At 44.8% G+C, this 57,671-nt stretch carries 39 protein-coding genes (2 of these 39 running past the window's edge); 9 read left to right on the top strand and 30 right to left on the bottom strand.

Annotated features, from left to right (window positions below; all coding sequences use genetic code 11):
• Both uidA and CEF13_RS08885 read left to right on the top strand, forming a co-directional pair.
• On the top strand, nt 1–420 hold the 3' portion of the coding sequence (uidA, locus tag CEF13_RS08890; protein WP_102710358.1) for a beta-glucuronidase. It extends 1,380 nt beyond the left edge of the window; the window shows 420 of its 1,800 coding nt (coding positions 1,381–1,800); the start codon falls outside the window, past its left edge; it ends in the stop codon at nt 418–420.
• A 121-nt stretch (nt 421–541) separates the two neighbouring features.
• On the top strand, nt 542–1,945 hold the full coding sequence (locus CEF13_RS08885; RefSeq protein WP_102710357.1) for an MFS transporter: 1,404 nt from the start codon (nt 542–544) through the stop codon (nt 1,943–1,945).
• Between the two features lie 80 nt (nt 1,946–2,025).
• Here CEF13_RS08885 and CEF13_RS08880 read toward each other — a convergent pair whose 3' ends face one another.
• The 16 genes from CEF13_RS08880 to CEF13_RS08805 form a co-directional block, all read right to left on the bottom strand.
• Nucleotides 2,026–7,776: an S-layer homology domain-containing protein gene (locus tag CEF13_RS08880; RefSeq protein ID WP_166742808.1), complete on the bottom strand. Its 5,751-nt coding sequence runs from the start codon at nt 7,774–7,776 to the stop codon at nt 2,026–2,028.
• Between the two features lie 272 nt (nt 7,777–8,048).
• Nucleotides 8,049–10,106 (bottom strand): GxGYxYP domain-containing protein, encoded by a 2,058-nt coding sequence (locus CEF13_RS08875; RefSeq protein WP_102710355.1) that lies wholly within the window; start codon nt 10,104–10,106, stop codon nt 8,049–8,051.
• 321 nt (nt 10,107–10,427) lie between these two features.
• A complete protein-coding gene (locus tag CEF13_RS08870; RefSeq protein WP_102710354.1) occupies nt 10,428–11,054 on the bottom strand; it encodes a nitroreductase family protein in 627 nt (208 codons plus the stop codon).
• Nucleotides 11,055–11,342: 288 nt separating this feature from the next.
• Nucleotides 11,343–12,308 carry a LacI family DNA-binding transcriptional regulator gene (locus CEF13_RS08865; protein ID WP_102710353.1) on the bottom strand — a complete coding sequence of 322 codons (966 nt, stop codon included), beginning with the start codon at nt 12,306–12,308 and terminating at the stop codon, nt 11,343–11,345.
• An 81-nt stretch (nt 12,309–12,389) separates the two neighbouring features.
• Entirely contained in the window at nt 12,390–15,734 is a 3,345-nt protein-coding gene (locus tag CEF13_RS08860; protein WP_102710352.1) for a GH36-type glycosyl hydrolase domain-containing protein, read from the bottom strand.
• Nucleotides 15,735–15,865: 131 nt separating this feature from the next.
• Nucleotides 15,866–17,107, bottom strand: coding sequence for a glucoamylase family protein (locus CEF13_RS08855; RefSeq protein ID WP_102710351.1), 1,242 nt, complete (start codon nt 17,105–17,107; stop codon nt 15,866–15,868).
• A gap of 52 nt (nt 17,108–17,159) precedes the next feature.
• Entirely contained in the window at nt 17,160–19,577 is a 2,418-nt protein-coding gene (locus tag CEF13_RS08850; RefSeq protein ID WP_102710350.1) for a beta-galactosidase, read from the bottom strand.
• Between the two features lie 67 nt (nt 19,578–19,644).
• Nucleotides 19,645–20,964 (bottom strand): glucoamylase family protein, encoded by a 1,320-nt coding sequence (locus CEF13_RS08845; protein WP_102710349.1) that lies wholly within the window; start codon nt 20,962–20,964, stop codon nt 19,645–19,647.
• A gap of 1 nt (nt 20,965) precedes the next feature.
• Nucleotides 20,966–21,943 carry a carbohydrate ABC transporter permease gene (locus tag CEF13_RS08840; RefSeq protein ID WP_102710348.1) on the bottom strand — a complete coding sequence of 326 codons (978 nt, stop codon included), beginning with the start codon at nt 21,941–21,943 and terminating at the stop codon, nt 20,966–20,968.
• A gap of 15 nt (nt 21,944–21,958) precedes the next feature.
• A complete protein-coding gene (locus tag CEF13_RS08835; RefSeq protein WP_208414504.1) occupies nt 21,959–22,840 on the bottom strand; it encodes a carbohydrate ABC transporter permease in 882 nt (293 codons plus the stop codon).
• Entirely contained in the window at nt 22,837–25,212 is a 2,376-nt protein-coding gene (locus CEF13_RS08830) for a DUF5696 domain-containing protein (RefSeq protein ID WP_243864550.1), read from the bottom strand. Before CEF13_RS08830 ends, CEF13_RS08835 begins: the two co-directional genes overlap by 4 nt.
• Nucleotide 25,213: 1 nt before the next feature.
• Nucleotides 25,214–27,286, bottom strand: coding sequence for a YIP1 family protein (locus tag CEF13_RS08825; RefSeq protein ID WP_102710345.1), 2,073 nt, complete (start codon nt 27,284–27,286; stop codon nt 25,214–25,216).
• Nucleotides 27,287–27,298: 12 nt separating this feature from the next.
• Nucleotides 27,299–28,183: a carbohydrate ABC transporter permease gene (locus CEF13_RS08820; protein ID WP_244917060.1), complete on the bottom strand. Its 885-nt coding sequence runs from the start codon at nt 28,181–28,183 to the stop codon at nt 27,299–27,301.
• 6 nt (nt 28,184–28,189) lie between these two features.
• Nucleotides 28,190–29,161 (bottom strand): carbohydrate ABC transporter permease, encoded by a 972-nt coding sequence (locus CEF13_RS08815; RefSeq protein WP_102710343.1) that lies wholly within the window; start codon nt 29,159–29,161, stop codon nt 28,190–28,192.
• An 8-nt stretch (nt 29,162–29,169) separates the two neighbouring features.
• Nucleotides 29,170–32,247 carry an extracellular solute-binding protein gene (locus CEF13_RS08810; protein WP_102710342.1) on the bottom strand — a complete coding sequence of 1,026 codons (3,078 nt, stop codon included), beginning with the start codon at nt 32,245–32,247 and terminating at the stop codon, nt 29,170–29,172.
• A 62-nt stretch (nt 32,248–32,309) separates the two neighbouring features.
• Nucleotides 32,310–33,716, bottom strand: coding sequence for an extracellular solute-binding protein (locus tag CEF13_RS08805; RefSeq protein ID WP_102710341.1), 1,407 nt, complete (start codon nt 33,714–33,716; stop codon nt 32,310–32,312).
• 523 nt (nt 33,717–34,239) lie between these two features.
• On the opposite strand from CEF13_RS08805, the gene CEF13_RS08800 reads away from it, so the two are divergent.
• Nucleotides 34,240–34,575, top strand: a complete 336-nt coding sequence (locus tag CEF13_RS08800; protein ID WP_102710340.1) for a hypothetical protein — start codon at nt 34,240–34,242, stop codon at nt 34,573–34,575.
• 62 nt (nt 34,576–34,637) lie between these two features.
• Here the strand turns inward: CEF13_RS08800 and CEF13_RS08795 are convergent, their stop codons facing one another.
• The 10 genes from CEF13_RS08795 to CEF13_RS08750 all read right to left on the bottom strand — a co-directional run bounded on the left by CEF13_RS08795 (nt 34,638) and on the right by CEF13_RS08750 (nt 46,813).
• Nucleotides 34,638–35,717, bottom strand: coding sequence for a Gfo/Idh/MocA family protein (locus tag CEF13_RS08795; RefSeq protein ID WP_102710339.1), 1,080 nt, complete (start codon nt 35,715–35,717; stop codon nt 34,638–34,640).
• A gap of 18 nt (nt 35,718–35,735) precedes the next feature.
• Complete coding sequence (locus CEF13_RS08790) at nt 35,736–37,349, bottom strand: response regulator transcription factor (protein WP_102710338.1); 1,614 nt, start codon at nt 37,347–37,349, stop codon at nt 35,736–35,738.
• A 12-nt stretch (nt 37,350–37,361) separates the two neighbouring features.
• Nucleotides 37,362–39,119 carry a sensor histidine kinase gene (locus CEF13_RS08785; RefSeq protein ID WP_102710337.1) on the bottom strand — a complete coding sequence of 586 codons (1,758 nt, stop codon included), beginning with the start codon at nt 39,117–39,119 and terminating at the stop codon, nt 37,362–37,364.
• A gap of 96 nt (nt 39,120–39,215) precedes the next feature.
• Nucleotides 39,216–40,058 (bottom strand): carbohydrate ABC transporter permease, encoded by an 843-nt coding sequence (locus tag CEF13_RS08780; protein WP_102710336.1) that lies wholly within the window; start codon nt 40,056–40,058, stop codon nt 39,216–39,218.
• Complete coding sequence (locus CEF13_RS08775) at nt 40,055–41,005, bottom strand: carbohydrate ABC transporter permease (protein ID WP_102710335.1); 951 nt, start codon at nt 41,003–41,005, stop codon at nt 40,055–40,057. Before CEF13_RS08775 ends, CEF13_RS08780 begins: the two co-directional genes overlap by 4 nt.
• Before the next feature lie 148 nt (nt 41,006–41,153).
• Entirely contained in the window at nt 41,154–43,226 is a 2,073-nt protein-coding gene (locus CEF13_RS08770) for an alpha-glucuronidase family glycosyl hydrolase (RefSeq protein ID WP_102710334.1), read from the bottom strand.
• A 45-nt stretch (nt 43,227–43,271) separates the two neighbouring features.
• Nucleotides 43,272–44,066 carry a Nif3-like dinuclear metal center hexameric protein gene (locus CEF13_RS08765; protein WP_102710333.1) on the bottom strand — a complete coding sequence of 265 codons (795 nt, stop codon included), beginning with the start codon at nt 44,064–44,066 and terminating at the stop codon, nt 43,272–43,274.
• A 68-nt stretch (nt 44,067–44,134) separates the two neighbouring features.
• Nucleotides 44,135–45,436 carry an ABC transporter substrate-binding protein gene (locus tag CEF13_RS08760; protein ID WP_102710332.1) on the bottom strand — a complete coding sequence of 434 codons (1,302 nt, stop codon included), beginning with the start codon at nt 45,434–45,436 and terminating at the stop codon, nt 44,135–44,137.
• A gap of 97 nt (nt 45,437–45,533) precedes the next feature.
• The gene (locus CEF13_RS29005) at nt 45,534–45,743 is read right to left on the bottom strand and encodes a hypothetical protein (protein WP_208414503.1); all 210 of its coding nucleotides are present in this window, start codon (nt 45,741–45,743) and stop codon (nt 45,534–45,536) included.
• Nucleotides 45,744–45,778: 35 nt separating this feature from the next.
• On the bottom strand, nt 45,779–46,813 hold the full coding sequence (locus CEF13_RS08750; RefSeq protein WP_102716288.1) for an alpha/beta fold hydrolase: 1,035 nt from the start codon (nt 46,811–46,813) through the stop codon (nt 45,779–45,781).
• Between the two features lie 335 nt (nt 46,814–47,148).
• On the opposite strand from CEF13_RS08750, the gene CEF13_RS08745 reads away from it, so the two are divergent.
• Nucleotides 47,149–47,796, top strand: a complete 648-nt coding sequence (locus tag CEF13_RS08745; protein WP_102710331.1) for a transcriptional regulator — start codon at nt 47,149–47,151, stop codon at nt 47,794–47,796.
• Nucleotides 47,797–48,395: 599 nt separating this feature from the next.
• Nucleotides 48,396–49,067, top strand: coding sequence for a transmembrane-type terpene cyclase (locus CEF13_RS08740; protein WP_102710330.1), 672 nt, complete (start codon nt 48,396–48,398; stop codon nt 49,065–49,067).
• A gap of 13 nt (nt 49,068–49,080) precedes the next feature.
• Here CEF13_RS08740 and CEF13_RS08735 read toward each other — a convergent pair whose 3' ends face one another.
• Both CEF13_RS08735 and CEF13_RS08730 read right to left on the bottom strand, forming a co-directional pair.
• Entirely contained in the window at nt 49,081–50,025 is a 945-nt protein-coding gene (locus CEF13_RS08735) for an SDR family NAD(P)-dependent oxidoreductase (RefSeq protein WP_102710329.1), read from the bottom strand.
• On the bottom strand, nt 50,022–50,636 hold the full coding sequence (locus CEF13_RS08730) for a TetR/AcrR family transcriptional regulator (protein ID WP_102710328.1): 615 nt from the start codon (nt 50,634–50,636) through the stop codon (nt 50,022–50,024). Before CEF13_RS08730 ends, CEF13_RS08735 begins: the two co-directional genes overlap by 4 nt.
• A 187-nt stretch (nt 50,637–50,823) precedes the next feature.
• Here CEF13_RS08730 and CEF13_RS08725 point away from each other — a divergent pair, with 187 nt between their 5' ends.
• A complete protein-coding gene (locus CEF13_RS08725; RefSeq protein WP_102710327.1) occupies nt 50,824–51,696 on the top strand; it encodes an arylamine N-acetyltransferase family protein in 873 nt (290 codons plus the stop codon).
• A 422-nt stretch (nt 51,697–52,118) separates the two neighbouring features.
• Here CEF13_RS08725 and CEF13_RS08720 read toward each other — a convergent pair whose 3' ends face one another.
• Entirely contained in the window at nt 52,119–53,006 is an 888-nt protein-coding gene (locus tag CEF13_RS08720; protein WP_102710326.1) for a DMT family transporter, read from the bottom strand.
• A 341-nt stretch (nt 53,007–53,347) separates the two neighbouring features.
• On the opposite strand from CEF13_RS08720, the gene CEF13_RS08715 reads away from it, so the two are divergent.
• From CEF13_RS08715 to CEF13_RS08705, 3 genes are read left to right on the top strand one after another with little or no spacing between them, the layout of a single operon-like run.
• On the top strand, nt 53,348–53,716 hold the full coding sequence (locus CEF13_RS08715; RefSeq protein ID WP_102710325.1) for a GntR family transcriptional regulator: 369 nt from the start codon (nt 53,348–53,350) through the stop codon (nt 53,714–53,716).
• On the top strand, nt 53,716–54,612 hold the full coding sequence (locus CEF13_RS08710) for an ABC transporter ATP-binding protein (protein WP_208414499.1): 897 nt from the start codon (nt 53,716–53,718) through the stop codon (nt 54,610–54,612). Before CEF13_RS08715 ends, CEF13_RS08710 begins: the two co-directional genes overlap by 1 nt.
• A complete protein-coding gene (locus CEF13_RS08705) occupies nt 54,609–55,292 on the top strand; it encodes a hypothetical protein (protein WP_102710323.1) in 684 nt (227 codons plus the stop codon). Before CEF13_RS08710 ends, CEF13_RS08705 begins: the two co-directional genes overlap by 4 nt.
• 245 nt (nt 55,293–55,537) lie before the next feature.
• Here CEF13_RS08705 and CEF13_RS08700 read toward each other — a convergent pair whose 3' ends face one another.
• On the bottom strand, nt 55,538–57,671 hold the 3' portion of the coding sequence (locus tag CEF13_RS08700; protein WP_102710322.1) for an alpha-L-arabinofuranosidase C-terminal domain-containing protein. The gene runs 260 nt beyond the window's last position; only the last 2,134 of its 2,394 coding nucleotides appear in the window; its start codon lies beyond the right edge, outside the window — the gene reads right to left on this strand; its stop codon occupies nt 55,538–55,540.

Here is a 57,671-nt window from a genome sequence, read left to right as displayed (position 1 = left end):
GATGTTCTCGCATTAAATCGCTATTACGGCTGGTATGTGGACAGCGGCGACTGGGAAATGGCAAAAACGAATTTGCGCAATGAATTTAAAGGCTGGTACAAACGCTGCCCTGGCAAGCCAATTATGATGACTGAATACGGCGCCGATACCGTTGCTGGACTGCATGATGTGGACCCGGTTATGTTCACCGAAGAATTCCAAGTCGAATATTTACGGGCCAATCATGAAATATTTGATGAATTTGAACACTTCATCGGCGAGCAAGTATGGAATTTCGCAGATTTCAATACAAGCCAAGGAATTATGCGTGTACAAGGCAATAAGAAAGGCATTTTCACTAGAGACAGAAAGCCGAAATATGCCGCGCATGAACTGCGTAAACGATGGCTAGCGATTCCCGAATTCGGCTATAAGAAATAATTGGCCATCCGCAGCTAAGCGTTTAACTTAAACAAATGGGAGTCTGATTATTGATTATTGCGGACAAAAGTAGTCAGACTCCTCATCATCAGAGACAAGATTTCGATGGGAGTGAGCACGAATGAATGCAGTGAGAGAAGTTGTAAATGACATCGTCATTCCTTCTACAGAGAAGGTAAGAAAATTTGGTAATAGAGACAAGATCGGATATATGTTTGGCGATATGGGAAATGACTTGTTTTTCGCCTTAATCGGTGGATATTTAATGTTATTTTATACCGATATTTACGGGATTTCCGCAGCTGCCGCTGGTATGATTTTACTCGTAGCACGAGTTTTAGATGCCATATTCGACATCGCATGGGGTTCCTTCATCGATTCAAGACCAGTAGGTCCCAGAGGGAAGTTTAGACCTTATCTATTATTTAGTGCGATTCCTGTAACCGCTTTCGGTGTACTCACATTTATGCATTTCCCGGTAAACGAAAGCTGGAAAGTAGTCGTTGCCAGTATTGCTTATATTGTTTGGGGATTAGCTTATTCAACCATCAATATTCCCTACGGTTCAATGGCATCTGTCATTACAACAGATCCGATTGAAAGAACTTCTTTATCTACATTCCGAACACTCGGCGCTCTTTTGGCTAACGTATTTATTATGGTTGTTGCTCCAATGATAATATTCGGCTCGGGGAAATCACCAACAGCACAAGGATTTCTAACTATCGCTGCAATATGCGCAGTTCTTGCGAACGTTTTCTACTTCAGTTCCTATAAGTTATCTGTTGAAAGGGTCCGGGTATCTAAGCCATCCAAGAAAAACAATTTATTGAAGTCCTTGAAAGGAATTGCGAAAAACAGAGCGCTATTGGGGCTCATGCTCACTTCTTTTGGATTTCTTGCGTCTTATATGACCGTTAATGCCCTAACCCCTTATTTATTCAAGGATTACTTTCATGCACCAAATCTTATCGCTTTGTCTGGATTAATCGGACTAGCTTCAAGCTTTCTGGCGATGCCGATTATATCTCCACTCGCTAAGCGATTCGGCAAGAAAGAAACAGCAACAATCGGCTTAATTATCGCATTCGTCGTAAATACACTTATGTTTTTACTACCGATCACGAGCCCTTATGTTTATATGGTATTAAACTGTATATCCGGCTTCGGGCTGGCTTTCCTAAACATTCTAATATGGGCTTTGGTTTCGGATTGCATCGATAATCAAGAAAGAATTACCGGAAACCGTGAAGAAGGAACCGTGTACTCCGTCTATTCCTTAGTAAGGAAGATTGGTCAGGCAGCAGCGGGCGGTATTGGCGGATTCGCATTGGTAGCAGCCGGTTATAACTCAGGCATTGCAGAGCAATCCGAGAAGGTGGCAGCAGGAATTAAGAGCATTATTACTTTAGTTCCGGCTTTAGGTTCACTAATAGCACTGCTCTCCATCTACTTGCTCTACAATTTGACTAAGAAAAATTTGGTTAAATTAAATGAAGAATTAACGATAATGAGACAAGAATAGATAATCAGTGATTAATAAATAAAATTTCGCTACAAAAAAATCAGGCAGCGCTTAAACGCTGCCTGATTTTTGTTTCCATGCTATGAAATATTCAATATTTGATATAGCATTTTGGCTATTTCCGCTCGCGTCACTTGACCTTGCGGATCAAATCTATTGTCGCCCTTGCCATTAATGATACCGAGTGTCTTCGAATGGTTGACAGCTTCCTGCGCCCATGGGGATACATGAATCATATCTGCGAAAGATGGACTAGCGCTGAGATCCTTCTTCGATTTGTCCATGTATACTGCCATTCGATCAATGATAACTGCAGCTTCCTCACGGGTTACAGTATCCTTCGGACGGAACTTGCCGTCACTGCCTTGGATGAGTCCCAACTCAGCAGCCTTAGCTACATATCCTGTATAATAAGCGCCCTCAGACACATCCGTGAATTTCGAGACTGCTCCCTCCTCTAACTCCTTTAATCCTAGAGTACGAATCACAAGCGTCGCAAAATCTGCGCGGGATACATTCTGCTTTGGTCCATAATTATCCAGATCAATTCCGCTGATGATATGCTTTGCAGCCAGCTTCTGAATGAATGGCTCAGCCCAATTTCCTTTAATATCCGCAAAGCTTTTGTGATATTCCATTACAGCAAATGGAGAGAGGCCATTAATATCGAATGTAATGCGATTGCCTGCAGATCTGCCTCCCAAATAGATTGCTTTCCCATCATTCAGCTCGTAAATACCTGCATAATCGGAATCTATCTTACTCAGCTGTTCATCTGACAACGTAAGGACGATCGTAATCGGTCCATCGAGCTTTTGAACAATTGACTCCTTTTGAGCCTTTACTTTACTGAATTTCAGGTCGTAAACAAGTCCCAATGAAGTAAGCTCACTTCCAGCTCCTATTCCTCCATTCGAAACAGTCTCACTTAACGAATTAAGCTCGATGATGACCTTATCGGCGTTGTCGATTCCGTCAGGCAGCGACGCAGCCGGCACAGTAACCGTTAAAGCTGGCGTCACTATTTCCAAGGTTAGCTTGCGAGTCTTCAAGTCTTGCAATCCAGCAGCGTCAAGCGATAGCTTTACATTTTTTGTATCGCTAACCGAGCCCTTGATATGAATGCCCACCTTTCCGTCAACGGACTGTTTCATAGCCTGATCCAGAATAGAGCGTTCAACCAAATTCTCGCCATTCATTCCAATTTCCAATTGTATAATGCCTTTGTCAGTTATCGGAGTCGGTACTGGCGTTGGTGTTGGGTCAGGTGAAGGCGTAGGTTTCTCACCCGCTCCAGAATCAGTTCCTGTGTGGAAGCCCCATATATCCGACATTGACCTACCGCTGTTAGCATCCTCCACAATGACGTACCATTGATGAAAAGCATTGTCAGCCAGATTACTCCAATTGACAGATGCTAAAGTGCCACTTGACACATTGCTCTGCTTTCCAATGAGCTGATCCGTGTACACCTTCACTCCGATATAGTCGGTAGCAACACGTTTTGTCTTCGGCTGCAAATCCAGATCAAGCGAAAATTCATCCTTACCTGGATGTTCAATCGGGTCGTAGTAATTGTATTGATCCAAATATGGCGAATAGGTCTTCATGTGAAGCTTGTTGTTTTGGATATCAAATTGCATGAGACGTATATAGCCAAGACCGCCTTCCGGCGCACCTTGATAATCAGCAAGTATTTGATAGACTTTACGATCATTCTTACCATCACCGTCGTCATCCAGCTCATCTATTTTAAGCTGTGCGTCATGATAGTGACCAGACAGAGTGGCGAAGACATTTTTATTCGGCACGACGACCTTTTCATAAATTTTATCAGCAATCGGAGCACGGTTATTCGATACAAGCATATATTCATGCAAGGCAAGGATCGCTTTGCGTTCTGGATATTGGGATACAATTTCATTCATCCAATCAATTTCCGCATCTGCAAGTCCCCAGCCCATATACACGATAATAAAATCATTCCCGCCAGCTGATACCAGATCATAATGTCCTCGATTATTCATATAGGAGCCGCCGAATGTCGGCATATCCTTAAATCGCCAGTCACCGAAGTATTGGCTGAATTTCGTATAGTCGTTATTCTGATGACCTACATCATGATTGCCGGCCAGCACGCCATATGGAATGTTAGCATCCTCGAGTACCTTCATATCTTTGTCAGCTTCAAGCCATTGGTACTCCTGATACTCTTTGTCGACAACATCGCCCGTATGAATCACATACTGGAGGTTTATTTTGTCTTTGTTATCTGCAATCCATTTCACATTTTTCTGATAAATATACGGATAGCTTTGCGAATAATACTGTGTATCAGACATCCATACAAAAGAGAAATAATAGCGATCTTCAGTAACCGGAGATGCTGATAAAGCAGCAGCCGCGATCTCATCCTGAATGAGTATTTGGATCGTTCCCTCATCCGCATAATCACCTGCTGTCACAACTGACTTAAGCTCAAAGTCCTCGTCGCCTGCGATTTGATGAGTCAGTTGCTCCCATTTCCCAGTCTTAACACTCCATACGTATAGACTTACCTTTCTTCCTTCTAGCGATTTTCCCTTCCATTCGATTGCAATTTGATCCGTTGCTTGAATCGTTGGATCAAGCTTAATTTCATAACGCTGATAAGGAAATTGCTCCACGGAATCATTAGTTAAATATTGACCGTCTGCAGCGCTAATTTTCGAGTAATCTTCAGCAGTCAGAGCGTGCTCTCCTCTAGGAATCATAACCTTAGGAGGCTCGGTATCGGAGGCATTCATAAAGCCTATGAACCCTTCCGATCGATTGCTATCGTATTTAAAGCCTTTCAAGAATGATACGTCTAACGCATCTCCAGTGGGATCATCCACCTTTACCGTTAAAGTCGGGCTATTGCTTACGCTGCTTTCACCATTAATCGGCGCCACAAGCTCAGGCTTAAAAGGATTCTCATCAGGCACCTGGAAAGTAATCGTCGTTTCAGCAGCGTTACCCACTTTGTCGGTTGCTTTAATAAATAAGGTATGAGAGCCCGCCGCAAGCATACCTGACGAGACTGCATACGGAAGCCTAATCACCTGCTGATCAAGCTTCGCTTCTACTTGCGAAACACCAGCATACGTATCCTTGATTTCCGCATTAATCTCGAAATGACCACGGTACAGCTTTCCTTCTTCTACACTTGCTTTAATGGAAGGAGCCGTATTATCAACTGTAATTTCCGCCGTAACTTCTTTAAGTCCGTCATTCACTTTAATTAGATGTATTCCGTCTGTTACTTCAGTTGTGTTCCATTGATAGGCCTTCGATTTAAGCATTTCTGAATCTAGGTTGAATTTGAACCCGATCCATTCATGCTTGCCGGTACTATCGCCCATCTTAATTTCTTTGTCTCGCTCAGCATAAAGCGGATCCCATATCTCAGTGCCATCCGCTAGTAAGAGACGTACATTCCGGATTTCGAAATCATCTTTATTCTCTTCTGGCCGCGGATCGAACGGAGATGATTTCGATCCCGCACGAATATAAATAACGTTATCCTCTCCAAGCTGGAGACGAGCAGAAGAGATAGGGAACGACAACGTCGTATAGGTTGGGATTGGGTCCATAAACGTATACAGGATCGAAGCATCGCCTAATTCAGGAGGACCCATTGTAATCCCATTTTTGAAATAATAGTCCACATTTTTGGCATCAAAAACGAAATATGCATCATTCTCAAGTGCAGGAAACGTGTCGCCAGCAAGCTGCTTATCATCAATACTTAATGTCAGTGCTGATGAAGCAGCGTTTTGAGATGTACCCTTGACGATTGCAGCACCGCTCAAAATATCGCCGTCCGTCACATTAAGACGAAGCTCCGACTGATCAGGACCTCCTGTTATTTCTACTTTATATTTGGGCGTTTCTACTACGTTCATCCCATCTGAAGCACTGAAATAATACTCAATATAAGACCTTCCAATTAAATCTGCAGAGGACAGCTTGTAATGGTACAGACTATCACTATAATCCTGTGCAAGGTTGTGGCTAACAAACGCAAGCTGTTTATCCGAACGGATGAAAACCTCTACCGAAGTAATCTCTTTGTCATCATTGGCAAACGCCTTAAGATCAAGGCTGTTTGACTGATCAATTTGGGTTATCCCAGTTAAATCCTCGACTGTTGGTTCAATTGTATCTTGAATAACCGGAACAGGCACAGCCGGAACCTGCGACGGATCAATCATACCCGGTGTAGCTATCGATAGGCTGGAGCTGGCTTTGATCATAGTCGTACTGCCACTTACAGGATAATTGTATTGAATACCCCGATCTTCTTTCGTTTCATCACCCTTGACGCCTCCGTCATAGGTTGTATCTGCATCGTAATACGCAGCAGAAATCTCTTTCTCTGTATTTGTCTTGATGACGACCGCGCGTCGGCCGGAATTAGCCATTCCATCGCTCTTTATGATGAATAAATGTTCATTTTCTATAAAATTGGTATTGAAAAACGTATTAAAATCTTCGACTTTATAATCATCATTTGAACTGTTCTTGATCCAGAAAACAACCGATTGTTGAGCCGGAATGAAAAAACTGTCTTTTGTTGAAGCCCATTTCACATCCGCAGAAGGCCCTTTATCTGGATAACGATAATAAATCTTATAATTTTTGAAATTAATCGGTTGATTCGTATTATTGTATACTTCAATAAATTCGTAGGCATCCGCAGATGTGCCCTTTACATTCGTAGAGTTAGGCAGCAGCTCTGTAATAAGAAGGAGCGGCGCCTTCTCTGATTCGAACTCAGGAATATTTACCTGAATGGTGTAGGTTTTCACCGTATTTTTAACTCTAATTTTGTACTCAAGCTTAGATTCTACAAATGCAGCCATTGGAATAATAGCCGTGTATTCATCGTCTTGCTTCGGCAGCATCGTTACTGCTGTGTATCTCGCTTGTGCAGGGGTTTTGTATAGCAGCTCCACAGGCGGCAGTGCTTCTCCCTCAACGCTTGTTAAGTTTTTGACAGCAGCAACTACTTCGTAATCGGCTGCATCAACCTTCTGTGGCGGAGTATGTATAATTTCAGGCTGTAGAACGGGCTTCGTTGAAGAAGCTATCTGCTCCGGCGTTACGACGCCTGGTGTCGCGGGTAAAGTCCCGGATTCTGGTGAAATGACCGTCATTACCTTGCTTCCCTCAGTCGGAAGCTTGAAGAAGATCCCCATATTCAATTTGACATGCTTCGCTTCATAAGTAGCAGAAACAATCAAGCTGTCCGTTGATCTATCCTTTATTTGCAGGTTGCGTGAGGCTGTGTTAGCCATCCCGGCGCCGCCGTTTAAACGGAATAAATTAACGCCTTCCTTCAGACTGGCTGTCGAGGGAAGGTTAGCAACGAACTGCTCCTCTGTTAATTCAGCATTGAATCCATTCATGATCCAGAAAACAATCGCTTCGCCAGCAGGAATAACTACTTGATCCGAAGCATTCGTCATCGACCATTTATTCGCATTATTATAATAGAAATAATAATCCTCGTTAAAGTTAATCGGCTTGCTCGTATTGTTGTAAACCTCCACAAACTCGTACGCGTCTGCCCCATTAACGTTATTAGTATCTGGTACCATTTCTGTTATAAGCAGAGGGGGAGCCTCCGAATTTCCTTCGATGAAAGCAAACGCTTGAGCGGATGCATCGTAAACGGATGATTGAACCGATTGATTCTCGCCATCGCCCACTGCTCCTTCCGCAAAGCTCATAGGCACAATTCCTAGAAGCAAGCAGCTGATAACCATAATCGAAATCCATTGCTTATACCTACCTTTAATAACCACTGATGTCATGCTCCTCTCTTCTTGCTGTTTCTTGTTCCTTTGGTCACTAGCCCAGAACAGATTAAGTGTACCTATTCCATATTTTCCAAATATCAATTTTATTTATAGACATTGTAAAGATGTCCTATTCAATTGCCTCTTGTTGCGACGAATTTACCAAACAGCAAATAAACACGCCTTAGCAGGCGTGTTTATTTGCTGTTTGGCAGAATCAAATCCTGATTTACTTCATTTCGTCGACGTCGTCATAATCAGCATTTCATTGCCTTCTGTTATGGCTTTGCAGGCAATCCATTCGCGCTGCGAATCAACGAGAAATACTGATCGGCACGAACCGGCACATAATCCGATCCAAGAGATGCTTGCAGCTCGGCAACATCTGAAGGCGTCAGGCTCCATGCGAGCAATCCTAAGGATACGAATAGAGGTGATTTCCCATCCCATTTGGCCTTGGCGTCGGCAAGAACCTTCTGACCGTCCTGCACCGTGCTTATGCCGTTAATTGTTGAGACAGGAAGCTTGCCTCCGACAATCTCTACGCCATGATGATTTTCCCAGCTTAAGAACAGCCCTTGAGCTTTGTACTCCTTAATATAAGCTGCAGCATGAGCGTCACTAAGCGGCACATTCTCACTGTTAATACGATTTAATACATAAGGAATCGTCATCCCCGTCTTCTCCATATAGGAGTAGGTCTGCTTCAGGAAATCAGAGAAGGAGCCAATAGGCCATGCATTCGGGTAGAAGTAGCCTGCACCCGAAGGTCCTGCAATAAGAAGATCATTATTCGTAGCGGTCTCCTGATAATAATTCAGCATTGCTGGAGCGCCATCATAAAGCAAGGGACTGGACGTCCAATTTATCGGTACTTGACCGCGGCTAGGATCATCCCATAGGACACGCATTCTATGCTGATTATATTGGAAGTTATCCCCTTCGCTGAATGTATACGTGACATAAATTTTGTTTTCCAGCTTTGGCGTTTTTGCTGCTTTAGCTTTGGCCCCGCTCGACTTGGTTCCGGAGAATACCGTCAAATTGCTGAACCAATCGGCTGCGAGAACATAGACACCGTAACTGGATGTAATCTCTACACCGCTGAATTCCCCGTCGACATCATTGCTGAACCAGCCTAGATATGGCGTGCCCGGCTTCACGTCCGACAAAATTTTCTGGAAAAGCGCTTTCTGTTCCGGCACGTTGGAATCAAGCCAGAACACCATCGCTTTGTTCGCAACCGCATAATCGCGCAGGTAGCCGTATGGCTCCTTTTTCTCAGAGGATACAGGCTGAGCGCTGCTAACAGAAACCTTGTATTGATTCCACATCTCGATGGAAGCTGTTAATTGCTTGGTACCGGCAGGCGGCGTGAATTTATAGATGAAGTAACGGTTATTGTCGGCGAATCGATGTCCTCCACTTCCTGCTGATAACTGAGAGTCCTGCCGATCATACAAGAACGACTCTTCCTCCGGAGTACCCGGGATGAACGTCGCAATCGTTTTGCCGTCGGCTTTGATTGTAACCTCATGGACCGCCGTGCCCCAGCCGTCCTGTGGGAACGCATCCTCAAACCGAAGATAGACATCTGGTTTACCGAGACCTGCGTTTAGATCAAGCTCATACACCTTCCGATTATTCGCGTCCCGCTCCTGCGTCGTATCTTCCGCAATCACTTTGAATAGATCGGCTTGGTTGTCCGGAAGCCTGATCGAGGTATCTGGGCTAAGCCCAACGAGCATTCGATGTGTTGTCTGGCTCCATAAATTCTCGTACTGCCATGTATATGCGTCCATCCGATCCTTGAATTTCCCTTGCAGGTCATCCAGCACCTTCAAGCTATACGGTGCGGCTTGCAGCTTCTTCGCCAGCTCAGGGCTTGCGACCACTGCGCTCTTCAAGCCGGCAAGTGTCGTTGCTACGTTGACGGAATCCGGAATCTTAGGATCGTATATAATGATTCCATTTATCTCTTTCTTGTAAGTTTGGACAATCTGCCAGTAGTCATCTCTTACCTTGTAAGTCACATCGAGGTCGTTCAGCCAAGCGAACTTCCCTTCCTCTTTACTCTCAAGCAAATAAATCCGGGGCTCGGCACGGTTGACAATGCCTTGTAAGGTTGCCATTAGAAGCTTTATGTCGCCGGGCGCATCATAAATATCCGCCACGTCCAGATGTTTAACTTTCGAAAAATTTGGAAGCGCTTGCTTTTCTGGCCAAGAAATCGTGCTCGCCTGCGTTTTATCCTTGGAATCAGCAGCCGATGCACCCAATGACATGGATAATGTACAGACAATCACGAGTCCGATAACAGTAAGCTTACGTAACATGGTCTACACCTCGGTTTTGTTATTGGTATGTAGGTCAGCATCATCACGCGCGCCTTATCTCCTGCCCCCCCTCCTTCACCCGGCTGCGTTTATTCAAGCCCCCACTAATATATGTTTATTATATTGATCATATAATTGCAATGGCTTCGACAAAATATGTTATGCAAAGGCATGAAATTGAGTCTTCTGGTGCAGACGTTTTTTGACCTAACAGTAACAACGACCTACCAAAGAGAAGGACTTTCCGCAGGTTTGCTATTCAAAACAAATACATATTATATATAACAATATAGCAATATAATCTGGCACATCCGCTATCATTCAATAACGATCATAAATTACAAATTCGCCATTCGGCTTTCGATAGCCGCGAGGTCTTTGCTTGCTATTATCTTCTTTTCCGAGTGTAATCAGCATAGCAGGAACATACCGCTCAGGAATACAAAGAGCCTGCCTTAGCTGGTCAGGATCAAACCCGATCATCGGACATGTATCCCACCCTTTATCCTTGGCTATCAGCATGAATAGCATAGCTGACAAGCTTGCATTGCGAATCGCTTCATCTCTCTTGAAGCGCTCTCCCCCATCTTCATACATAGCAGTCACACTGCTGACCGTTTCATCAAATTCACACTGATCGATGATGCCTAAGGTCAAGAGTCCTTCATTAATAGGACCGATATTCCGATATGCTTCCATATCTCCAAGCACAACAATCGCTGCCGCGCTGGTCAAAACTTTGTACTGCTTGAAAGCCGCCTCATATACTTGCTCCTTTAGCATCTCATCGGTTACAGCCAAATAGTGCGCATGCTGCAAATTGAAAGCAGAAGGAGCAAACTTTACAAGGCTGAATAGCTCGTCCAGCTCCTGTTGAGATATCGCCACATCTGTTTTGAATTTATTAGCTGATCTTCTGGATTTCAATAACTCTGTAAATGTACTCATGTTCTCTCTCCTTATGTATAAGTCCAATATTTTCTATAAAAATATATTAACATAGTTACTTAAATAAAGTAAGTTGTTTATTTTTTTATCCGGCTGTCGTATAAAATACATGATAAAAAAAAGACAATCAACCTTCAAATTTGGTTGACTGTCTTTTTCTATTCTAATACAGTTGTATTGTCAATATATAACAAACAGAAAAAAATCCCGACTGCCGCATTGCTGCGGCTGCCAGGATTTTGTTATGACTTCATATAATAGCTGTCAGTACTTACCGACAAAAATACATTACACGGTTCCCATCGACTTGCCTTTAATGAGAGAAACGTAAATCCGCTCATGCTCCACATACTCACCGGCAATTAGCTTAAGCAGCTGCTCAGAGGCCAAAAGTCCCCATTTCCGCTTAGAATAACCGATCGTCGCTAGTCGAGGCTGTACGTACCGTGAAACTTCTATATTGTCGAACCCGATGAGGTGAATGTCCTCACCGATTCGAAGGTCGGTTGTCAGCAAATATTCGTACATCCCGATTGCCATTTCGTCGTTCAAGCAGAAAACGGCCGCAGGTTCTGTGTATTCCTGAGCGATCTGGAGTCCGGCAAACGTTCCAGCCGACTTATTGAAATCTCCTTCGATTTCAATATATTCCAAGTCAGGATGCCTACTAATCACTTGCTTGATTGCTTGCAGACGCTGTCTGGAATCGAATGAGCCTTTTGGCCCGGTTACGACGTACAGCTTGCGATGGCCAAGCTCAATCACATGCTCTACCGCGAGCATAGCACCTGCTTTGTTGTCTAGCAGCACCTGATTGATTTTCGGATGGTTCAAGTCCCGATCCAAGACGACCAATTTATGTCCAAGCTCGGCGTAGTTCAACAGCTTTTCGCTAGAGAAAGTCTCGTCGAGGACAATGGCCCCGTCAATCATTCTCTCCGGAAGAAGCCGATGAGACTGTTCACCGCTGCAGACAACAAGATCATAGCCGCTCTGATTTACGCCCTCTTTCATCCCTTGCAGCAGATCGCCGTAGAACGGTCCGCTGAAATCGCTCAAGAAAGCCCCAATAATTTTCGTTTCCTGCTTCTTCAAATTCCGAGCGGCTGCGTTCGGGACGTATTGCAGCTCCTTGGCGATAGCTATAATTCTAGCAGAAGTTTCATCAGTAACTTTCGGGCTTCCATTGAGCGCATAAGAGACTGTGGATACTGAAACACCAGCCTTTTTAGCAATATCTTTGATATTGGCCACATTACACGCCCCTATTCATGCCAATTATTTCCTTTTAACTTTAACATAATGATTCGTTGATAATTGCGTTCCCTCTATTTATTACAAATAGATGTCAACGATATTATTCGTGGTTGATAGAGCCGATTCAAGCAGTGCCCGAGAAATTCGCAGGCCGCCTTGTCTATAGCGATTCGGTTCCGATTGAGCAGATATGGCCTCACCATTAACGACTACCTTATTTACTGGTTGACCGCTTAGATGATAAACGAATGTAATAGGTCGACCAATAAATTGGAATTCAAATTGCAAGCCATCCAAATGAGCAGGCAGAACAGGATCAATAATTAAATCTCCGCCATCTTGACGGATGCCAAGACAATTGGAAATGAGCTGATTCATATAAATCCCTGGACCGCTGGAGTAAATTCTCCATCCACCCTTGACAGGCACTTTGCCTTCTCTGAGTTGATCGAAATTTTGCTGCGCTTCGTAACGGTCATTGAATTTACCGTCTGAGCTGCTGAAATAAGCGTTGCTTTGGCGAAGCTCCGCATTCGGAACGATGTTCCGAATTCCAATTGGATTAATTTTTTGCAGCCCCAGCCAAGCCTCATCCTGATGACCAAGCTTCGCCATCGCCTCGACGAAACGAATATGGGCGTGCACATACTGCAGTCCCACTTCCCTTCCGAAGTTGGATGCCTGCTCGGCTCGTTTAAAGTGCTTGCTTACACCGCCGGTGTAGTTGGCAGGTCGATCCATCAATCTAACGCCATCTGGGTGATACAGCTTTTCCTTAATAAGCGAATAATGTGCTTCCGCTTGTTCCTTAGTAAGCAGCTCACTAATCATGCTGCGGGTCATCGGCAGAAGACGATAATGAATGCCGGTCTTCGTGTCTTCAGGATGAAGCATCAGCTCGGTTTGGCCTGGCTCCTCCATATATAGAAAACCAGGAATAACATCTGTTTGCAGCATATATTGCTGGAAGTCTGCTTGAATACTAGCTGCAAGCTCACGGAATTGCTCTGCCATATCTTTATCGTAGCCCTGCATTGCTCTGGACAACTGATTAAATGTTTGATAAGTCAAAGCGACTGTCCAGCTGCTAACCATATATTGCTTAAGCTGAGCATTTGCCGGCTGGAGCGTATCATCCCAATCGCCGTCGCCATACGACGACAGATGCGTTCCATGCAGGAAATGATCCATAATATATTGAATTTCCTTACGAGCATGCGCGAGTATAGTTGCTTTATCCTCCGTAAAGCTGTACGTATGAGGATCCATATAAGGCACAAGCTCCTGAAGAATGCTGTAGTCCTTCGTCACGTTCAAGTAATCGCCGAGTACTTTAAGCGGCCATACGATAATATCGCCGTGGCTTTCCACACCTTGAATTTTGAAATAACGATCGAACATAAACCATTGCGGCCAGTTCCCTGTGTCTTCATACTGATGGGAGAATACTGTCAATAAGATTTCTCGCACTCTATCGTGTTCTTGGGTCGCCATGAAATATTCAACTGGTCCTTGGCAAACGTCCCGCGTTCCCCAGGCTGCCCCACCGTACTGCTCTAGGCCATGCGGCGAAGAGAAATGCACAAGCATATTATGGGTGTACCACCAGGATAGAACGTTTACTTTATCCAGCTCAGGTATGCTTTCGCCGTTCAAGGAGAGATGAAAGCCATTCAAGATCGATTTCAAATATTGACGATATTTAATAATTTCTGAATCTATATCCCGGGAGACAAAAGGCAGCTCCTGTCCATGCAGCAGACCTTGAATGGTTAAGCTCCATGACTTGCTCGCTCCAATTTCCAGAACGACTAGCGATGCATCGTGCGGCTTGACATAATTCGCCATTACACGCTCGTCGCCGACGTTCAAATCCGCTCCCGACACCTGCATACGGTAGCATAAATCAGGATACGCCGAAGCGCTTAGTGTTTGGCTATCCGCTCGGAATGATAAAATATTTCCATTCTGCTCCATACCAAACGGCACTTCATACTCGTTATTATTCATCGTTACTTGATTCGTTACTAGGTAACGGTACAATGTTCCGCTCTCGGAAGTAACCTCGAGGTGAACCTCAGGTGTATCAACTGTAGTATAGCTGGTGATAACAAGTGTATCCTCAGGCATTTTATAATACCATCTCGCATAGTTGAAGCCCATTTCATATAGAGACGGCATCGTTAAAAGACGATAAACGCCATCAAGCTCGACATAGATCCGTTGTCCGGATGTTTTCATCACATTCAGTGCATTTCGAGCATTCGTAATCATTTTGTTGAATGACGTATTGCCAACGACGACTTGAGAATTGAATATACCGTACATATACGATGTCGAGGACAAAACATGCTCATTCATCCGGTTATTATTGCCAGTCATTAGAATGTGGCCGTGCGGGCGCTCGACCAATAGCTCTTTTTCCTTTAACACAACATGCTCATTCGTCGCGGTAAAGAATGAGAGCAATGTCTCTCCAACCCGTTCCTCCTGTTGCCGAGCCGGGAATCTACGGTTGATTTCCTCGATGCTCATTTCCAGTGCACGCAATGGAGTGCCGATAATCGATTTAAGGGCCGTCTTCTCGATAACCCGCCCTTCGACTGGCTGCTGCGCTTTAATCTGTTCCCAAGCAACGGCTATTTCATTCCCATACTCCAGCTCCGATACGCTTGATAGATGGTCTTCTTTAAACAGCCCGTAGAAAACAAATCGAGCAGGACCGTCAAGTTTTACGCGTCCAGACTGCAGTGCCACATAGGCGAACTCATACTGATAAACGTTGTTAGCCAGTGAATCCTTTGTGAGCTGCTCCGGTTCATTTGTTTCTTTATAAGAAAGACCATAAAATTGGAAGCCATCCGTGGAATATCCGACAGCACCCGTCAATATCCCCTGCTGCATATACGGGAATTTACCCTGCTGAGGTTGGTTTTGACGAGAACAAATGACATATCCTTTATCCGCATCCTCAAAAGCCTTATGGTCGATATATTGAGATAAATAAGCCTCATTCGAACGTACTGCACCTTTGTCAGCAATACCGATATCCTGCCCGTAGACCAGATCCACTTCGGCGTCGCATCCGTCTAATTGAACATCCCAGAACCAAATACCGCTATCTGTAAGATGGAAAGCAACTTTGTAGGAAATCCCTTGAACGGAGCCTTCCCAAGCTAGTCCTTGCTCTGAGAAGCTTAGGCTGCTTGTGGATCGAATGCCAAGCAGCGGAACCGCTTCGATACCAGCTGCCCGATGAAGGCGCAGGTATACATTATTTAAAGAACCGTCTATTGGATTTGCAAGCAGTTGATTAATAAGCGTATTTCCATGAGAAGCTTCGTATAGATCACCGCTATTCAAAAAATTGAAGCGCAAATTGCCTGCTTGCAAATGAATGTTGGAATCCAATGTATTTATCATGATGATTCACTCATTTCTATTATTTTTCCACAATTGTAAAGCTCGTTTGCGTTGCTAGAATACTATATTAGGAAAGAACAGATGGAAGTTACCTGCTCTTTCCTAATAGGAATGATTCATTGGTTGTTTGGCTAGGCTTTCGCTTGCGGAAGGGCTGAGCGCGGCTCTCCCATGCATAGTGCCATCCCTTGCTGAGCAGCAGGAAGGGTCATGAATTGCTTCCAAACGAAGCCTGAGCGATAGTTCTCAATCATGAGCAGCGTAATGCCTTTATCAATCCCGATGACATCCTCTGCATACCATTCTGGTGTCTCGTCCAAGTTATATGAGTCTTGGAAGCCGTATTTGCCCCATAGCTTAGGGTAATTGGTGTAGTAATTTTGCAGCGCGCTAATTGATTCTTCCGGTGTAAATACGATAGAACCGGCTGCCCCGCAAGGAGGAACAGTACCGTCAACATAGTCGCGTTTCGACGTATTCGGATCTGCGCCATAGCCGCCGTGATAGCCACGAGGACCGTCACAAGCTGTCATTCCCCAAGAATCAGGTCCGAATGTAGCCGATTTGTCAGCATTGTCAATACAGAATTGGCGGCTCGCAAGCGTCGCTTGAACAGAGTTTTCAAACCAGTCGACACCATATTTATCTTCTCTGTCACGGAAATCAAACCAGGCATGCGAGAATTGGTACACGAACAATGCGCCACCCGTACTGTGAATAATCGGACCATGACCGCCGTAGTAGCCAAGATAGCGGGTGAAGTCATCGAACATATCCGCCGGTACCGGATGCGTTGGCGATGCTGCGCCCAAGAAGTACATCATGAACTGTTCAGCGTAATGGTCCCAAGTACCGAAATGCTCACCCTTCTCATCGTCATAGCCCATGTAGAACTGGTTTGTTTCCGGATTACGGTACCAATCCCATTCCACGCGCTCATAAATTTGTTGCGCCAGCACCTGTGCTTCGCCGCCGAAGTATTGTCCGGCTGTCAGAACACCGCAAATCAGAATTGCCGTATCGATAACGGAAACCTCGCAGCCTCCAAATTGCTTTGCTGTATTCATATCAAGGAAGTGAAAATAAAATCCATGGCGCTGGTCCGCGTGATTCAGGAACGTATTTAAAGTGCCCAGTACACGCTCTTCCGCCTGCTCTTTGGTCACCCATCCGCGTTCCGCACCGATCGCAAGCGCAGTCAAGCCATAGCCGACCGATGCAATGCTTGCCATATTGGGCAATCCTGGCGCACGGTCACGGATCAAGCCGTAACCTGGGCTGTCTGGATTCGTATTCGCTTCCTCCCAAAAAAACGTAAAGCTCTGCTTGCTTTCCAAATCCAGCAATTCGTCGTTTGTCAATTTCTCTCTCATTTAAATCCCTCCGATTTTTGTTTGGCAATCTCATTTAATTTTCCGTCTGGCGTTAGACGAAACGAACCGTCAATTGATCGTCTACTTTTGCATGCTGCTTAGATAGGATGTGAATGGTCGTTTCATGCCGCTCAATCTCATACGCATCGCTTGGTTCAACCTCAAGTGACGTTTCAATCACAATCCGGTCTTTCGGCTGCGTAAGGCGGAATGAAATGGCATTTGCCTCGACCCCCATTATTTCAGCAGTCGCTTCTACAATCTTTAAGCTGACATTCAACTTCATTTGCAAAGGCAGCATGACGCCGTCCCTGCTTCCAAGCCACAACTCTCGTCCATCAAACAGCGGTGAGCCGTTCTCATATATGCGGAACTTCTTATCGAAGCCGTCAAGATTCAATAAGTGAATAAAGCGTTCCCCTTGCTCATTGCGGGTGGATGTCATGAATATACCGTGATAAGTGCAGTCATGCGTAAGACCCGCCTTCGCGCCAAGCATCTCTAAAGCCGTTCGGTACAATGCAATATCGCAATTGTAGCGGGCGGTCAATACAACCGCGCGGCCGGACCCAATACGGATGTCAAAACCGCATGCCTGACCGCTTCCATACAGACGCAGAAGTGTGTCCGCTTGTCCAACAGCCTCGAAGGTTTGAGCGAAATGCGTGCGAACCTCAGGTCGTGGGGCAGCCCAGCCTTCTGCTAATACGGAAGGATACACATGCGATCCATCACGATGATCTCCGGTATGCTTCAAGCCGAGAACATCCGCCAGCACTATGCAAGGCTCGCCTTCCATATCGAACAGCGGCACTTCTCCGTACAGGAACAATTTCCCGCCTTCAAGAAGGTAGTTTGCGAGCTTCTGCTGCAGACTGCTGTCCATATATTTCGCGGATAGCAGCGCGAGTACAGGCACTTCTTGAACTGAAATCGGCTTATTCTGAATGTCCGCAGCGCCAAACCGATATCCTGCGAGCAGCATAGCCCGAGCCATCGTCTCCCAGCTCCAGTAAGCGCGGTTCGATTCAATGTTTTCATATATCGCCTTCATCTTGGCACTATTCGGATAACGGTATTCCGTCATGAAATAATCAGGAATAAAGGCAAAGGATACCGCATCACGTTCTTCATTCATGACCGCAAGCTTGTCTTCCACCGCTCTTACTGCATGAATGCCACGAGCCATGCGATCGAATGTGTAATTAAGCTCACCTTCTGGACTAACCGGGGCTGCAAACCCATGGCGCTCTCCGGTGAAAGCGACACGGTCGTTCCCGTCGTTCGGCTTGTCATCCAGCACATAATTGCGTCCGCCGGTGAACAAATAGTAGTTAATAAGACGATTGCCTTGGGCAACGCACATCCGCATTTTCAAATCCGCGGCGGAAACGTCGTATCTTTCGGCGAAAGTAGAACCGAAATTGCCGTCTCCGCAGTTGAACTCCACTGAAGTGAGCGGCTGATGCTCGTCGTGGACAGCATCCATGAATCCATTAATCAAGTACAAATCTTGGAATGTATTCATATCCAGATTGCCGAAATAAATATCTGAGCCGGATATATAGCCTGACTTGCCTTCATATGTTTCGTACAGCTGGCTGATCCCAATTGGGTATGTAAAGCCTCTGCCGCCGCCGGTGCCGTGAATATTAATGACGAAAGGAATATCCTTGACGCCGAACGACTCCGCATAGCCGCGCAGCTCGTCGACATAGCAGGCAAATCGATTCCGCATATAATGGCCTAAGTCCAAATGCAGCGCTGGAGCATAATCCTCCTTCGGCGAACGAATTCCCGTACGACGACTCACTATGTTCTGCAAGTCGAACGGATAGCGGGAAGCAAGCTCCGACGTGTCATAAGTGCGGCTGAGCCATGAAACGAAATCATCAACAACTTGGTCTGTTAAATCCGGGCCGTTGCTGACCCAAGACAGCATGCCGATTTCATTATCAAGCTGTACGGCAATAATATTGCCGCCTTGAGGCTGCAGCCGCGGCGCTGCGATCGCCATTACTGCCTCATACCAACGGCGAGATGCTTCGAGAAATGCCGGAGCAAGGTAATCAACTGTTGGGGTAGTGGCTGGACGCTCATCCCATCCGATCGGCAAGATCTCCGGATGGCGATCATAAATCCAGTAAGGCAAACCCTCATTCTTCATCTCCGCCATAATGAACGGACCCGGACGAAGGAAGAAATACAGTCCGTTGTCGCGGCATAAATCAATGAATCCAGCCAAGTCGAGCTCAGGCCGGGTATGCCCGTCCAGATCAAACTCGCCTTCCCGCGGCTCATGGCATAACCACGGCACATAGCTTGCTACCGCATTGCAGCCAGCTAGCTTGAGCTTATTGATGCGATCCTGCCATTCATCGCGCTGCAGACGGTAGTAGTGGATTTCGCCGCACATAATCATTTGCGGCTTGCCATCAATCCGGATTTGCTTGTTGACAATTTCAATCACGGTTATATCTCTTCCTTCCTTGCGAGTAGGACAACACGTCCTACTCTTCCTTGGATGTTGCTGTGGATCATTTGGCTATTGGAGACAGGCCGATGGCCTGTGCTCCTGCTTTCACATAGTCATTCTTCATATACAAATCCCAAATCAATCCACTGCGATAGTTTTCAATCATCAGCAGCGTAATGCCTTTATCAATACCAATGACGTCGGGACTGACCCATGCCGGCGTCACTGCTTCATTATAAGCATCCGTCAAACCATACTTGCCCCAAAGCTCAGGCTTTCCATCAAAATGCTTCAGAACTGCGAGCGATGCTTTCGGCGTAAACACGATCGATCCGAGTGCCGCAGCTGGAGCCAACGTGCCGTCCGTCACATGGGCAGCATCGTCAAAGCCAGTTGGCGGCGAGCCATAAAGTCCGTTGTATCCATCAGGCCCATCACTTGCGGTCATGCCCCATGCATTCGGACCATACGTCTTGTACGTTCCGGCCATATCGATCGCATACTGCTTGCTTGCTTCCGAAGCAATAACAGAGTTCTCCCACCAATTAACGCCTTCCCGGTCATTTAAGCCGCGGAAATCGAACCAGCCATGCGAGAATTGGTAGGTAAAGATTGAACCGAACCATGAATGGATGAAAGGTTGCCCCTGTCCATAGGCTTTAGAATCTCTTGTGAACGCATAGAACAATTCGCCCGGAACCGGATGTGTCGGCGAACCGGACGCGAGAATATACATCATTAATTGCTCTGCATAGAAATCCCAGTGTCCTGCGAAGCCGTTCTCCGGCGAATAACCCATATAGAATTGATTGTTAGCCGGATCTACAAACCAAGGCCATTCCACTTGCTCTGCAAGCGCCTTAGCCTGCTCCTTCACCTCTCCACCGAAAAACTCCCCTGCGGTGATGGCGCCATTAATTGCGATCGCGGTATCGATGACTGACAATTCACTGCCAGGCGCTCTCGATCCGTCCTCCATATTTAGGAAGTGGTAAAGAAAACCGTGCTCTTTTGCCGCATGCTGCAATAGTGTGTTCATCGTACCCAAAGCACGCTCTTCGGCCTCCTGCTTCTTCACCCAGCCGTGCTCGACTCCGATAACAAGAGCTGACAAGCCGAAGCCGGTAGAAGCGACGCTCGACAACGTCGGGTTGCCGGGAGCCCTGTCAGCGATAAGGCCATAGCCCTTGCTTCCTGCTTCGGTATTTGTCTCATTCCAGAAGAAATCAAAGCTTGCCCGGCTTTCTTTGTCCAGCAGCGCTTCCGTCTCTTTGTCTAGGCCAGCCGCGATACCGCGGCCAGCATTCTTGCTGCTGGAACAGCCTGCCGCCAGCAAAGCGGTCGACAATATAACTAGTAAACCCATCCGTAAGATGCGCATCTTATTCCCCCGTTAATCCGGTACTATCTACTACCTGAGTGAAGCGTTTCTGCGCGAATAGATAGAGAATTAACAGCGGCAGAACGATTAGCAGTGTACCCGCCATTCTGATCGACTCGTTGACGTCCGTTACAGTAGATGATCCCGTATACATTGCCTTGAAGGAATCATTAAACGTCTTCAGCTCCAGCGGCAAAGTCGTCATCGCATTGCCGAGGTACAAGGATGCAAGATACGTCTCGTTCCAATGCCATACCATCGAGAACAGGAATACAACGACAACCGCCGGTACAGAAATAGGCAGAATAATGCGGAAGAACGTCTTAAGTGCGCCTGCTCCGTCGATTTGTGCCGCTTCTTCCAGCGCTCCAGGTATAGTCCGGAAAAATTGATAATAAATCAAGATAAACAACGCGCTCCTCAGTCCTTGAGCCAACAACCCGGGAATAATGAATGGAAGCGGCGTTTCCAGCATGCCGTAATCTTTGAACAGCAGGAACATGGGAATCATAATAACCTGCTTCGGCACAACAAATGTGATGAGCATCAGTCCGAATAGAATTGATTTTCCCGGAAACTTGTATTTCGCGAAGCCATAGCCTACAATCGCGCAGGATACGGTTTGGGCCAAAGCCGGGAGAACGGAGTTAAGCAGCGTGCTCCCGAGCGTCTTCACATAATCAAGCACTTTCCACGCCTGCACATAGTTCTCCCAATAGAAGCTGCGCGGAATCCAAGCCACGGTCGGATCCAGAAGGTCACCCAGATTTTTGAAGCTTTGCGACACCATGAACAGCAGCGGATACAAATAAATGAAGCCCGTACTGATCAGCAGTATATAAATGATGATCTTCATCAGCCAGCCATCATTCCCTTGACGGCCCATCATCAAACTTCTTGCTTTATATAACACGCTCAACGACCTAGCGCGTTTATCCGGCTTTTGCTGATTCTGTTTGTCGATCGGTATTTCTCTCATCTTGATTTCCCCTCCTTAGGACCTTCTCGCGGCTCGGATGGACTGATCCTTGTTCCGAAAGAACAGTACAAAGATGAGCAGCACGGCGAAAATAACCGTGAAATAAATCCATGCCAGCGCACTGGCGTATCCGAATCCTGTATTAGCCTTGAACATGTTGTCTTGAATCAGCTTGATGACATCGCTAAATCCGTTAGTGAACAAATCGATAATCGTATAAATGAGATTGACCAGAATAAACGGTTTCACTTCAGGCAGTGTAATTTTCCAGAACGTTACCCAAGGTGATGCCCCATCCATTGCTGCGGCCTCGTACACTTGCGTGTTCACCTTCTGCAGCCCAGCCAGGAAGATCAGAATTTGCACACCTGAATACCATAAGATCAGAATAAACTGGTTAATGATGCCTATTATTGGTCCAGCCATACCTGGTGAAAGATTATCTTGAATCATCGTGATAATGCCGTATTTCTCAACAATCGGAATCGTCGCCGCTCCTTGCGAGAATAGCTCTTGAACCACTTCACCGCTCGTGATGACAACCGGCAGGAAGAAGATTGCGCGAAATAGGTTTCTTCCCCGAATCGGCTGATTGATGAGCAGCGCTACGAATAGAGAAAAAACAATAACGATCGGAATCATCAAAATATTCGATTTAAGAAATAGAAACAGCTTTTGCGTAAAATCCACATCGACCAGGAATGCATCCTTGTAGTTGCCCCACCCTAGAAAATGCGTTTCAATACCGTAAGGCGTAATCATTACTTTGTTAAAGCTCATATACAGTGAGAAAAAGAGCGGATACGCCATAAATACTAGAAAACCGATAACCCACGGAGATATGAGCATGTAGCCGATCATGGCTTCTCGTTTTGTTTTTTTCATCTTCATCTTCATGATCGGTTACCTCCTGTTACCGTAACATCGCGGGCTTTGACTGAAATGGACCCTTGCGAATAATTTTCTGAAGTGTAATTGACCCAAATGTCCACGCCATTGTCATAGCTGACTTTGATAATACCGAAATTCATTATGGTGCGTCCGGTCATTACAGCGTCCTTCACTTGCTTTAATGCCTCATTCGCTTTGGCGTACTGCTTCTTGATTTGCGGCGCCCAATCCTTGTATTCTGTCGTATACAGATAGCCCGAAGGCGTATTTTGAAGTTTCCAGGATGGCTCTTTCGTAACCAAGTAAGAAGGATACGCCCCATATTCAATCATGCGAAGCAGATCGAGTTCAGGATCGGCATTGTTATTGCCGTATTCCGCGTAGTAATCCATAACGCCATGCAAGACCATCGGCAGGAATGGAACGGTATCGGTCGCATACATGAATTGTGACGAATTGAGCGGCATATCGAAGTACGCTGCGGTATGCTTCAACATATAGTCATTCGGCTGGTACCAAGATAGCCCAATTGACTGCTTAGCCGCTTCTTCGCTCAGGTTGCCGTAAATATCCGCTGCTTGGGTCCGATTGATTGTTTTTTTCTTGTTATAATCGGAATAAAGCAAATATCCGGTACCGTTAATCGCTACGCTTTGAATGCCCTCTTTATTGAATGTTCGGAAATCTTCTGTCGCGAGCGACAGTGCTTTGTCCGGACTGAGCATATAGGCCTTAATGTCTCTAAACAGATCGCTCACATATCTGCTTACGTACTTGTATTCGATTAAGCGGTTCGTGATCATGCGGACCGAATCGACGCGAGGCTCCACTCTTGGGCTGCCTCCCAGCATGTTCGTGTAATCCGTATTTAAATAAAGATCAATGTTCTCATTCTTGGCGTATTCCAATAAACTCTTCATGCCTTTGCTGCCGCCAAGCACTTTCTCAAAGTTCGGAGCAGCTGGCTGTGCAGCGGTCGCGCCGCCCTTGCTCCAGCCTTGAAGACCTGCGCGGATATTGTCGATGCCTGATTTCTTGAGATCCTGCAAAATCAACTCCGCTTCATTGAACGATGTCATCTTCATGACGCCGCGTTTGAATATACCGGTTGTCATTTCGCTGCCGAGCATATCAATTCGAAGAGGGATCTCTCCGCTGTGCGTATTGCCATTTTTTTCCTTCGGAAGCATATCATGCGACTGCAGATAGCTGCGGTAATCCTGTGCCATTCCGACGTAGTCCGCCTGCTCTCCGCTGAGAAGGCGGTAGCGGATCTGTTTGTCGCCTTCCAATTTTGTTTTTGTGTACATATTGATTCCGCCCATTGTTTTGCTGGTCGGCTGGTAATAACTGGTACGAATGTTAAAGCGTGTCGATACCCAGTTGAAGTTCGTATTGACACCGCTTGGGTACGCGACGATCTCCGCGTTCATCTTTCCGTCTTCCACGACACCCATCAACGCATTCTTCTTCACGCCATGAACGACGCCGAATACCGGATAGCCTACTTTATTGTAGGCACCTTCGAAACCGCCAATCCCAATGTCGTTATAATAAATTTGTCCAACATAGGGCTCGTCGAATGACGTATGGTTGTTCGTGAATCGGATAAGCGCACCGCTTCCGTCTGGTATGAACAAGTATCCCGGCACAGCCGCATCGCGTACGGCACCAAGGAATGGATATAGCTGCACCGACGCAATCCGGCTAGGTCCGTTCTCCTGAATGCTATCGTTCAGCAGCTTGACAACAAGCCCGTCCTCTTCCAACGCGACTTGCATAGTCATCGTAACTTGAAGATCTGGAAGTTCATACGTGACCTCCAGACCGTTATCGATCGCATTTACAGAAGCAGCTTTTCCTTGAAGAGACATATAGTTGGATGATGTCCTAAATGCATCTTCCCCGAAGTAATCGACGAGAAAGGGCGATTGCATTGCGTTCTTCCAATCCTCATTAAGCTCCTCCGCCTGAAAATCGCTTTCACTTGGCACGGAAGACCAAATATAACCGCTAGTCCGGTCTTGAACTTGAATAGCGAATGTTTCCATATTCATGTATAGAGCCATGCGGTCATTCTGACCGATTCGCTCGAAGCCTGCGCCGATTTCCACAGCGGGCACTTCTGCCTGATTGGCAGTTTCCGGCTTCGTATATTCATTGGAACGGAAGAACGACAATTCATCCTGACGGTCTGGCCTTGCCGGCTCCAAAGAAATATCCGAAGCATCAGGCACTATCGGCTCGACAGCCAATTCAGCCGGAGCCGAATCAGTGACGCCTGAAGCATCCGATTGCGCGGCGTCATACAAACTCGCTATCAATCCCCCGCTAACAATTAGAATAGCTGCGAGAAAGACCAGCTTCCATTTTTTCATTTTAAACACGGTATTTCACCTCTTCCGCTATACTCCGTACGAAGTCCCACACTTGGTTGGATAGGCCGAAGAAAATGAATGCGATCAGAGCCATAATGATCATGCTTGAAATCGTGATCGCAACGTTTTTGAACGTTTCCTTGATCTCATAGCCATGAATTTCCTTGACCATCGTAAACATTAGGAATACGCACCACAAAATAATAAATTGGCGGGAGTAATCGTATACGACTGATTCCAGCAGCGTAAGTCCTTTGGACATGATCGTAATCGGAAGTGAAAAAATGATATAAGGACTAAGCGCATAAACAGTGCCTTTGTATATATCCTTGAATTTCCCTTCGCCGTCATTGATAATGCTGACCAAATAGTTGCACAGCACCCAGGCAAAAAAGGGAATTAGAATTTTCAGCGCTTCGCCTATGATATTCACTTTCAATGGATCGACGCCGCTGAATATAAAGTTCGTCCCAAATACTTCGTAAATCCGGATAGCTACGATGAATATAAGCAATAAGGTGGCTGACAGCACGGATGCGCGGCCGTTCTCAAGCTCATAATATCCGTCGAACGGATGCCTCAGCATTCGGAATGTATGCATCAGCTCACGAATAATCTTAATATCCCTTATACGGCGAACGGTTTGCACCACAGGCTTACCAATGCCCTTGGCACGATAAAGCCGCTTCAATATGAACCATAATGCTGCGGCACCGGCGATCGCGACCATGATTGTCGACATATGACTCATCATCCACGCCCGTCGAAGCTCCCAATACGTATTGGAATACTCGTTCACGTTGCGTGCAAATTTAAGTTCCTCGAACGCCTTGCTGTAATCTCCTTGCTTGTAATAAGCAAGTCCAATCCCGACATGGGCCAGATCGAACATACTGTTCTGTCTGAGTACTTCGCGCCAAGGCTCCATGCTTTGCACATATTTACCGTCCAGATACAACCCGATTGCTTTGTAAACGAGCAAAGCGAACGGCGTTGGTTTGAACATTTGAATATTGGCCCGTTCTTTATCCAGCACATATAAAATTCCGTTCTCGTTGACAGCAATTCCCGATGGCGCTCTGAAATAGCCAAGCCGTTGATAACCGGTGTCATTGCCGCCGAAGCTGAACAACATGCTGCCATCCTTGTCATACACAGAAATAAATCCTTCTATTGAATCTACTGCAAATATGTTGCCCATGCCGTCCACTGCGATGTCCGCAACGCTTGGGCTCATGTAGGTAGATGTTCTAAGCAGGTTATCTCCCGCTACGTTGAGCTTCTTGATGCTGTTGTCATCCAAACCGACCGTAGCCGTATAAATCAGACCATCCCCGTCCACCGCCAAGTTTGATGGTGACGGTGGAAGCTTCTGCGACAGCTGGCTCATCTGCTTCTTCGTAAAGAAGATTTTCTGAACCGCCCGCTCCAGATCGAAGCCAGTCCGATTTCCTCCGAAGTAGCCAAGGAAATCGCCCTCAGCGCTCAGCTCCGTAAGACCCTGAATTAAACCTTCACCTACAATGTATATATTGCCGCGCTTATCAGCTAACACTTTCCGCGGTTTAAACTCATTGTTTTTGCCGAACAGCAGCGAATCGGGCTTGCCAATCGTTTTTGTCTTCTTCCCATTCGGGTCGAATACAACAACCTGCCCTGCGCCATAGTCTGCCGCATAGATTACGCCGGCTTCGTCTACGTACACTCCCGTCGGCTCATCTAATTCACCCTGTCCGATTACCCGAACTTTGTTGCCTCGTTCGTCGAGCTCTAATATCCTCCCGTTTCCCGTATCGGCCACGAACAGATGGTTATGGCTGTCGATGAACAAATCCTGCGGTTGATCCAATACGATATTGAAGTCGCTATCCGCAGCAGCCTCCTTAGCGCCTTCTTCTCCAAAAATGCTATGCCCGTCGATCACACCAACTGGCAAATAGGCGCTCTGCGTAAGACGAAAATCCCCTTGCTGATCTATCGTAAAGGAAACGTACGATTGCGCCTGCACCGGCATCGAGGCAAACAGCAGGGAGAACACAATGCCGACAAACAGACCGATTTTAATTTTTCTCATCGTTCTCCCCCTCTACTTGATACCGGAATGCGCCATCGTATCCATGACCCGGCTTTGCATAAATATGAATATAATCAGGTTCGGCACGAACATAAGCAGTGCCGCAGCCGCAGCCATTCCCTGACCTGCGACGTTGTTGCCGACCGTGCTGGTCAGCGTTGTCATATAGAAGGCGAACGTCTTCAGTGTTTCTTGAGACATGTACAAGGTCGATGTCTCCGTGTTGTTCCATGCCGCTTGAAAGGCAAGAATTGCAACGGTCGCCATCGCCGGTTGAATGATCGGCATGACGATCTTTGCAAACACAGTGATATCGGTCGCCCCGTCTATTTGAGCCGCCTCAATCAGTTCGTTCGGAATTTGATCCACGAACTGTTTAATTAGAAACACGCCAACCGGCAGCGCAAGAAGCGGAAGAATATGTCCCATATAGGTGTTAATCAGGCCAAGCTTCTCCACTACGAGGTATCTCGGAATCGTAACCGCCGCCGGCACGAACATGAGGGCGATCGTATTCACCTCGAACAACACTTTACGCAATCTAAATTGCTTCTTGGATAACGCGTATCCGGTCATTGCGCTTATAACCAGCGACAGCACGACCACAAAGAGCGTTATCATTAAGCTATTAAACAAATATTTGGTCGCTGGAATTCTTGTAATATCCGCCACAGTAAGAAGACTGCCAATGTTCTCGAACGTCGGCTTCTGTACTAGAAAAGTCGGCGGGTACAGAAACAATTCATCCAGCGGTTTCAGTGATTGTGAAAAAATAAAGAAGATCGGCAGCACCATAATAATGCCGAGCGGAACTAGAAATACAAAAAATTTGAGCTGTCCGAGACTAAAGCGGCTCGGATTGATTTTATTGCCATGAAAGGACGCCAATACGAACACACTCCTTTAATCTTTTTCCCCGAACAGTCTCCAGGACAGCTTCGAGAATCCGTAAATAACGATCAGCAGCACAACCGAAACGGCCGATGCGTAGCCCATATCGTAACGAATGAATCCATAATCCGCGATATGGTTAATGAGCAGCTGGCCGGCATACTGTGGTGTAGGATTCGCACCAGACAGCTGAACGCCAATTTCACCAGCTTGGAATGTTCCCACCACAGCCATGACCGCACCGAACAGCATTTGCGGCTTCATGGAAGGAATAGTGATATACCATACCTCCTGCAGCCGGTTTCTGATGCCATCGATGTAGCCCGCTTCGTACATTTCCGGGTTAACATTCAGAATACCCGCCAGCATCGCCAGGAAGCCGACGCCCATACTGTTCCAAAGCGTTACAGTCATCATAATCGGCATCAAGTAATGTGGAGACTGCGTCCATTGTATGGGCTCATTAATAAAACCCCAGTTAATCAGAAATGCGTTCAAGTAGCCAGTGCTGTCACCGCTGAACACGATCAACCATACGACCGACATCGCGACGGCTGCCGTCAATGACGGCGAATACAGTGCCAAGGCGATTAAAGTACGTGATTTGCGCGGAATTTGCGCCAGCAGCCAAGCCAGCCAGAAGGAGAGGATATATCCTCCTGGTCCAACTAGAAGCGCAAATTTGATTGTGTTCGGAAGCACGTACATCATAAACTCACTGTCTTGGGTCAACAGATTCACATAGTTCTGCAATCCGATAAATTCTGGTGCCTGTACAGTATTGAAATAAGTGAATGACAAGCCAATAGCGGCTATTACAGGAATAATGATAAACATCGTAAACATAATCAGATAAGGGCTCAGGAACAGATAAGCAGACCATTCATTGCGAACCCATCTTTTCTGATGCCATTTCTGCTTGCTCGGCTGTCCTTCAGCTGTATATATGGCCTTGCTTGCGGCAAGCTCAGAAGTCGATTTCATTGGTGTCTTCACCTGCCTTTCTCATCCGGAATACGTGGTACTTCCAGAGGTTTAATAAGCTTTCCATCCTTCATGTACTTAAATTCCTCCAGCTTCTTCGCCATTTCACGATTGGTGAGAATCGTTGCGTCCTCAATGGCGCGGCGTGGATTGACGCCGTTGAACACGATTTTGTTCCACGCGTCGCTTAGCATTCTCTCCAGCATGTAATCGCCTGGAATATGAGGAACATCTTTAAGCCATTTCCATTGTTCTTGGATAACTTTAATATCTTCGGCAGGCCACGGCATTTGGCCAAATGCTTCAAGATTTGCCGTGTTCCACTTATAAGTTGGTCCATAAATCGTCTGCATTCGGTTTCCGAACTTCACCTGAGCTTCGCTCGACGTCCACCATTTGAGCAGCTCCCAAGCGTCTTCCTGACGCTTGCTGTTCTTGAATATAACAGCTGATTGCCCAGTACCCGTCTGCCAGCGTTCGATCGTACCGTCCGCTGCTTTCATTCCTGGTGCAGGGGCGATGCCCCAAAGTCCATTGATTTCCGGCGCTGCTGAGGTCAATTGGACATAAGTAGTAAAATCTGCAATGCCTATTGGCATGCTGCCGTCCCGGAAATGGTTATAGAAGCTTGGCACGTTCAGCGGAAGATTGTATACCGTGAACAAATCCGTCATTTGCTTGATGCCGGCAACCGCACTCTCGGAATCGATTGCAGTCCCTGAACCATCCTGCTTGAACAGCTCTCCGCCGCTTTGGTAAATAAATGGCGAGGTCAGCGTCAAAGGCTTCAAACCGCCTGTTTGCGACAGCGGATTAAAGAAATTCAGTCCGTAGCGCTGCAGGTCCGGCAGAATCCGCCTTACATCATCCATTGTCTCCGGCAGCGGTATATTCAGCGCATTCAATACATCTTTACGATAAAACATTACCCAAAAATTTTGCGTTTCCGGGAGCGCATAAGTACCTCCGTCGAATTGGAACGGCAGCATCGCTCCCGCTGAGAAGCGATTAACAACTTCTGCATAATCGGGGAATTTGGCAAGATCAGTTAAAGTGCCGCGAACCGCTAAATTAAATGGCGTCACATTATTGATCGACAGTGCCATATCCGGTGAATTGCCGGCGGCATTAGCTAATATGAGCTTCGTCTCGTCCGGCATAAGGGAGAATGAAACCTTGATGCCAGTCTTTTTCGTAAATTCCTCGTCAGCCAAATGCTGCATCATCGTCACATACTGCCTCGGACGGTTTACCCAAATTTGAAGCTCTTCCGGATCGCTTCCGCCCATTTTGGAGTAATCCTTCGTGAACGATCCGACGAAGGCGCTCACGTTCGCAGACAACCGGGTGAACCAATTCGCTTTAGCGGAAGGAAGCTCCTCGTCCGAATAAACGAAGAAACGGTCAACGGTCAGAGGCTGGTTCGGGAGCTTGCCAAGGGATGTTCCCAGCATTTGCATAATGGAGCCGGAGCCTTCTGATAGTTGAGCATACTTATAAGGAAGCGAATTCGGGTCCTTCGCAAGGTTGCGCAGTCTTTGCGCAGAAATGAACATCGATTTCGCAGCATCCGGATTACGGCCAACCTGCTTCGCTAACGCATCAAACCGATCGTTTAATTCATCAGCGTAGCTATTGAGCCGATCCGCCACTTCTGGAATCTGCTCGGTCAAATCCCAATCTCGGTTGGAGTCCTGCGTATTTCCAGTCGCCATTTTCACTTGAATGGCCAGATCATTGATCCCGCTCATAATCGTTTTGATCGTCCGAATCGTATCTCTGTATGGCGCATCGTTAGCAATAAGCGTAAGCTTGTGCTGCCCTTTCTGAAGACGGAATAGATAAGGCGTGTCGTCATCACTTGCAAGCGTCTTATTCTTCCAATCCTTCGTAAAAGGGAAAACGACTCTGCGCATTTCTTCAAATGGAATAGCGCCGTCTATTTGCAGCGTCCGGTATACCGGCATGTCGGTTCCCGTCTCGCTCGTATTCGTATTTTGCTTATATTTGATCGCAATTTGATAATCACCGTCTGCCGGCACGTCAAACGTCCAAGTAACGCTTTGTCCGCTAATTTGCCACGAGTCACCGCCGATACCATTCAGCATCAGCTTGCGGCTGTTGAACGGCACAGATGAAGGACTGCCATCGGATTGTACACGGATGAACGGTTGATTCTTGTTCAAAGCGCGTTCTCCTTCTACCACTACGAGACTTGCTGGAGCTTGCATCGGTTCGCCTTGCTTCAAATATTGTTCATAGAAAGGAACCATGTCTGGACTTTTTACTGTAATCGCGCCCACGAGGGCAGGTTCGCTAATGAACGGGAACGAAATCATGTTCTCGCCCTGCTTCAAATAAAATAACAGCGGACGATCATCAGCGGATGCAAGGTCTTCAAGCATCTGCGACTGCCAGCCTGGCGTCATCTTCTGCTCTGGCAAAACATCATTGCCTAATGCGTCTTTGTCGAACGGGTACATATCGTCTTTCCAATATTTATATAACTCGAATTGATGTGCCTGAAAATAGGGATAACTTCCGTTAATCTTGATGCCCCGTTCCACTGGCATGATTTGTTCTGTTAACGGGTAATAATCCATTTGCAGATTATACAAGCCGCTTTCCGGCACGTTAACTGTAATTTCGACTTCAGGTGTTTCCTTTTCCCACCGAAATACAGGCTCGCCATAGCCTTCGCTTTGCGCAGCTGTTACTAAAGGTGCAGACTGGCCATTAACACGAAACTGCTTGGCTGGAACTTTAAGACTGATGTGTTCAGCAGCTTTGACGCCTTGCTCTTCCCACTGCTTCAATACGTCGAAATAATCATCTTCTACGACCTGTTGAACCACTGTTTGGCCGTCTTTGTTTTTATTTCCCCCTTGAGGGTTATTCTCTTTCGGTTCATCCTTTTTGGATGAGCCTCCGCCAAAAAGAGCGTCCAATACGTCGCTGTTGTTCGATGCTTGTTCGTTTCCTGTTTTTCCTTCAGCCGCCACACGAAATGTCATCCAAGCTGGCTCATTAATGCCGGCTAATAGCATGACGCCGATCATTACGATGGCTAGTATCTTTCTCCTCATGTCCACCACTCCCGATACAACGGAAGTTCCCTCCCTCGAAAATGAGGGAGGGACGTCCTATTTTACTTCGTTACCTTCTCAATTTGCTCTTTGTTCTGGTTGTAAATGTCCATTGCTTTTTTCTGAATGTCTTTCGCAACATCTTCTGGTTTTACTTTAAGCGTAATAAGCTCTTTCTTGGTGTCATAAGGGTTCAATACTTTATCTACAATTTCCGCATCTCCCGGCAGCCATTTGAAGCCGTCAACGAAGCCGTTTGGAATTCCTGCAATAATATCCTTCAGGCCAGGAGCAGTGAACGTTGTTTGCAGATAAGCATCCCATACTTCACGGTCATTAAGCAGCGGCATCGTAACAATCGGTGTCTCGATATTGTTGATGCGCTCCAACCAGCCATCTTTGGAATAAGTAAGGAATTTAATGAATTCCATTGCTTCTTTCGGGTGCTTCGTGTTCTGTGCCATACCGATGTAGTCGGTAATCAATGGAACGCGTTGTCCATCTTTGCCTGGAATCGGCAGGAAGTCCCATTTGAATTTGGCATTCTTCTGCACATCGGCAAATGCCCAGTTCGCATCGATTTTCATGCCGACTTTACCCATAATGAAACCGCTCTTGTCTTTGCCATACCATACATCTTGATCTTTGCGCTCATACAGATCGACAGATGACTTATCGTTATACACGACTTTATTTATCCAGTGAATAGCATCGGAGAAAGCAGGCTTGTCGAAGTTGAATTGCGTACCGTCGAATGTCAACCATCCCAGCTTCGAGTCGAATTGTGGCACAAACATTTCACGAGCGCCTAACAGATTCTCTACTCCGTATTGGTGATCGCTTGGCTTCGTCAATTTTTTAGCAATTTTCTCGAACTCGTCGATCGTCCAGTCTGCTTTCGGCAGAGGAATATTTTCTTTGTTGAACAAGTCAATGTTGATGAGAACACCTTGAGCGAACAATTGGTGAGGCAGAACAAATTGTTTACCGTTGTACTGTCCAGTTGCGCTCAAATTGTTGAAAATATTTTGCTCATTGTAATCTGGGTCAAATTCGAGATACGGTGTCATGTCAGCAAGCCAGTTGCTTGCTACGTTGCCCGGAGCGTTAAATACGAAGAATACATCCGGTAGCTTACCTGCTGCTGCTGCCGCTCCGAGTTTCTCATCCCACGGCCATGTTACTGCTTTATCGATTTCAACTTTAATATTCGGGTGCAGTTTTTGGAAAGCATCAATCTTCTTTTGCTCAACGATTGGATCATTCCAAGTCCCGAATTTCAGTGTTACAATTTCATCGCTTGAAGGTTCCGTGCTTTCTGTTTGATTGCTGCTGCCTGGCGCTGCAGATTCTGTAGGAGCTGGTGTAGCGTTTGCATTTCCGCCCTTATTACCGGAGCCGCCGCAGCCTGCGAGAATCGACACCATCATGATGATCGCTGTTAATGACAAAACTAGTGATTTTTTCATTGTTGACCTTCCCCCTGATCATGAATTTGAAGTTCGTATTAAGAGAATTACAGGCAAATAAGATGCCATTGCCTCCACGTTATGTATGAGATCCCTCCCCGACTTAGTTTCCATATGGTAAACGGCGTGAGACCGTTTCCAACAAATCTATAAGCGCTTGCTTGCCTTACAAAATAACTTGTAATTACGAATCTATCGAAACGATTCGATTAATTCAAAAGTATACATGAGCATAATAGCGATTACAAGCTCTTTTTTTAATCGTTTTCATAGAAAAAACAGCAAATTTAGTGCTCAATATGTATTTTCATCTGTTTTACTTCCGATTTTTATAGAATCGTTTCGATAAGCTGTTAGTAAATGCCAGATGTGCGAACTAAGCAACGAAATCATAAGTGGTTAATCAGCTCGATTAACCGCTTTAAAGATGCTGCAACAACGTTTAGAGAGCAAGGAATATGTAAACGGAGCGTCGAATACGAAGGGGTACTGATCGCCTCTTTCCAGACTGCTATTTGTCATATTGCACAACAATCCAGCTCTGGCTTACACAATAAAATTTGGAGCAGCTCCATATTCGAATGTTTATAAAGGCGTTAAAGAAATCAACAGCTTCATCAAAAGTGTTTTTAATTTTATGCATGAACTAGAAGAAGAATATGGTGAGCATGAAGTCAATATTTTATTATCTGGACACAGGTGTACGACTGGTTGTATCGGAGCTTATTTCGAAGGCGTTCCTAAGGATGGAAATATATTGAGACACTCGTCTGCTAACGGTGAAGTATATCTTTTCAAAGCAGCTCGCGATCATCATTTTCAGCAACCCAAAGAAGCCGAGCAGGTGTACCCTTTCTGATCGGCTGGATTAGTGAAAGAAGCTTTATTTTTCAAAAAATCAGGCTGTCCCTCTTTTACTTACTATTGGCACGCCCAGCGCTGCTGCGGCGCTATTATGGTCTCACCGGTTTGAATGGCTTTCTCGATCATCATGCCTAAATAATAATCCTGCGACGCCTCCGCAAGGCTATAAAATTCAGGGCCGCCCCGAACATAATCAGCCATTTTTTGCAGACAGCTTGCAATAGCGATTTCATCATCATAAAGTCTTGCCGGGGCAAAAGGATTTTCGTAGAGCCATTGTTCTCCGCAAATGATGCCTTTGAGAAAATATCCTTCCGGGTTTTCCAGTTCCCCTTTGTTCATTCGTTTCAGCTCTAATTCAATCGGAACAGTCGTATCCTGTTGAATGAGGACGCGTTTATCAAATATTTCTCCGCGCTCACCCCTGACTGACAAGTGGTTTGAACGAGTCCAGGAACGATGCTGATCCTTCGTAAAATCATAAATCCCCAGACGGTCGCCGAAATCCAGCCACGCTAAATCTCTCTGGGAGGGGATCATTTTATCTTCCAGCGGAGGACCGCTGCGTGTTGGACCGCCAACCCAGCTCGATTCGAATCGCATCGCTCTTATACGGACTTCCTCAAAGGAAATGCCAAGCATTTTGCGAATTAAACTGACCCCATGGTATAAATGAGAGATGGAAACAGTCGTTTCAGTAATCTTCCCCAGCCTTCCAGAGTTAATGAGGGCTAGGCGCGCTTCTTGAATGGGATGAAGATGATATTGCTCCGCTACTTGTATGCGTGCACCGGTTACGGTGAGCTTATCATAAAGAAGCTCAAGCCCCTGCAAATCAGATGCTGGCGGAGTTTCTGACAATGCCGGGATTCCCAGCTCGGCCAGTCTCAGCAAATAGCTCATGCCTTCTGATCCGCTTACCGAAACGACAATAAAATCAGGGCTTTCACTCTTAAGAAGAAGCTCGAGCGAGCGATAAGCAGAAATTCCCCATTCCTTTTCCATCGCTTGGCCTTTGGACTCATCTCTAACAACCATCCCGCTAACCTGAAACCGCTCGGGCATGGTTTGGGCAATTCTAAGAAAATATTGTGCGCGAAAACCCGCTCCGCCGATAATGCTGAATTTCACTGGCATATTGGAAACCTCCTATTGTTATTTAATCAATTCTGTTGGATTCATGCCTGTCGTTTTTTTGAATAAGGTGCTGAAGTAAGGCACATTCTTGTATCCAACCCGCTCCGCTACCTCGTAGACCAGCATATTTCGCTCAAGCAGCAATTCCCTTGCCTTCTCCATTCTTACTTGTGTTAAATAGTTGTTAAACGTTTCACCTGTTATATTTTTGAAAATAATTGACAAATGGTTTCGAGAAATAAACACCTTATCTGATAGATCTGCTAGCGTTAACTCGTCTGCATAATGCTCATGAATAAATTGAGTCATGAAATCTACAACCTGTCTGTGCTTGCTGCTTCCCTTTAACTGCCTGCTGTTGCAAATAATCGTAATCTTAGTTGAAAGCCATGCTGCAAGCTGTTCTGGCTCTGTCAGCCCGACCAGCTCTTTCGTAATCTGATCATTCGTAAATAGATCATCAAGCACTAAGCCGGCTTCATATAAGCAATACGTCATAATGCCCCACAATTCGCTCCCCAGCATCTGTACATAATCTTTTGTAATTCCTCTTTGCTTCTCTAACTCTCCAATAAATTGTGCAACTAGCTGCTGCGCTTCCATTTCCTGAGCTGTCTTCATCGCACTGGCTAATTTAAAAGAAAATTTAACTGGAAATAAGACGGCAGATTGCTGCTCCGTATCCGATTGTTCAACATAAGCAAATAAATCATAAGCCGGAACCATTCGCCGATCTCTTCTATCAATGGCACGGAATGCTTCCTCTGTCGAATCAGGAATTTTCGTCCACTGATCCTTCATACTTCCTATCCCTATACGGATAATCAGCTTCAAATAGCTCTTGATGCTATCAATCAATTTAATGCTTAAGTCTCTCAAATCATTCGCAAGCTGCTCGGGGTCGTCAGCTTCTGGGTGAACAATAAGGACTGCTCTTGTACTGTGAAGCTCGGTGTATTCGAAAACAGGGTAAGTTTTGAAAGCGATTTCACTTGCGATATTACTAATAGCGAAGCGGAATAGGTTCCAATCTGACAGGGATAGCTCGCTGGCACGAACATCGCGCACAAAATCGATTCCAATAGCTACATGATTGCTCTCTGACCAGAAGCGGTAAGGCTGAGGCAGATGGCCATCCTGATAAGCGCCGTCCAGTGTGCCGACTGCAGCGGACCTTACCCATTCCTTCTCGATGAAAGGCTCGTACAGCATCAGTTTCTGCTCAAGCTCGCCCTGCTTCATTCTTTTATCTTCTTCATCCTCAAGCTCTTGAATAACTTTTTTTAGTATGGATTTTAAAGTAGGCACACTGATAGGTTTAGATACATAATCACTTACGTTATATCTTAGTGCCTGTCTCGCATGTTCAAAATCTGAATATCCGCTCAAAATAATAATTTTCCCATTAAATCCATCTCTTCTGAGCTGCTCAATCATATCTAAACCATTCATCACGGGCATATAAATATCGGTAATGATAATGTCCGGCTCGGAATCTCTAATAATATCCAATCCGTCCGCACCATTTAACGCTTCTCCTACCCATTCCGCATTCAAATCATCCCAAGGTATTACACGCTTCATACCTTGCAGCACCGTGCGTTCATCATCTATGATGGCGATCTTCCACACCTTAATTTCCTCCTAGTTAACCATACTCTCGTCTATTGATTCTTTGATGGGTGGCTCCGTTAATAGTGGCAACATAATTTCGACTCTCGTCCCGCCCTCAGCACGCTCCGAAAGGGCGACGCCAAAATGATTGCCATAATAGCCTTCAATTCTTTCCCTCACGTTACGAATGCCGTAGCCTCCGGTATGACGTTTATGTTCCATCACTATATCCTGCTTAAGCCCATACCCATCATCATCGATTATGATTTGTAAGGCATTATCCACATGGCTTATTCGAATATCGATATGCCCATGATTCCGTGTATGAAAGCCATGTATGATGGAATTTTCCACAAATGGCTGCAGTGTTAGCTTCGGAATAAACAGCTGTTGTATATGGAGCGGTACATCAATTGTGTATTGCAGACCGCCTCCCAAACGCAGCTGCTGAATTTCCATATAGCATGTAATATGCTCTATTTCCTTTTCTATCGTAATAAAGCTTTGTCCATTGGACAAGCCAATGCGAAACATTCGGCCCATAAGCTCCAGTATACGGCTAAGCTCATGCTGTTCTGCCTCAATAGCCATCCAGTTGAGTTGATCCAGCGTGTTGTATAGAAAATGAGGGTTAATATTAGCCTGAAGCGCTTCAATTTCGGCCTTCCGCTGCTGTTCATATCGGCGCTGCAGCGAATGATATAATTGCTCGATGCGCTCATTTTGTTTGCGATATCCAGCAAATAAATAACCGAATTCATTCTCATAATCAGCCGGCAGCTCTACGTTATTGCCTTCTACCGAATAGGTGCTCATCGCCATTACCATTTGTTTAATAGGCTTCGTAAACTGCTTGCTTAAAAAGTGGGTAAGAAGCGTCACCAGCAGAATAGCCGCAATTCCAATGAGACCAATTACTTCAGCTAATTTGAAGCTGCTCGCTGTAATCTGCTTCCATGACGTAATTTCAACAAGCGTCCAATTAGAGTTGTTAAGCTTGGAATAAACAAGAAGAGAATCCTTCATCTCTGCGTGTCCCCGTATATGGACATAGCCGGATTGCTGGCTTTTGAAATCAATCCATTTCGATAATTCGTTCTGCTCCAGCGTCTTGCCAATCTTCAGAAACTGCTGCCCGTCGGAATTTGTTATCATCCGATTGGATTCAGACGATTTGCCGGTCAACAGCGTCCGAATTTCGTTCGCTTTGACATGAATGACAAGTACGCCTAAAAAAGTATCTTCATACATAATATTTCTAGAAAAACTTAGAACCGGAACATCTCCTTGAAAGCTAGAAATTTCATGCTCGCTTGACCAAGAAAAATCATTTTTGTCCAAATGCTTTAGCCATTCCTGCTTACTCAAATCCGCAATATTCCGAAACTGAATATAACTGTTGGAATCACCTTGGAAAGGCTGCTTCATATACAAATCAATTCCTTGAATTAAAGGTATAGAATAAGTCAAATTGGCGAGCGCCCGTTCTACACCAACATATCTCCGATATCGGTCAAATTCGTCCTGTCTGTTCATTAGAAAGGTAATTAGTTCATTGTCTCGGGAAGTAGACAGCGAGATCTGCTCAATCATAACTAACCGCGTTGTAATTTCATTATTCAACTCATCCAACAGCTGCTGCTGGTAGTGTGAGGTCGTTTGCACGAGCGCCTTCGACGAGATACTATAGCTTTTCCATGCGATGAAAGCTAGTACTACAATAATAAGAACGGTAAAGCTGTGAAAAAATAGACGATCGATTCTGAATTTTTTAAAAGGATTGGTCATACGCTGCACTTCCTTCATAGCGGTTGAGGCGTAAAAAAGGTAAAGCTTCGAATGTTTCGTAGCTTTACCGATTCCAGACTAATGATTTTTTTCATCTTATCCTTTTATTCCTGTTGTTGCAATCCCGTCCACAAAATATTTTTGTAAAAACATAAATACGAGCGTAGCAGGAACGATAGATACGAGCGACATGGCCAGCAATTGACCCCATTCCTGAGCGGACTGAGAATCATTAATCATCCTTAGTGCCAAGCCAACTGTGTATTTATCTACCGAATTTATATATAAGAGATGACCGAGGAAGTCGTCCCAATTCCATAGAAAGCAGAAGATCATTACTGTAACGATTGCAGGCTTGGTAAGCGGCATGACCACTCGCCAATAGATGCCGAACCAAGAGCAGCCGTCTATTTTTGCAGATTCGTCAAGTTCCCTCGGAATGCCTCTAATAAATTGAATTAAGAGGAAGACAAAAAATGTTCCGCCTGCCCCGCTTGCGACCATATGAGGCACTACAAATGGGAGATATGTGTTTACCCAGCCTAACTGATGAAACAAAGCATACTGGGGAATAATGAGCACTTGTCCCGGCATCATTAGGGTTAACATAAGCAGGGAAAACCAGAAACCTTTGAGCGGAAAGTCCAGCCTCGCGAAGCCGAAAGCAACTAATGTGCTCGAAATAAGCGTAGCGATCATGACGGCAAGCTCAAGTCCGAACGTGTTGAGATAAAAGTCTGTAAAGGAATGCCCAGGAACTGATTTCCAACCATTTGAGAAATTGCTCCACTGGGGCACAGACGGGAAAATATTAGGTGAGCTTAACTCACTATTCTGTTTTAGCGATGCTCCGATCCACCAAAGAACGGGATAGACCATGATGACGCTAAAGATGATCATGAAGGTATGCCTTATGGTGTTGCCCCATTTTTTGATCATTTTCTCTTTTTCCCTCCCGTATCATTTTCATAGAATACCCAATATTTCGAAGTGCCCGCGATAATGAGGGTTGCTACGACGATCATGACGAGCATTATCCAAGCAAGAGCTGAAGAATATCCTAATTGATAACGGCTAAACGCCCGTTCGTATAAGTAAAGGGCATACACATAAGTAGAATTCATTGGACCTCCATTCGTAATAACGAAAGCAGAGGTGAACATTTGGAATGCACTGATAACCGCCATAATTAAATTAAAATACAAGATTGGCGAAAGCATATGCAGCGTAATTTTGAAAAACTGAGTAATTTTATTAGCGCCATCCACGGAGGATGCTTCATATAAATCTTTCGGAATTTGCTTCAGTCCCGCTAGGAAAATAACCATTGATGAACCGAACTGCCAAACCGTCAACAGGATAAGTGTCCCCATCGCCGTATCTGGACTCGTAATCCAGCCTTTGCCTTCAATGCCAAAGACGGATATGATCTTGTTGAAAATGCCATCCACACCAAAAAGATTTCGCCATAATAAGGAGACCGCAATGCTTCCCCCTATTAATGAAGGAAAATAAATGGCTGTGCGGTAAAGGGAGATGCCTTTTATCGCTTTATTCAGCACTAAAGCTACTAGCAAAGCCGCAGTCAGCTTAAGCGGAACGGATGCAATAACATAAAGGAATGTAACTTTCACGGATTGAATAAATTTCGGATCTGCCGTAAATATTTGTTCGTAATTACGTGTTCCAACAAAGCTGATAGGCTCCATTAATGTGTAGTTTGTAAATGAATAATACAGGGATAAAAACAACGGGTATGCCGTAAGCCCAAGAAATCCGAGCAGCCAAGGCGATATAAACAAATAACCCGCTATAGGTGCGTTCCATCTACTTAGAAAAGAATGCTGTTTTTTTGGGTTCGTGGTAACGGTCGTGGAACGTTTCAAGTATGGTCACCTCTTGTAGTCAATTTTATATCTTAAGTATAAAGACAGGCCCCTTTAGACTAAAGGAGAGGAATCATCGAATTCTTTCAAAATATAACGAAAAAAGAAGAAGCGCCGCACGGGCGCCTCTTCTTTCCATTGGAATGATTTAATAAATGGTTCTTCCGCCTTGATCCGCAATACCGCTTTTTCTGAAGAAATACGTATTAATCCGATCACGCCATTCCTTCGCATGCTCGGCCTGCTCCTCCAGACGAACTGCTACTTGCTTATGCAGCTGCTTGTCCATGCTGTCCGCTAGATGCTCCCAAGCATCAACTAATTGAGCTGCCCGCTCTGCACCTTCGAAATGTGTATTATAAATATGCTGAATGACCGTTTGGCCTGAATGAAGCTTATGTGTATAAGGAACATGGTGGAAGAACAGCAGCAGCTCATCAGGGCAGCTGTCGAGCGATTCGTACATGTCGAAGTTAGCTCCGATATATTGAGCAGCATATCCTGTTCCTGTTGCTTTTGTGCGATCAACTCCGATACCTTGTGAATCTGCGAAATGATAGGTGCCCCACATCGAATATTCATAGCCTTCAACATTCGGTCCATAATGATGATCAGGATTGACCATAAAGCCTACGCCAAGCGGAGCGGTATACGACTCGTAAATGCCCCATGAATCCATCAGAATGGTTCGGATCGTTTGGACAAGCTGTTCATTTCCACCGAAAGTTAGACGAATCCATTCCTCGGCAATTTCATCAGAGGATAGCTCTGGATTCCATGCCAGCCGCCCATAACCATAAAAATTCACTTGAGCCAGTAAATGCCCTGTCCAATTAGCGTCATCCCCAATGTTGGATACGGCTGCAAATCCGCTATATTGGTTGCCATGAAGAGAGCCGTCAACAATCCGTTTAACACTGGAGCCTTCACCCTTGATATAGGTCTCGAAATTTAGAACCTCTTTCCATTGTGGAACAAGATAGCACACATGGCGTTGTTGTCCGGTATATTCCTGAGTAATTTGGAATTCGATCATTTGGTTCGTATTCTCCATCGCACCAAGGAGCGGAGATACCGGTTCACGCACTTGGAAATCTATCGGACCATTCTTCACTTGTAAAATGACATTATCCATGAAACGCCCGTCAAGAGGCTCGAAATGATCGTATGCCGCTCGCGCCCGATCCATCGTTCTGTCTCGCCAATCCTGCTTGCAATTATAAACAAAACAGCGCCAAATAACGATGCCACCAAATGGTTTCAATGCTTCGGCCAGCATATTGGAGCCATCTGCATGATCACGTCCATATGTAAACGGACCTGGACGGTTCTCTGAATCGGCCTTTACAAGGAATCCGCCGAAATCAGGAATTTCTGCATACACTTCCGCTGATTTGACGCGCCACCATTCACGAACCCCCGGATCGAGCGGATCAGCTGTAGTGAGCCCGCCAATCTCAAGTGGACTTGCAAAATTGACGCTAAGGAATAGCTTAATACCGTATAATCGGAATATGCTTGCCAGCTTTGTTACTTCAGGCAGGTACGTCGGAGTGATAAGCAAGGATTCCACTTTATGCACATTTACGTTATTAATAGAGATCGCATTGATCCCCGTTGAAGCTAGCAGCCTTGCATAATCTCGAATACGATCCAAATCTTCAGTTATCCGGTTATCTGAGAAAAAGATAGATTTGCCAGCATATCCGCGTTCCACGCTGCCGTCTATATTATCCCATTGATTAATCATTCGGAGCTGATTGACCGGGTTTTCCACGATGTCTATTGAATCCATATTGCAGCCTGTGCTAATAAGACGGAGCAAATGAAAAACACCGTATAAAATGCCTATGGAAGATGTTGCGCCTATCGCTAAACAGCTTTTAGAGCTGTCCATTTTTATTACATATCCTTCAGCTCCCACAGCAGAACGAGCTTCGCTATGAAATATTTCATCGATAATAGGGCTTCGTCCGAATGTTCCAAGCGCGATGCATGGAACACCTTCCTTGTATTCTGAAATGACGATTTTTTTACCCAAAATATCCTCGATGCCTTGTGTTAACTCCGTTACAGCTGTTTGAATGATATCATTCTGTTCCGATACCGCAATGTTGCTAAATAACGTGGACTGGTCATCACTAATCTCCGGCGACACTTGGCCATATTTAAGCCACGCCTGATAGCCATTCCCTGGTTGAGATAAAATAGAATTATTCATTATATATCCTCCCTATGTTCACTTATCTTCATTGATGGATAATCATTAAATGATGTGGAAGCCATGCTTTCCTGAAATAAATTGAACCGGTATGGAAGGAAAGTGAGCCTGTAATGTATTCGCTACATGCTTCATTCCAGGCTCTTCACTTTGAGCATGACCAAGCACCATTAGCGCCTTCTTCCTCCCTTGGTGCACTGCATCCCGCACATATTCCGGAGTTTCCCATTCAGGCCCTTCACCATAAAGGACCATGTCCACATTTTGTTCTTCGAAGAGAGGAATTGACGTTACTCCTCCCCCTCTATAGCCTGCCAGCAACCCGATTCGCGAACAAGGCATCGACCTCTCTCCAATTACTCGGACATATGAAATACCCAGCCGCTGCTTCACGTGCTCAGCTATATCATTTACGGTCATTGTTGGTATCGTTAAAATAGATGCCGTCGGTTGATTTTCAGTAACAAGTAATTCCCACTCTAATTCCTTAATTAAGCCAGTCATAATCCCGTCAGGCTCATACCGATGCAAATAATCATGGAATCTGTATATCGCAATGCCGGATTGTTCAATTAGCTTTTGTTTCTCCTGATATACGGAGTCTTCTCTTTCTAATCCTTTTTTGTCCTGGTGGCTGTAAAATGTTCCCTCGTGAGCAATAATGAGATTTGCTCCTGCACGAATTGCCTGTTCAATCACATCCTGTGTAGCCATGAATGTCGTTATCATACCACTTACTTCTGATTCTGGGTCTCCGGATTCCAGCCCGTCTACTGTATGCTCAAGTCGACTAACAGGTTCCATTAAGGTGTTTAAAACGTCTTTTATGAGTATCATCATAAACTCCTCCTCTCCGATAGAAAACGTAATACCCGGAACAGTTAATGTTCCGGGCTTTTTTCGATTACTTATTTTTCGTAAGCCTTTGCTGCTGTTTGCAATTGCTCGTATGCTTGCTCCGGTGTTATTTTGTTGAAGCTAAGCTGATCTCGTACATACGGCCAATCTTTATCGATATAGTTAGTCCAGCCGCCTGCGCCAGCTGTCCAAGTTTGTCCGTCTGTCTCTGTAGCGCGCAGAAGCTCCAAACCGACTTTATCGACATCGCTCATGCTGGATTGAAGAGCGTCCGCATTATCCTTGTTCACAGGTAATCCACGTGCAGTTTTCAAAATTTGAGCTGCTTCAGGATCATTTACGAACCAGTTAATAAATTTCTTAGCTTCTTCTGCTTTTTTGGAGCTAGCGGAAACTGCTAGATACATAGAAGGTTTAAGCCAGCCACCTGCTTCTACCGAACGAGGCATCGTGACAAGAGCGTAAGCTCCATTCTTTAAGCTGTCCCATGATCCGAAGTTATTGGAGAAACTTAAACGGAATAAAATTTTGCCAGCTACCATTAAATCCATTTGAGGATCAAATTCCTTGTCTGAAGTGTTAATATCAGCCGGAGGAACAATTCCTTCCTTGCGAAGCTCGCCAAACTTCGTAGTCCACTCTAGAAAGCTCTCTTGGTCTACGTTGAATTTGCCGTCACTTGTTATAACCATGCCTTTACCCTTGCTGTATTGAAAAGCGGAATATGCAAAATAATCGCCTGCATAATCTTTCGAGAAATATTGTCCGTCCTGAAGCTTGGCTTTGGATTCCTTAGCTAAAGCAAAGAAATCGTCCCATGACCAACCATTAGAAGGTGCGCCAAGACCGAGCTTCTCAAGCGCGGCTTTGTCGTAAATCATGCCGTAAGCAACGGAACCAAGCGGTACAGCATATTGCTCGCCGCCAGATTGTCCACCAGCTAGCAATTTAGGATCAATTTTACTCAAATCAACTTCAGGCGTCAGAACTGCCAACTGTTTACGAGCAGCCCAGTCCGGAGTCCAGCCCGGATCTAATTGGATCAAATCGGGCGCGTTATTAGCAGCAGCCTGCGTAGACAGCTTGTCCAAATACCCATCCATACCCGAATACTCTGGTTCGAATGTAACATTCGGATTATTTTTTGTGTACAAATCGAGTGCAGCCAATGTTGCCTCATGCCGTTCCTTGGATCCCCACCACATAATCCGCAGTTTAACCGCTTGATCATCTTTTACTGTTGCCGTGTTTGCGGAACTTGAACTATTTTTCTCTCCCCCGCCACATGCAGCCAGCGTCCCTACTAATGCTGCTGCCATCAAGACAGTCAGAGAGCGCTTCCATTTAAACATTAATAACCCCTCCTATTTTTAAACAAGAATATCTTGCTCTGTAATCATATTACCAATTGAGAATGACAGTTTATATAAGAGCAATGCACGATTTGTTTTAAAATAGCCCGAAATTCAAGTTTGAAAGATCCTTCATTAATAACAAAGGAACAAGAATAACGGATGAGATGATAAACCTCAGCTCAGATGCCAAAAAAATCGGAAAGCTTGCAATGACAAGTTTTCCAATGACGACAGAGCTTCCTACAATCGCCATTGCTACAGTTATTTTTAAATAAGCAGCCCTTTTTTCGTTCAGATTAGACACCCTCTCAATCCCAGCTCGATACAAATATAATGGATTTATTGGACTGAAAGCTGATTCCAAGTCGTATTCAACCATTCTGCGAACAATTCTTTCTCCTCAAACTGCGGATAATGAGCGGATTTTTCGAACAGAACAAACTTTTTCACCGGAGCTTCCAGCGCTTCATAATATTCTTTGGCTGCATGTACAGAGGTCATATAATCAAATTTCCCCATAACAAAATAGCAGGGGATATTTATTTTATCGACGATCGTTGTAATATTATGATGGGCCTCCTCTGCCAATAAAACATTCTGCGACACCGAGATTCCTTTTAAAAAGCGAACCACATCCAGCAAATTATACTCGGGATTCAAGAGGAACCCTTTATAATAATCCATATTATCATTTATTAATCTTGCTGCTCCGCCATATTTGCGTACTAGATTTCTAGGTGTAAGCATTTCTCCATTTTCAATCGAACCTCGAAGTTGTTCAAGTTTTTTCACATCTTTTAGGTTGCCTGCTAGCTCTGCTTGGTCTATGGAATACTCCAAACTATCCAGTTCGCTCTTCACATGGTCGGAAACCTGTCCGATTCCTATATAAGCAGCAAATTTGTCTGGTGCTTTAGCAGCGGCTTGCATCCCTATATATGTACCAAATGAATGACCGATTAGCAAAACCTTCTCTTGGTCAAACTTTTCTCTAACATAGTCTGTTAATGCCAGCAAGTCATCTACGAGCAAATCCGTTGATAGATTGGAGTAGTCCTCAGTGAAATGATAGGATTTCCCACTCCCTCGCTGATCATAATGAACAATTGTGAAATGGTTCTCAAGCCATTTCTGGTATTTCCTCACATACGGAATCTCAGAACAGCCTGGGCCGCCATGTACAAAAATTACAATCGGATTGCGCTTATCCGCTCCCCTGATCATCACTTCATGCCCTGTGCCATTGATTTGGATTTGCTTTAATGTGCTTATGCTGTTGTTACCATTAATTCGAGGTGTCCATGTGGGAAAAACTAACCCGACCATAATAAATAGAACAATAGCTATTGTAATGAGCTTCACTATTTTTATCATTCTTCTTTTCAATAGCCCGCTCCTTGATCATATTATTTATCACTTTATTTTACATGATCTTGATAGATACAAATAGCATTTTCTTGTTCTACTGGTTAAGAATCGAGGATGTTTTTGCTCAAAGGAGATTTACGGCTTTGTTGCTTAAGTATGACTCGATAAGGAGGATTCAGTACGTGGTATTTGACTTGAGTGTGACTATTGATGAAATGAGCAGTTGACGTTATACTCACAGCATAGGACGTGAAGAACACGCCGCTTTCATACGACCATTCCCGCAACGGGTTTGATTGTATGAGAGCGGCGTTTTATTTTGTCGGGAGGAGTCGGTTAGAGTGTCTCTATTTGAGCAAAAGTATGACGAATGGTTACAAGCAAATATAGATTCAGAGAAGAATATTAGAAGAAGGGAGTTGCTTCAAAAAGGGCTAGGTCATGGAACGGTCGAATTTCTACGTTCAGTATGGTTTCCCGCTGTTGGTCACTTCGATCATCTGCTGCCCGAATGGGAAGTGCGCGATTTCAACAATGGCTATCGTTATTTGGACCTTGCCTATATGCCAGGTGGCGTTAAAGGAGGGATTGAGATTCAGGGATATGGGCCTCATGCTAGAGATCTTGATGTGAGGCGATTCAAGGACCTCTGCAGGAGACATTGCTTATTGGCGCTTGATGGTTGGATGTTTCTGCCGATAGCCTATCTCTCTGTTACGGATGAACCGCAGCAATGCCAGCAGCTCGTTCTCGCGTTTATCGGGAAGTTCGTCTCGTCGGATGTACCTTCACAGCTAATGTGTCTAGAAGCGGAGACATTAAGATTAGCACGGCGCTTGCTGCGGCCGTTAACCCCTGTGGAGCTTGCGCTCCATCTCAGAGTAAGCGACCGCCATGCTAGACGTATTCTGCATAAGCTGGTTGAACTGCAAATCCTGGAAGTGGCAAATGGGCAGCATCGCTCTCGCACCTTCAAGCTTCGCTCTTAAAGACTGTAGTTTAAGTTGTTTTCGGTGTGCGTAGCATTATTGACAGTGTGCGTTACGGACATAGAAGCCTCTATTTGCTGAATTCGCCGCTAATTTTTCCAGTTACGGACATCAGATCCGTTATTTGCAATAAATGCAGGGATTATCAGCTATTTAGGCTCATATAACGGCTCTGGTGTCCGTTAAACTCCAAAATGCCTCTAAAATTCTGATATAACGGCTCTCATGTCCGTTAGATTGGTGCGAGGCGACTCAACTGGTGGTCGCAAATGGGCATCATCCCTTCGCTAGTTGTCAGCATCGCTCTCGCACCTTCAAGCTTCACCATCCACATTAAACATTGGGAAGATTGCCTAACTTTCAAGCAATTGTCAATTAAGCAGCTCCGCTCTGCCTGACACATCGTTGCGTAATGGACGTTATTTGCCCACTCAGCTGGTCAATTAAATTAGATGCTCAGCGTGAACTTCCGAGCTTCGCAGGGTTTTTGAAATGATATAAACCTATGGTCTACACATAGTGCTGGCTTCATATACATAGACAAGCCTAGTGCATATTCTTGTTGGACTAAATTTATTCGAAAGGATACGATTGCCGCTATGGAACACTTATTACCATTAAAAGTAGAGTTTCTTCTGATGTTTGGGGTAGCCCTATTATGGACTATTGTTTATATTCTCGTTATTTACAAGGGGTTTAAGGATCAAGCCTGCGGAATGCCGCCCGCCTCCATATGCGCAAACATAACGTGGGAATTTCTATTTACGTTTATTATGCCGTTTCATCCCCTTCAGCAAATCGTAACCTTAGTATGGTTTCTGTTAGACTGCATCATTTTGCTCCAATTTCTCTTCTATTCCAAAAGCTTATATCCCAGAAGGACGCTTCTCGCTTCCGTATTCTCCTTGCTTGTTATAGCACTTCTGCTGCATTATGGAATGTCTCTTGAATTTCATGATAAATATGGCATTTATTCAGCCTTTGGCATCAATCTATTGATGTCCATTCTCTTTATAAAAATGCTGCTGACCAAGGAACTCCGAGGCCAATCACTATCTATTGCCTACTACAAAATGGTAGGTACTTTATGTGCCTCCATCCTCTGTTACTCACTCTATCCGCACTCGATTTTATTAATGATCATGTATATTCTGATCTTTATATTGGACGTTGTTTATATCGTGCTGGTCTATGACAAATCAATTAAAACGGTTCACAAATCAACTAATTATAAAAAACAACCATCAATCACTTATTGGATAAATAAATAATAGCTCCCCACATTTATTCGTCAATCAGCGCGGAGCTCAAATTCCACAGTTTTTCAACATTATGAACATCAGTCGCATAGCTCGGATAATAACTCGAACCGAATATGTTCTTCAATTGAGAGAAGCCCTTTTCGTTTACAGAAGGCCGAGTAATTTCTCTCTTATGGTTGAACAGCTGCCCTGTAACAGTTTGGTATTCATCCGAGGTGCAAATATGGAAATAGTTATCAGCCATACCTGTTGGCAATGGGTTGATTAGATTTTGAGCCCATGCCAGCACCTTCCAAAAGGAACTCATTTTTTGAATCGTTTCTTTGGATAGCTTTACACGATTAATTTGGAGAGCATTAACTTTAATTTTTTTCCCTTGGCTTTTAAATTGCTCTGCCATTTTGAAGTTTAACATTAATAACGCCATTTTGGAGTCTCCATACATCTTATAAACGCTAAACTGCCGCTTATCACGCCATTCGCCACGCAAATTATCGAATTCGATCTTCCTCTTCGGATCGAAGAAATGTTTAATGTTGGTTGTGCAAGCGTGAAGTATTCTTGGATCTGACGATTTCTCGAGATGATCCTCCAACAAATAAGTCATCAAATAAGGACCGAATGTGTTCGTTGCAAAAGTCATTTCGATTTGCTGAGGGCTAAGCTTATATTGTTTCTCACCATGGTTTAAATAAGCCGCGTTATGAATCAAAATGTCTAAACGCGGGTATTTCGTTTTGAAATTGGAGCAAAATTGACGGATAGAATCGAATGAAGAAACATCAAGCTCCATCAAATCTACATTTGGATTATTTGAAGATTCAATGATTTCATTTTGTACAACTTTACTAACATTCATATTTCGACAAGCCATAATAATATGATATCCCTCTGACGCAAATTTCTGTGCTGCCGCCTTGCCTATTCCCGAATTTGCTCCTGTAATAATAACGATTTTCTCTTTCATGTTAAGCCTCCCGCTTCTTTATCCTGATTTGATCCTGCCACGTTTCCTGCCTTGCGTATTTGTGCAGCGCCTATAATATCCATGGCCGTGCTATTTAATAGGTGCATCATCTTTTCCTCATCAAATTCGACTGGAAGCAATCCATTGGCTACCATGACACAAAGCCCCGTCTGGAAAATTTTCATTTTTAATAATAGGGTCATGAGTTCCCCTTCTGTTAGTCCCTCGAGATCGGGGTCCCTTCTCATCAGTTCGACCAGGATAGCCATTTCATCATCTTGACTGTTCAAGTATTCGTTTTCCTTCATGACCAGGTCCCGGTACAAAACACTATATTCCTTAGCGAATCGCAAGCTTGCGACACCAATATCATGAAACGGATGACCAGAATTCTGTTCCATTAACAGCTGTTTGCTAATCGCAAAAGTCTTTTGGATCACCTCTTGTACCAATTCATCTACCTCTTTAAAATTTACATAAATCGGAGCAATAGAACTCCCCAGCCTTTCCGCAACCTTTCTGATCGTAATGCCATCAATTCCTTCTGTTCTTGCGATATCGAAAGCTGCATCGATAATTTGTTCCTTAGTGAACTTTGATTTAGGTGCCATTTTGTACTCCTTCAGCGGATGCATTTCATTTGATGCATATCACTTGATATATATCAAATATTATACACTTTTTTTCCGTAAAAGGAACCCTTATTTCAAAAATAATCCAGGTGTATCATTTGGCCGAATCCTCTATAATCATTGCAGATGCTAAACCAAATAAATGACAGAGGTGGCCTAAGCGCAGATGTTGACGAACACGGAGATTAAAGCATATTTAAAACGAATAGGCATTACGGAAATACAGCCTCCCAGCCTCTCTTATCTTTTTGAACTTCATAAAGCACATGTGGAAAATGTTACGTGGCAAACGATCGATATTTTTGCTGGGAGTCCAGCTTCTATTGATGTCAGTGAATCTGTACACCTAATTTCAAACCGTAGAAGCGGTTATTGCTTTCACCTGAACGGTGCGTTCAGCGAGCTTCTTCGTTCTTTAGGCTACAAGGTATCCATGCACAGAGCCGGCGTCCAGCCGCTTAATCAAGAGCCTCGCATCAATTCCTTTCACCTTGGGTTAACAGTCAGCATAACGAATGAAAGGCAAGAAGAAGAAAGATGGATCGTTGATGTTGGATTAGGGGATATGCCATATGCACCACTGCCGCTTCTTGCAGGCGATTATGAACAAGGGCCTTTTACATATAAAGTAGTTGATTCTAATGTAGCCCGAAATGGTTGGCGCCTTGAACACGACCCGCTCGCTTCATTCGTCGGAGTGGATTTCGCCCCTGAGATTGTGGAAAGCATTGAAGCGTTTAAATCTAACCATGAATATTATAGTCGATCTGCGGATTCGCCTTGGATTAACTTATTTCTTATAAGACAGAGGCATGCTGCAGGAAGTAATGAGCTTCGAGGTTGTGTATGGAGCAAACGGGAATTCAGCGGAATAGAGAAGACAGAAATAAACACAAAATCACAGTGGTTTGAAGTATTAGGGGATATATTCAACGAGCATCTAGTGAATTATTCAATACATGAAAAGGATGACTTATGGAATAGAGTACAAAAACAACATGAAGACTGGAAAAAATCAAAAATTGTTTCGTCACAATGATGAGCTGGATTTAGGTACGAATACGCTCCATTAAATCAGGGGGGCTGTTTCAAAAGGTCATAAACCTCGCACTATCTATTCGTATGAGCTCATATCCGCAAGTTTTTTTGGAAATAGAGCTAGTTTCTAGCTCTATTTTTCCGTAAGCAAGCTAAATTGGTGGAATAGAGCTAGTTTTTAGCTCTATTCCGCTCATCTTTTATCATATGAGCTCTTTTTTGCTCATTTTCTTGGAAATAGAGCTAATTTTTAGCTCTATTTCCCCAAAAATATGCTAAGTCAGTGGAATAGAGCTAGTTTCTAGCTCTATTCCACTAAAACTTATCAGATTTTTGTTAAATACGGGGGATGTCTCAGATCTTTGGCTATTTGAGGCATCCCCTTTCCGTTTGCCGCCTTCTGTACATTCAGCCTGAACAGTATTACGATCCGTTTACCTGTACCGCTTTTTTACGTTGATACGTGGATAAGATTACTCCGCCTACAATAAACAGGGAGCCTAATATTTCTACTCCAGCGATCGGCTTGAATAGTAATAGCAATCCCATAATCATGGCTACAAAAGGCTCTAAATTAGAAAGCATGGATGCCTTTGAAGCATCAACATGTCGGATGTTGCTATTCCAAATAAGTGCCGCTATACCGTGTACAACAACCGCAGTTCCGATTAAGAGAGCCCAATGGGAAATATCAGTGCTTATTCGTATGGATTTGTCTAGTGAAAAAGCAGCTGGAATCGACACCGTAAATCCAACTACATTTGAATACAAAGTAATCGTGAGCGGATCCATTCTTTGTGAGAGCACCCTGGTCATAATAATCATGATGGCGAATGTAATCATTGTCACAACAATCCACATTAGTCCTTTATCAACTTGGATAGAGGAAAAGCTCCCTTTTGCCACAACGAAATAAATACCTATAATGGCCACTAGAGATCCTAACAGCATACGTACCGTCAATTTTTCTTTCAAGAAAACAGCTGCTAAGAAACCCGTTAATATAGGTGTTGTCGCCAAAATTAACGCAGACGTCGTCGGATCGGCAGTTTGTAAGCCCGCAAAAAAGGACCATTGGTTTATAAACACGCCAATAACTCCAAGCAATAAAATGAAAAGGAAATCTGTTTTGTTTATTTTTTTGAAATTTTTCTTATAAGACGACAATCCAGCTAAAAAGATGACAATAAATAAAAGTCTCAGTGATGTTAACAGGGATGGTGAGAAATGCTGAACTAATATTTTTCCAAACACAAAATTACTGCCCCATACCACTACACAAAAAGTAAGCCAAGCATAAGCTTTCAGCATCTAACCATTTCCTCCTATAAAATCAAACGTATTACTGTCTTACAGCTTGAAAAACGCAAAAAAAAAGACCGCCCTTGCACCAAGGTCGCGGTCTATGATTGATCGTATAACCAAAGCTTCTTAGGTGTTTAATACTACATTATAACGGTATGTCACTAAACATGCAAAAAAGGTGATTCCAGTAAATCATTTTACTGGGAATAAAATACCATAAATAGGCTCGCATATAATCATTTTTTTGACACTGCCTCCACAAAAGATTTGAAACCATTGACAAACCAGTGCATTGGATATATGGTTAATTACATAACTAACTAACCAATGAACATGGTGGTGATAACATGGGACTTTTAATTGACGACAATCGGCCAATATTTATGCAAATTGCTGAACGAATAGAAAACGACATTATCGAAGAAGGGCTGCTTGAGGAATCGCAGGTCCCTTCAACCAATCAGTTTGCCGTTTTCTATCAGATCAATCCGGCAACGGCTGCGAAAGGCGTTAATTTACTCGTTGACCAAGGAATATTGTACAAAAAGCGAGGAATCGGTATGTTTGTGGCTGCAGGAGCGCGCGCGATATTGATGGAAAAGAGAAAAGAACAGTTTTATGAACAGTATGTCGTAACCATGATGCGTGAAGCAGACAAATTAGGAATTACGTCGGAGCAATTGACGGATATGATTCGGAGAGGGGCTAAAGAATAATGAGCACAGTTGTTGAGTTTAATAAAATTACCAAATCGTACGGAAACGTAACAGCGGTCAACGATATCAGTTTTTCTTTGGATGCGAACAAAATATACGGATTGCTCGGCAGAAACGGTGCGGGGAAAACGACCATTATGCATATGATCACTGCACAATTGTTTGCTACAAGCGGCAAGTTGAAGGTGTTTGGGGAACATCCCTATGAGAATAACCGTGTGCTGACTCAGATCTGTTTCATTAAGGAAAGCCAGAAGTATCCGGACACATTCCGAATTATCGACGTGCTGGAAGTATCAGCATCACTATTCTCGAATTGGGATCGAGATTTTGCCTTCTCTTTAATTAACGACTTTAATCTGCCATTAAAAAGAAGATTAAAGAAGCTGTCCCGAGGAATGCTCTCTGCTGTCGGAATTGTTATCGGTCTCGCAAGCCGTGCTCCGCTGACCATATTCGACGAGCCCTATTTGGGACTTGACGCCGTGTCCAGAAGCTTGTTCTACAATCGTTTGATCGAGGATTACTCCGAACATCCGCGGACCGTTGTATTGTCTACCCATTTGATTGATGAGGTGAGTCAGCTCTTGGAGCATGTGCTTGTTATCGACAATGGCAGGCTGCTTATCAATGAGGATGCTGAAGCACTCCGCGGGCAGGCAATTACAATTGTAGGTCCATCTTCAAAGGTCGAGGATTTCATCTCAGGGAGAAATGTTATTTCTCGCGAGCCGTTCGGCAGCTTAGTATCCGCTACCGTTATGGGCAATTTGGAGCAAAAGGATCGATTACATGCTGAAATGCTCGGACTGGAGATTGCTCCTGTGTCTTTACAGCAGCTGATCATCCATCTTACAAATGGAAAATCTGCAAGAAAGGAAGTGACCATGCATTGAACCGTATAGCAGGCGTGTTGAGAATGCACTACAGGATCAAAGGGCTATGGGTTTTCATGCCTTGGATCATTTTGCTGCCCAGTTTCCTTATTAATATCGCCATCGCTTATTTTGTCGACGAACCGATCTATACTGGCGGTATAGCATCTATTTTCTTTTTCATGCTTTTCGTTGGCATCATTTCTTTAGTACAGACGTTTCCTTTCGCACTGGGCCTTAGTGTACGAAGAACGGATTACTTCTGGGGAACAGCAATAATGGCTGCTATTATAAGCACCGCCTCCAGTATCGCACTTTTCCTACTGTCATTCATTGAAAGCAAGACGACAGATGGATGGGGTCTTAAATTGCATTATTTTCACCTGCCGTATGTGAATGATGGAACAGCCATCGAACAGGTGTGGATCTATATGATGGCTATGATGCATTTGTTTTTTCTAGGTTTTCTCACATCCAGCATATTCAGGCGGTTTGGACGGAGCGGTATGTATATTTTGACCGCTGTTGGGCTCGTGATCTGCAGCATATGTGGTTTTATGATCACGTATAACCAATGGTGGGGCAGCATTTTTAATTGGTTCGCAAGTCACACCGCTTTCGGGCTTGCTTTATGGACAATGCCTTTGACTGCCATATACGCGGTTTTATCATTCTTGATGCTGCGGAAATCGACCGTTTAAAGCGCTGCTCGGTGAATCGTGAACAGAGAGAGCTCGTATCTGCTACTTTTTTGGAGAAATAGAGCTAATTTTCAGCTCTATTTCTCCAAAAGTAAGCTAGATTTGTGGAATAGAGCTAGTTTATAGCTCTATTCCGCCAGTAGTTATCGAAGTTTTACGAAGAGGTATCCCTCAGGTCTTTGAGCTTTGAACTGTACCCTTTTTTGTAGAAATACTTGATGGACTCTCAGAGATTCGATCTAAATTCAACCGCTTCGCTTTATCCTGAATACAGTAACGGAGTGCTTGGGAAAATCATAAACAATCCGATGACCATCTATAGCCATCGATTTTTCCTTTGGTACAATCCGATCAGGCTTCTCAAAGCTATTCTCATCTTCAAGGGCGTGGCCAGACAGCTCAAATATATCTGCTTCATACGACGAGTTAGGCAATTCCATGAATTCTATCTTAGCGCTAACTCTCCGTTCCTGCAGGTTAACGGCCTTGACAATAATGTCGCCAGTCTTATCTTCAACGCTGGCGGAGTAATAGAGCGGCTCAATAACAGCCAGCTTATCCTCTGTATCATGTATCAGGCCCCCGTTAATAAAAGCGCGAATCCGTCTTCCCGATACTTCGAGCTCCAGCTCATACTGGATCCCCGATTCCACGGTAAACAAGCTTTGCGTCAAGCATGAATTTCGCCCGTTTATTCGGGAGCTGATCATGGAATCCTGGTTTTGCCAACCGCCAATCTCCCAAAACAACTGATTGTTTTCATCATCTTTCCCAAAGTAAACGACGAAACCTCTTGGACCGCTTATTTTTGTTGCCTTTACATACAAAGTATAGTTTGCCCATCCGGTTTCACCCAGCGGCGTCGACCGTTTTGCCGTTCCGTTCAAGCGTTCTTCATCGGAATCGGATAGGCTCGCGGACCATCCATCAAAGGCTATGACTTCGCCCGTATCGTTATTTACGAGTTTGGCATCCGAATAGTGGACGGAACTAGCGTCTGTTGCTAATACAAAAGCGCCTTTGATTGGTACTGGCGCCTGCTTGGGGCTCCGTGAGAATCCGTTTGCTTCGACACTTAATAGCTGATCGCCTTGATGATGCATGAACATCTGCTGCACATAATAGTTCGGCGTACCGAAAACCGCATGATTGTTGAACCAAATGAGATCCGGCTTCCAGTTCACATAATCGACGTTGCAGAGCATCGGCGCATAGCAGGCGAGTCCCACTGCATGAGCATTTCTTTCCAAGCCTGTCATAAAAGCCGCTTCTGCGAGTGCATTATAGTACGTATTGCCCCAAGATGCATATTCCCCCAAAAACACTTTTGGTTCGTCGGCTTTGAAATGGTCGTAGCGGTCATAGTTCGCCAGAAACCATTCTGGCGATTGGTAATAATGCTCGTCTACGAAATCCGAATGGTTCTCCTTGGCTGATTGCCAGCCTCGCTCGTATTCTCCGCCTGCAGCGAACGGACCGCTCGAATTAATGATTTTCATATCCGGATATTTCGCCTTGATCGCTCTGTGGAAATAAGTATATCTCTCGAAAAACGGCTCGCCCACTTCTTCGTTTCCGATGCCGATATACTCCAGGCCGAACGGTTCTGGATGGCCCAATTCGGTACGTACCGATCCCCATTTGGTTGAACAATCGCCGTTAGCAAACTCAATTAAATCGAGCGCATCCTCTATCCATGGCGATAGCTCCTGAATAGGAACGATTCGCTTATGATGGGGATCATAGCCGCCCGGCAGAATCGGGATCGGTTTTGCTCCGATATCCTCGCAGAAGAGAAAATATTCATAATAACCTAAGCCAAGCGTCTGATTGTACCGCCAATTGTTTCGCCGTGCGGGTCTTTGCTCGATTGGGCCAATTGTATTTTTCCATCGATACATCGAGTTTCGGTCATCCGGATTCAACGAACCGTCATGTACCAAGCAACCGCCAGGAAAGCGCATGAATTTGGGTTTTAAGTCAGCAAGAAGTGTTGCGATATCTTCCCTCATCCCGTTAGGACGCGCTCGAAAAGTTTGGGTGGGGAACAAGGAAACCATATCGAGATAAAGCTTCCCCGAGCCGCAAGTTAGGATCGTTAGCCGGCTGCTATAATCCGTTTCATTCGCGACAATGACCGCCTCGTACTTGGTCCAATCAGCAGAGTCAACTATAACGGCTGCTTCGCCATATACGATTCCATCCTTACTTTCTATCGCAATTTGTACCGGCTCTTGAAAGCTCGAATTGCGTTTTGCATAGAAGAACAATTTATAAGCTTCCCCTTTGTGTATAGGAATGCCCGAATTGAAACCCGTGTTTAGTATTCCTACGCCATCGCCTTCCGACAAAATCTCAATAACAGCATAGTGTTTGTTT

The sequence above is a fragment of the Paenibacillus castaneae genome (assembly GCF_002884445.1).
In the GTDB taxonomy this organism is placed as follows: Bacteria; Bacillota; Bacilli; order Paenibacillales; family Paenibacillaceae; genus Pristimantibacillus; species Pristimantibacillus castaneae.
Note: the sequence above shows the minus strand (reverse complement) of the source record. Positions and strands in the feature narration are given on the sequence as shown.

Coding starts and splice junctions, on each gene's coding strand:
- CEF13_RS08885 (WP_102710357.1), top strand. CDS start 542: ATGAATGCAGTGAGAGAAGTTGTAAATGACATCGTCATTCCTTCTACA.
- CEF13_RS08875 (WP_102710355.1), bottom strand. CDS start 10,106: ATGTTACGTAAGCTTACTGTTATCGGACTCGTGATTGTCTGTACATTA.
- CEF13_RS08870 (WP_102710354.1), bottom strand. CDS start 11,054: ATGAGTACATTTACAGAGTTATTGAAATCCAGAAGATCAGCTAATAAA.
- CEF13_RS08860 (WP_102710352.1), bottom strand. CDS start 15,734: ATGATAAATACATTGGATTCCAACATTCATTTGCAAGCAGGCAATTTG.
- CEF13_RS08855 (WP_102710351.1), bottom strand. CDS start 17,107: ATGAGAGAGAAATTGACAAACGACGAATTGCTGGATTTGGAAAGCAAG.
- CEF13_RS08845 (WP_102710349.1), bottom strand. CDS start 20,964: ATGCGCATCTTACGGATGGGTTTACTAGTTATATTGTCGACCGCTTTG.
- CEF13_RS08840 (WP_102710348.1), bottom strand. CDS start 21,943: ATGAGAGAAATACCGATCGACAAACAGAATCAGCAAAAGCCGGATAAA.
- CEF13_RS08835 (WP_208414504.1), bottom strand. CDS start 22,840: ATGAAGATGAAGATGAAAAAAACAAAACGAGAAGCCATGATCGGCTAC.
- CEF13_RS08830 (WP_243864550.1), bottom strand. CDS start 25,212: ATGAAAAAATGGAAGCTGGTCTTTCTCGCAGCTATTCTAATTGTTAGC.
- CEF13_RS08825 (WP_102710345.1), bottom strand. CDS start 27,286: ATGAGAAAAATTAAAATCGGTCTGTTTGTCGGCATTGTGTTCTCCCTG.
- CEF13_RS08815 (WP_102710343.1), bottom strand. CDS start 29,161: ATGAAATCGACTTCTGAGCTTGCCGCAAGCAAGGCCATATATACAGCT.
- CEF13_RS08810 (WP_102710342.1), bottom strand. CDS start 32,247: ATGAGGAGAAAGATACTAGCCATCGTAATGATCGGCGTCATGCTATTA.
- CEF13_RS08805 (WP_102710341.1), bottom strand. CDS start 33,716: ATGAAAAAATCACTAGTTTTGTCATTAACAGCGATCATCATGATGGTG.
- CEF13_RS08795 (WP_102710339.1), bottom strand. CDS start 35,717: ATGCCAGTGAAATTCAGCATTATCGGCGGAGCGGGTTTTCGCGCACAA.
- CEF13_RS08785 (WP_102710337.1), bottom strand. CDS start 39,119: ATGACCAATCCTTTTAAAAAATTCAGAATCGATCGTCTATTTTTTCAC.
- CEF13_RS08780 (WP_102710336.1), bottom strand. CDS start 40,058: ATGATCAAAAAATGGGGCAACACCATAAGGCATACCTTCATGATCATC.
- CEF13_RS08770 (WP_102710334.1), bottom strand. CDS start 43,226: ATGAATAATTCTATTTTATCTCAACCAGGGAATGGCTATCAGGCGTGG.
- CEF13_RS08765 (WP_102710333.1), bottom strand. CDS start 44,066: ATGATGATACTCATAAAAGACGTTTTAAACACCTTAATGGAACCTGTT.
- CEF13_RS08760 (WP_102710332.1), bottom strand. CDS start 45,436: ATGTTTAAATGGAAGCGCTCTCTGACTGTCTTGATGGCAGCAGCATTA.
- CEF13_RS08750 (WP_102716288.1), bottom strand. CDS start 46,813: ATGATAAAAATAGTGAAGCTCATTACAATAGCTATTGTTCTATTTATT.
- CEF13_RS08740 (WP_102710330.1), top strand. CDS start 48,396: ATGGAACACTTATTACCATTAAAAGTAGAGTTTCTTCTGATGTTTGGG.
- CEF13_RS08735 (WP_102710329.1), bottom strand. CDS start 50,025: ATGAAAGAGAAAATCGTTATTATTACAGGAGCAAATTCGGGAATAGGC.
- CEF13_RS08730 (WP_102710328.1), bottom strand. CDS start 50,636: ATGGCACCTAAATCAAAGTTCACTAAGGAACAAATTATCGATGCAGCT.
- CEF13_RS08725 (WP_102710327.1), top strand. CDS start 50,824: ATGTTGACGAACACGGAGATTAAAGCATATTTAAAACGAATAGGCATT.
- CEF13_RS08720 (WP_102710326.1), bottom strand. CDS start 53,006: ATGCTGAAAGCTTATGCTTGGCTTACTTTTTGTGTAGTGGTATGGGGC.
- CEF13_RS08715 (WP_102710325.1), top strand. CDS start 53,348: ATGGGACTTTTAATTGACGACAATCGGCCAATATTTATGCAAATTGCT.
- CEF13_RS08710 (WP_208414499.1), top strand. CDS start 53,716: ATGAGCACAGTTGTTGAGTTTAATAAAATTACCAAATCGTACGGAAAC.